The organism is Roseibium sp. AWQ4_254, from assembly GCF_056161025.1.
The window spans coordinates 57,672-113,579 of record NZ_JBSWYH010000016.1 but is presented as its reverse complement, the minus strand read 5'-3'; the positions used below and the strand labels follow the sequence as shown (position 1 = coordinate 113,579).

Annotated in this window: 52 protein-coding genes, 1 tRNA gene and 1 pseudogene (2 of these 54 running past the window's edge); 24 read left to right on the top strand and 30 right to left on the bottom strand. The window is 59.5% G+C overall.

Going from position 1 to position 55,908, the window contains the following annotated elements; translation table 11 throughout:
* The 14 genes from miaB to dnaK all read right to left on the bottom strand — a co-directional run.
* Positions 1–1,437: the 5' portion of a tRNA (N6-isopentenyl adenosine(37)-C2)-methylthiotransferase MiaB gene (gene miaB, locus ACXAIC_RS13965; RefSeq protein ID WP_475180101.1), read on the bottom strand. The gene continues 33 nt to the left of window position 1, outside the view; the window shows 1,437 of its 1,470 coding nt (coding positions 1–1,437); it begins with the start codon at positions 1,435–1,437; its stop codon lies off the left edge, out of view.
* Positions 1,438–1,586: 149 nt separating this feature from the next.
* Complete coding sequence (olsA, locus tag ACXAIC_RS13960; protein WP_475180098.1) at positions 1,587–2,456, bottom strand: lyso-ornithine lipid O-acyltransferase; 870 nt, start codon at positions 2,454–2,456, stop codon at positions 1,587–1,589.
* Positions 2,446–2,895 (bottom strand): Fur family transcriptional regulator, encoded by a 450-nt coding sequence (locus ACXAIC_RS13955; protein WP_475180095.1) that lies wholly within the window; start codon positions 2,893–2,895, stop codon positions 2,446–2,448. The genes olsA and ACXAIC_RS13955 overlap by 11 nt, the downstream gene beginning before the upstream one ends.
* Before the next feature lie 45 nt (positions 2,896–2,940).
* On the bottom strand, positions 2,941–3,429 hold the full coding sequence (locus ACXAIC_RS13950; RefSeq protein WP_475180092.1) for a GNAT family N-acetyltransferase: 489 nt from the start codon (positions 3,427–3,429) through the stop codon (positions 2,941–2,943).
* A complete protein-coding gene (gene tsaB / locus ACXAIC_RS13945; protein WP_475180087.1) occupies positions 3,426–4,103 on the bottom strand; it encodes a tRNA (adenosine(37)-N6)-threonylcarbamoyltransferase complex dimerization subunit type 1 TsaB in 678 nt (225 codons plus the stop codon). The genes ACXAIC_RS13950 and tsaB overlap by 4 nt, the downstream gene beginning before the upstream one ends.
* A gap of 173 nt (positions 4,104–4,276) precedes the next feature.
* Entirely contained in the window at positions 4,277–4,834 is a 558-nt protein-coding gene (locus ACXAIC_RS13940; protein ID WP_475180083.1) for a NifU family protein, read from the bottom strand.
* Between the two features lie 287 nt (positions 4,835–5,121).
* Positions 5,122–5,616, bottom strand: a complete 495-nt coding sequence (locus tag ACXAIC_RS13935; RefSeq protein WP_475180081.1) for a universal stress protein — start codon at positions 5,614–5,616, stop codon at positions 5,122–5,124.
* A gap of 69 nt (positions 5,617–5,685) precedes the next feature.
* Entirely contained in the window at positions 5,686–6,990 is a 1,305-nt protein-coding gene (hslU, locus tag ACXAIC_RS13930; RefSeq protein ID WP_475180079.1) for an ATP-dependent protease ATPase subunit HslU, read from the bottom strand.
* Between the two features lie 114 nt (positions 6,991–7,104).
* Positions 7,105–7,665, bottom strand: coding sequence for an ATP-dependent protease subunit HslV (gene hslV / locus ACXAIC_RS13925; RefSeq protein WP_475180075.1), 561 nt, complete (start codon positions 7,663–7,665; stop codon positions 7,105–7,107).
* Between the two features lie 112 nt (positions 7,666–7,777).
* Positions 7,778–8,353 (bottom strand): NADPH-dependent FMN reductase, encoded by a 576-nt coding sequence (locus ACXAIC_RS13920; protein WP_475180070.1) that lies wholly within the window; start codon positions 8,351–8,353, stop codon positions 7,778–7,780.
* A gap of 113 nt (positions 8,354–8,466) precedes the next feature.
* The gene (locus tag ACXAIC_RS13915; protein ID WP_475180067.1) at positions 8,467–9,603 is read right to left on the bottom strand and encodes a peptidoglycan-binding domain-containing protein; all 1,137 of its coding nucleotides are present in this window, start codon (positions 9,601–9,603) and stop codon (positions 8,467–8,469) included.
* A 189-nt stretch (positions 9,604–9,792) separates the two neighbouring features.
* Positions 9,793–10,467: a class I SAM-dependent methyltransferase gene (locus tag ACXAIC_RS13910; protein WP_475180064.1), complete on the bottom strand. Its 675-nt coding sequence runs from the start codon at positions 10,465–10,467 to the stop codon at positions 9,793–9,795.
* 79 nt (positions 10,468–10,546) lie between these two features.
* The gene (gene dnaJ / locus ACXAIC_RS13905) at positions 10,547–11,683 is read right to left on the bottom strand and encodes a molecular chaperone DnaJ (RefSeq protein WP_475180060.1); all 1,137 of its coding nucleotides are present in this window, start codon (positions 11,681–11,683) and stop codon (positions 10,547–10,549) included.
* Positions 11,684–11,845: 162 nt separating this feature from the next.
* The gene (gene dnaK / locus ACXAIC_RS13900; protein ID WP_475180056.1) at positions 11,846–13,762 is read right to left on the bottom strand and encodes a molecular chaperone DnaK; all 1,917 of its coding nucleotides are present in this window, start codon (positions 13,760–13,762) and stop codon (positions 11,846–11,848) included.
* Between the two features lie 360 nt (positions 13,763–14,122).
* On the opposite strand from dnaK, the gene ACXAIC_RS13895 reads away from it, so the two are divergent.
* On the top strand, positions 14,123–14,938 hold the full coding sequence (locus tag ACXAIC_RS13895) for a glycine-rich domain-containing protein (RefSeq protein ID WP_475180053.1): 816 nt from the start codon (positions 14,123–14,125) through the stop codon (positions 14,936–14,938).
* A 124-nt stretch (positions 14,939–15,062) separates the two neighbouring features.
* Positions 15,063–15,686, top strand: coding sequence for an alpha-ketoglutarate-dependent dioxygenase AlkB family protein (locus tag ACXAIC_RS13890; RefSeq protein ID WP_475180047.1), 624 nt, complete (start codon positions 15,063–15,065; stop codon positions 15,684–15,686).
* Between the two features lie 90 nt (positions 15,687–15,776).
* On the opposite strand, the gene ACXAIC_RS13885 is transcribed toward ACXAIC_RS13890, so the two are convergent.
* The 4 genes from ACXAIC_RS13885 to ACXAIC_RS13870 form a co-directional block, all read right to left on the bottom strand.
* On the bottom strand, positions 15,777–15,959 hold the full coding sequence (locus ACXAIC_RS13885) for a hypothetical protein (RefSeq protein ID WP_475180041.1): 183 nt from the start codon (positions 15,957–15,959) through the stop codon (positions 15,777–15,779).
* Positions 15,960–16,010: 51 nt separating this feature from the next.
* Complete coding sequence (locus ACXAIC_RS13880; RefSeq protein WP_475180038.1) at positions 16,011–16,310, bottom strand: hypothetical protein; 300 nt, start codon at positions 16,308–16,310, stop codon at positions 16,011–16,013.
* A gap of 460 nt (positions 16,311–16,770) precedes the next feature.
* Positions 16,771–17,691, bottom strand: coding sequence for a hypothetical protein (locus ACXAIC_RS13875; RefSeq protein WP_475180033.1), 921 nt, complete (start codon positions 17,689–17,691; stop codon positions 16,771–16,773).
* 143 nt (positions 17,692–17,834) lie between these two features.
* On the bottom strand, positions 17,835–18,035 hold the full coding sequence (locus ACXAIC_RS13870; RefSeq protein WP_475180031.1) for a hypothetical protein: 201 nt from the start codon (positions 18,033–18,035) through the stop codon (positions 17,835–17,837).
* Between the two features lie 790 nt (positions 18,036–18,825).
* On the opposite strand from ACXAIC_RS13870, the gene ACXAIC_RS13865 reads away from it, so the two are divergent.
* From ACXAIC_RS13865 to ACXAIC_RS13855, 3 genes are all read left to right on the top strand, one after another.
* Positions 18,826–19,782, top strand: a complete 957-nt coding sequence (locus tag ACXAIC_RS13865) for an NAD(P)-dependent oxidoreductase (RefSeq protein ID WP_475180026.1) — start codon at positions 18,826–18,828, stop codon at positions 19,780–19,782.
* Between the two features lie 66 nt (positions 19,783–19,848).
* Positions 19,849–20,304 (top strand): hypothetical protein, encoded by a 456-nt coding sequence (locus ACXAIC_RS13860; protein ID WP_475180024.1) that lies wholly within the window; start codon positions 19,849–19,851, stop codon positions 20,302–20,304.
* Positions 20,304–21,479: a pyridoxal phosphate-dependent aminotransferase gene (locus ACXAIC_RS13855; protein ID WP_475180021.1), complete on the top strand. Its 1,176-nt coding sequence runs from the start codon at positions 20,304–20,306 to the stop codon at positions 21,477–21,479. Before ACXAIC_RS13860 ends, ACXAIC_RS13855 begins: the two co-directional genes overlap by 1 nt.
* A gap of 195 nt (positions 21,480–21,674) precedes the next feature.
* Here the strand turns inward: ACXAIC_RS13855 and ubiB are convergent, their stop codons facing one another.
* Together ubiB and ubiE are read right to left on the bottom strand one after the other, a co-directional pair.
* Positions 21,675–23,255 carry a 2-polyprenylphenol 6-hydroxylase gene (gene ubiB, locus ACXAIC_RS13850; RefSeq protein WP_475180017.1) on the bottom strand — a complete coding sequence of 527 codons (1,581 nt, stop codon included), beginning with the start codon at positions 23,253–23,255 and terminating at the stop codon, positions 21,675–21,677.
* A 3-nt stretch (positions 23,256–23,258) separates the two neighbouring features.
* Positions 23,259–24,008, bottom strand: coding sequence for a bifunctional demethylmenaquinone methyltransferase/2-methoxy-6-polyprenyl-1,4-benzoquinol methylase UbiE (gene ubiE, locus ACXAIC_RS13845; protein WP_475180153.1), 750 nt, complete (start codon positions 24,006–24,008; stop codon positions 23,259–23,261).
* Positions 24,009–24,223: 215 nt separating this feature from the next.
* Here ubiE and mutM point away from each other — a divergent pair, with 215 nt between their 5' ends.
* The 8 genes from mutM (at position 24,224) to gyrB (ending at position 34,253) form a co-directional block, all read left to right on the top strand.
* Positions 24,224–25,117, top strand: a complete 894-nt coding sequence (gene mutM, locus ACXAIC_RS13840; protein ID WP_475180011.1) for a bifunctional DNA-formamidopyrimidine glycosylase/DNA-(apurinic or apyrimidinic site) lyase — start codon at positions 24,224–24,226, stop codon at positions 25,115–25,117.
* Between the two features lie 140 nt (positions 25,118–25,257).
* Positions 25,258–26,031, top strand: a complete 774-nt coding sequence (locus ACXAIC_RS13835; protein ID WP_475180008.1) for an enoyl-CoA hydratase — start codon at positions 25,258–25,260, stop codon at positions 26,029–26,031.
* A 175-nt stretch (positions 26,032–26,206) separates the two neighbouring features.
* On the top strand, positions 26,207–26,473 hold the full coding sequence (gene rpsT / locus ACXAIC_RS13830) for a 30S ribosomal protein S20 (RefSeq protein ID WP_475180005.1): 267 nt from the start codon (positions 26,207–26,209) through the stop codon (positions 26,471–26,473).
* 646 nt (positions 26,474–27,119) lie between these two features.
* Positions 27,120–27,560, top strand: a complete 441-nt coding sequence (locus tag ACXAIC_RS13825; protein WP_475180002.1) for a rhodanese-like domain-containing protein — start codon at positions 27,120–27,122, stop codon at positions 27,558–27,560.
* 156 nt (positions 27,561–27,716) lie between these two features.
* Positions 27,717–29,192, top strand: a complete 1,476-nt coding sequence (dnaA, locus tag ACXAIC_RS13820; protein ID WP_475179999.1) for a chromosomal replication initiator protein DnaA — start codon at positions 27,717–27,719, stop codon at positions 29,190–29,192.
* A 170-nt stretch (positions 29,193–29,362) separates the two neighbouring features.
* Entirely contained in the window at positions 29,363–30,481 is a 1,119-nt protein-coding gene (gene dnaN, locus ACXAIC_RS13815) for a DNA polymerase III subunit beta (RefSeq protein ID WP_475179995.1), read from the top strand.
* 37 nt (positions 30,482–30,518) lie between these two features.
* The gene (recF, locus tag ACXAIC_RS13810) at positions 30,519–31,667 is read left to right on the top strand and encodes a DNA replication/repair protein RecF (protein ID WP_475179990.1); all 1,149 of its coding nucleotides are present in this window, start codon (positions 30,519–30,521) and stop codon (positions 31,665–31,667) included.
* A 132-nt stretch (positions 31,668–31,799) separates the two neighbouring features.
* A complete protein-coding gene (gyrB, locus tag ACXAIC_RS13805; RefSeq protein WP_475179987.1) occupies positions 31,800–34,253 on the top strand; it encodes a DNA topoisomerase (ATP-hydrolyzing) subunit B in 2,454 nt (817 codons plus the stop codon).
* Positions 34,254–34,998: 745 nt separating this feature from the next.
* Here gyrB and ACXAIC_RS13800 read toward each other — a convergent pair.
* Complete coding sequence (locus ACXAIC_RS13800) at positions 34,999–35,463, bottom strand: Lrp/AsnC family transcriptional regulator (RefSeq protein ID WP_475179984.1); 465 nt, start codon at positions 35,461–35,463, stop codon at positions 34,999–35,001.
* Positions 35,464–35,647: 184 nt separating this feature from the next.
* On the opposite strand from ACXAIC_RS13800, the gene ACXAIC_RS13795 reads away from it, so the two are divergent.
* Together ACXAIC_RS13795 and ACXAIC_RS13790 are read left to right on the top strand one after the other, a co-directional pair.
* Entirely contained in the window at positions 35,648–36,085 is a 438-nt protein-coding gene (locus tag ACXAIC_RS13795) for a universal stress protein (RefSeq protein ID WP_475179981.1), read from the top strand.
* Between the two features lie 19 nt (positions 36,086–36,104).
* Positions 36,105–37,643, top strand: coding sequence for an alanine/glycine:cation symporter family protein (locus tag ACXAIC_RS13790; protein ID WP_475180151.1), 1,539 nt, complete (start codon positions 36,105–36,107; stop codon positions 37,641–37,643).
* 197 nt (positions 37,644–37,840) lie between these two features.
* Here ACXAIC_RS13790 and ACXAIC_RS13785 read toward each other — a convergent pair whose 3' ends face one another.
* Positions 37,841–38,458, bottom strand: coding sequence for a TetR/AcrR family transcriptional regulator (locus tag ACXAIC_RS13785; protein WP_475179977.1), 618 nt, complete (start codon positions 38,456–38,458; stop codon positions 37,841–37,843).
* Between the two features lie 76 nt (positions 38,459–38,534).
* Between ACXAIC_RS13785 and ACXAIC_RS13780 the strand changes: the two genes are divergently transcribed.
* Complete coding sequence (locus ACXAIC_RS13780) at positions 38,535–39,278, top strand: SDR family oxidoreductase (RefSeq protein ID WP_475179974.1); 744 nt, start codon at positions 38,535–38,537, stop codon at positions 39,276–39,278.
* A gap of 572 nt (positions 39,279–39,850) precedes the next feature.
* Here the strand turns inward: ACXAIC_RS13780 and ACXAIC_RS13775 are convergent.
* Positions 39,851–40,420 carry a TetR/AcrR family transcriptional regulator gene (locus tag ACXAIC_RS13775; protein WP_475179971.1) on the bottom strand — a complete coding sequence of 190 codons (570 nt, stop codon included), beginning with the start codon at positions 40,418–40,420 and terminating at the stop codon, positions 39,851–39,853.
* Positions 40,421–40,480: 60 nt separating this feature from the next.
* Here ACXAIC_RS13775 and ACXAIC_RS13770 point away from each other — a divergent pair, with 60 nt between their 5' ends.
* From ACXAIC_RS13770 to ACXAIC_RS13750, 5 genes are read left to right on the top strand one after another with little or no spacing between them, the layout of a single operon-like run.
* Complete coding sequence (locus ACXAIC_RS13770) at positions 40,481–41,605, top strand: NmrA family NAD(P)-binding protein (RefSeq protein WP_475179966.1); 1,125 nt, start codon at positions 40,481–40,483, stop codon at positions 41,603–41,605.
* A gap of 28 nt (positions 41,606–41,633) precedes the next feature.
* Entirely contained in the window at positions 41,634–42,179 is a 546-nt protein-coding gene (locus ACXAIC_RS13765; protein ID WP_475179964.1) for a carbonic anhydrase, read from the top strand.
* 7 nt (positions 42,180–42,186) lie between these two features.
* Complete coding sequence (locus ACXAIC_RS13760) at positions 42,187–42,618, top strand: hypothetical protein (protein WP_475179961.1); 432 nt, start codon at positions 42,187–42,189, stop codon at positions 42,616–42,618.
* A complete protein-coding gene (locus ACXAIC_RS13755) occupies positions 42,557–42,925 on the top strand; it encodes a hypothetical protein (protein WP_475179958.1) in 369 nt (122 codons plus the stop codon). The genes ACXAIC_RS13760 and ACXAIC_RS13755 overlap by 62 nt, the downstream gene beginning before the upstream one ends.
* Entirely contained in the window at positions 42,918–43,835 is a 918-nt protein-coding gene (locus ACXAIC_RS13750) for an alpha/beta fold hydrolase (RefSeq protein WP_475179955.1), read from the top strand. The genes ACXAIC_RS13755 and ACXAIC_RS13750 overlap by 8 nt, the downstream gene beginning before the upstream one ends.
* Before the next feature lie 110 nt (positions 43,836–43,945).
* Here the strand turns inward: ACXAIC_RS13750 and ACXAIC_RS13745 are convergent, their stop codons facing one another.
* Positions 43,946–44,503, bottom strand: a complete 558-nt coding sequence (locus ACXAIC_RS13745; protein ID WP_475179952.1) for a TetR/AcrR family transcriptional regulator — start codon at positions 44,501–44,503, stop codon at positions 43,946–43,948.
* Positions 44,504–44,607: 104 nt separating this feature from the next.
* Between ACXAIC_RS13745 and ACXAIC_RS13740 the strand changes: the two genes are divergently transcribed.
* Entirely contained in the window at positions 44,608–45,552 is a 945-nt protein-coding gene (locus tag ACXAIC_RS13740) for an alpha/beta fold hydrolase (RefSeq protein WP_475179948.1), read from the top strand.
* Between the two features lie 148 nt (positions 45,553–45,700).
* Here ACXAIC_RS13740 and ACXAIC_RS13735 read toward each other — a convergent pair.
* Both ACXAIC_RS13735 and ACXAIC_RS13730 read right to left on the bottom strand, forming a co-directional pair.
* Positions 45,701–45,865, bottom strand: a pseudogene (locus tag ACXAIC_RS13735) (IS630 family transposase); the annotation flags it as partial.
* Positions 45,866–46,251: 386 nt separating this feature from the next.
* On the bottom strand, positions 46,252–48,399 hold the full coding sequence (locus ACXAIC_RS13730; RefSeq protein ID WP_475179944.1) for an EAL domain-containing protein: 2,148 nt from the start codon (positions 48,397–48,399) through the stop codon (positions 46,252–46,254).
* 326 nt (positions 48,400–48,725) lie between these two features.
* On the opposite strand from ACXAIC_RS13730, the gene ACXAIC_RS13725 reads away from it, so the two are divergent.
* Positions 48,726–49,142, top strand: a complete 417-nt coding sequence (locus tag ACXAIC_RS13725) for a septal ring lytic transglycosylase RlpA family protein (protein WP_475179941.1) — start codon at positions 48,726–48,728, stop codon at positions 49,140–49,142.
* Positions 49,143–49,510: 368 nt separating this feature from the next.
* On the opposite strand, the gene ACXAIC_RS13720 is transcribed toward ACXAIC_RS13725, so the two are convergent.
* Positions 49,511–51,082, bottom strand: coding sequence for a cryptochrome/photolyase family protein (locus tag ACXAIC_RS13720; RefSeq protein WP_475179938.1), 1,572 nt, complete (start codon positions 51,080–51,082; stop codon positions 49,511–49,513).
* 465 nt (positions 51,083–51,547) lie between these two features.
* On the opposite strand from ACXAIC_RS13720, the gene ACXAIC_RS13715 reads away from it, so the two are divergent.
* Positions 51,548–51,624: transfer RNA gene (locus ACXAIC_RS13715), tRNA-Arg, on the top strand.
* Between the two features lie 171 nt (positions 51,625–51,795).
* Here ACXAIC_RS13715 and ACXAIC_RS13710 read toward each other — a convergent pair.
* From ACXAIC_RS13710 to ACXAIC_RS13700, 3 genes are all read right to left on the bottom strand, one after another.
* Complete coding sequence (locus ACXAIC_RS13710) at positions 51,796–52,875, bottom strand: siderophore-interacting protein (protein WP_475179936.1); 1,080 nt, start codon at positions 52,873–52,875, stop codon at positions 51,796–51,798.
* Positions 52,872–54,164, bottom strand: a complete 1,293-nt coding sequence (locus tag ACXAIC_RS13705; RefSeq protein ID WP_475179935.1) for an MFS transporter — start codon at positions 54,162–54,164, stop codon at positions 52,872–52,874. Before ACXAIC_RS13705 ends, ACXAIC_RS13710 begins: the two co-directional genes overlap by 4 nt.
* 88 nt (positions 54,165–54,252) lie before the next feature.
* A protein-coding gene (locus ACXAIC_RS13700) for a TonB-dependent receptor (protein WP_475179932.1) crosses the window boundary here: on the bottom strand, positions 54,253–55,908 show its 3' portion. Its footprint extends 429 nt past the window's final position; the window shows 1,656 of its 2,085 coding nt (coding positions 430–2,085); the start codon falls outside the window, past its right edge; its stop codon occupies positions 54,253–54,255.

The following is a 55,908-nucleotide window of genomic DNA, read 5'->3' as shown; positions in this document are numbered from 1 at the left end:
AAGATTATCTTGCCTCCCAATCAGCCGCCCGAACAGAGAATTAGATCCGATCTCGATGATTTCCACCGCTTGTATCGAGCCGATCAGATCCTCCGCTGCATCAATCTGCACCGGCTGCAGCCAGGGGGACTTGCCAACAAGCTGGCCCGCGTTACGGCCCTTTTTTTCCAGAAGCACGTCGCAAACCATGCCCTTGCGCGAGGCATTGAAGGCCTTTTGCTGCGCGCTGACCAGCGTTTGCAGCTCGGCCAGGCGGGCGGATTTCACTTCTTCCGGCAGCTGATCCTCCATGGCCGCCCCGGGTGTGCCGGGACGCTGGCTATACTTGAAGGAAAAGGCCGAGCCGTATTCCACCCGGCGGATCAGGTCCATCGTATCCTCAAAATCCTGATCCGTTTCGCCCGGAAAACCGACGATGAAATCGCCTGACAAGGCCAGATCGGGCGCAGCGGCGCGAATCCGGTCGATCAGACGGAAATAGTCCTCGCGGGTGTGACGGCGGTTCATGGCTTTCAGAATCTTGTCCGATCCGGACTGAACGGGAAGATGCAGATAAGGCATCAGGCTTTTCAGGTCCCGGTGCGCCTCGATCAATTCATCATCCATGTCACGCGGATGGCTGGTGGTATAGCGCAGCCGGTCGAGCCCATCGATTTCGGCCAGCCGGTGCAGCAGACGCCCAAGGCTCCAGGTCCCTCCATCCGGTGCCTCGCCGTGATAGGCGTTCACATTCTGGCCCAGCAGCGTGACCTCGCGCACGCCGGAGGCGGCCATGCGTTCGGCCTCGTCCACGATCTGTGCCACGGATCTGGAGACTTCCGCCCCGCGCGTATATGGCACCACGCAAAAGGTGCAGAACTTGTCGCAACCTTCCTGAACCGTCAGAAACGCGGCTGGAGGACGCTTGAGAACCGGCTTTTGCGCCCGCGCCGACAGGTGGTCGAATTTCGCATCAATATCAAATTCGGTCTCAACGATGCGCTTGCCCGCCCGCGCCTTGTCCAGAAGCCCTGGCAGCTGGTGGTAGCTTTGCGGGCCGACGACCAGATCGACAATCGGTGCACGCCGGGAAATCTCAGCTCCTTCCGCCTGGGCGACACAGCCGGCCACGCCGACCATCATGTCCTTGCCGGATTTGGCACGCTCTTCCTTGACCTTGCGGATCCGGCCCAGCTCGGAATAAACCTTTTCCGCCGCCTTTTCCCGGATGTGACAGGTGTTCAGGATCACCAGATCCGCGTCTTCCAGGTCCTCGGTGGTCTGATAGCCTTCGGGAGCCAGCACATCGGTCATGCGCTCACTGTCATAGACATTCATCTGGCAGCCATAGGTGCGCATGAACACCTTACGCATGTTGCTGCCGTTTTTTGTGCCGGTCTCGGCCGGGGAAACGGCGCTGGCGGTCGTCTCACTGTCTTTGTCCGGGCGGCTTTCCATTCGCTCCTCGTGGCCTTGTCTGTGGCCGTCCTGTCTCGGTAACCGGTGCAGGGGATGTCTTCCAAAACCGCGTCATGCCGCTTCAGCAGCGCTGCCTTGTCCCGCAGACCGCCGGGCTGCGGCTGGTCCTTTGGGGCAGTCCCCTTTCGTCAGGCGCCACCTTTAGCCGTTTTTTCATCCAATGAGAAGAACCCGTTCTGCTCCGGCTCGCCGAAATCGGCCTGATCGACCGGCTTTTGCAGCAACGAGGCCAAAGTCAGCGCCCGCACTTCCCGTTCCAGGCGCAAGCTCAGCGCCTTGCGGTCAGTTGCTCTGTCAATGGCAATGGGCGTGCCCCAGCTCACGATCACATCCAGCGCGCCTCTTGAGAAGATCCCCCAAAGATGGCCCGCCAGTTCCATATCCCCATACCAGGCCACATGGGGCCGGTGCGCGCGGCCCATGGGCAGGCCATAAAAGCCCTGATAGGCAATGGAGAGCGGCTGCACCCAGACCTTGCCGTCTTCGCTTTCGCCCAATGCCCGGGTGGCAGCCCCTAGAAGCGCGGAACGGAACGGCAGAACACTGTTGCCGTCATTGGAGGTGCCTTCGGCAAACAGCACCATGGCATCTCCTTGCCTTATGCGCTCTGCGATCTGGCTGGCCACCTTGCCGGTTTCAGAGCGGCGGGTGCGGTTCACGAACACCGTACGCTGCAATTTTGCAAAAAGCCCGAAAACCGGCCAGCCGGACACTTCCGATTTGGCGATGAAGGACAGGGGCATCAGGGAGCCGATCACTGTAATGTCGACCCAGGAGGCGTGATTGGCGGTGATCAGAAGCGGCCGGTCCGCAGCCGGGCGGCCCACCGTGCTGATCTTGATACCCACAAGGCGGGTTGCGATCCGGTGCCAGATCTGCGGCAGACGGGTCTTGAGGGCCAGGTCAAACCTGACCGCCAGCCATTGCAGCGGGATCAGCACGAGGGACACAAGGGTCAGGACAAACACAAGCCACGCGGCTTTCAGGTTAGCTATCATTCTGCTCGCTCTTGGAGCCCTCCAGTGGGACACCGTAAAGCTCCAGCCGATGATCAACAAGCTTGTAGCCGAGTTTCTTGGCAATGAAATCCTGCAGCGCCTCAATTTCCTCGCTGCGGAATTCAATCACCCGGCCGCTGCGCAGATCAATCAGATGATCGTGATGCTCATCGGGAACGGTTTCATAGCGGGAGCGGCCGTCGCGGAAGTCGTGCCGTTCGATCATGCCGGCATCTTCAAACAGTTTCACGGTCCGGTAGACGGTCGAAATGGAAATGCCCGGATCAATCGCCACCGCCCTGCGGTACAGCTCTTCCACATCCGGATGTTCTTCGGAAGCCTGCTCCAGAACGCTTGCAATGACCCGGCGCTGCTCCGTCATGCGCATGCCTTTTTCAATGCACATGTCCGCCAGCGTGGAGTGCCGTTCATCCGCCATGAAGTTGCTGCCTGCTTGTTGACTTGGTCTTTTGCGTAGTGCGGCTTAACGAAGATCCACGCGCATGACAAGCGCCGTGCCGTCGCCGCCGCTCTCGCTATAATAGGCCTTGCGCTCGCCCACTTGGCGGAAGCCGAGGCTGCGGTAGAGCAGCAGCGCCGGTTCGTTGGCCGCATCAACCTCCAGAAAGAGAGAACTGCACCGGTCGCTGTAGAGCCGGAACAGGCCGGCTTCCATCAGCTTCTTTCCAATACCCCGCCCGCGCTGGCGCGGATCGACCGCAATCGTGATGACCTCGGCCTCATCGGCCGCGCTGCGCAGGATCAGAAAGCCCAGCGGAGCCCGTGTGCCATAAGGGCTTGCGCGGCGGGCCACCAGCATGGATGTCCCGCTCTGCCCCTTCATGCGGGCCAGGTCTTCCGCCGTCCACTTGTTCGCAAAGGAGGCCGCATGGATACCGGCCAGCTTGGGCAGATCCTCGTCCAGCGCGTCTTCCACAACCGGCGGCTGGGTCCAGAACCACCAGAAACTCATTGCCGCTCAATCCTCCCCCGGGTTTGAGGCGTTGCATCAGGAGGCCGCAGATAAAGCGGCGACGGCGCGGAAAGGGCCGGGTCTGCGAGGACGCCCAGCTCTGCCACATCCCGGATTTCGGGAAAGCCGGCCCGGGACAGGATCCTGTCTCCGGAAAGTTCAAGCGCCGCCGCGACACTGTCTGCAGCCGATCCGGCCAATCTTATGCCCTTCGGCAGGGTGGCCGCAAGATCAGACAAGCGGCGCACACCGGCTGCGCTCAAGCTGCTGCCGGAAGCATCAAATTCCTGGCAATAGACCTCGTCAGCCTTGCCGGTGAGCGCCACCAGCACCGGAGCCCCGCCATCGGCAGGCGCCGAGGCCCGGGCGATGGCCGCCAGTGTCGTGATGCCAACCACCGGCGTGCCCAGCACCAGGCCAAAGCCGCGTGCCACGGCCAGCCCGACCCGGAGGCCGGTGAAACTGCCCGGCCCGACGGTCACCGCGACCCGGTCAAGACCGGAAAACGCCGTGGAGCTCTCGGCCATCACCTCGCCGATCATATCCATTAGCCGTTCGGCATGGCCCCGGCCGATTTCCTCGCCCAGCGCCCGGAAACAGGCCGAGGCCGCCCCGTCGTCAAGGACGGCCGCAGCGCAATTGGCAAGGGACGTATCGATGGCAAGCAGTCGCATGCCTATGCCACTACCTTCTTGCCGGTCCGGAGTCGAGCCGCGCTTTGGACCTACGCCCAATTGCGGGCTTGCGCTCCACAAAGAAAGCCCGATCCCTGCTTTCAGGCATTTGTTTCCAAAACGAAAAAGGCCCGGCGCTGCCGCCGGGCCCTGAGGATCGTCTCGGACATTCGTCAGATCGGCCGGACTTCTTCCACTTCCGGGACAAAGTGGCGCAAAAGGTTCTGGATGCCGTGCTGGAGGGTTGCCGTGGAAGACGGGCAGCCTGCACAGGCGCCGCGCATCGACAAATACACAATCCCTTCCTTGAAGCCCTTGAAGGTGATGTCGCCACCATCCTGGGCCACGGCCGGGCGGACCCGTGTTTCCAGAAGCTCCTTGATGGTATTGACGGTCTCCTCGTCGCCGTCTTCGAAGAATTCACCTTCTTCGATATCCTCCGACTGGCCTGCCGCCATGACTGGCTGCCCGGACATGAACTGTTCCATGATCACCCCGAGAATGGCCGGTTTCATGTGCTGCCAGTCCGTGTCGTCCTTGGTGACGGTCACAAAGTCATGGCCGAAAAACACGGCCACTACACCGGGAACATCAAACAGTTTCTCGGCCAGGGGGGACGCCCCCGCATCGGCCCGCGAGCGGAAATCATAGGTGCCTTCGGGCAGAACAATCCGGCCGGGCAAAAACTTCAACGTGGCCGGATTGGGAGTTGCTTCCGTTTGAATAAACATTTTTGTCGTCCTTGGCGTTTTTCAACGCGTCCCTTCACCGGACGGGCAGCCTGCGTTAAGTGGCAGATTGTCCGGCCTGTTCACTGCGCGCCAAGCCGGAACACACCGGTTCTTCTCGCCTCGGCAACGCTGGTGTCCTGCGCCTCTCCTTCATCGCAAAACACCGATGGGTTCTTCTACCGCAAATCGGAGAAGTTTGGAACCGTTAAAAACTAGATAGGTGTCCGGCTGGCCGGATCAAGATCCCACAGAAAAACTGATCAGGCAGCCCGGTTCTGGCAGCCGTTTCAGGCAAGCGCCGCAATGGAATCATCGTCCAGATTGCCCGGCACGATGGTCACAGGAATCGGGAACGTGCCCGCCGATTTTCCGGCAATGGAGGAGACCAGCGGTCCCGGCCCTTCCGAACCGGTGCTGGCGGCCAGAACCAGGATCGCGATATCCGCATCGGCCTCGATCAGGTCCAGTATTTCTTCGGACTGGGTGCCTTCCCGCACAACCGTTTCCGGTTCGGTGCGGGCGACGGAGCGGATCCGCTCGGCGGCCTTGGCGAGGGTTGCCTCGGCCTTTTCCAGGGCTTCCGCCCGCATGATGTCTTCCACGCCCAGCCAATGCTGGAAATCGCCCGGTGCAATCACGAAGACGAGTGTCACGACCCCACTTGTCCGTGCCGCCCGCTTTGCCGCATAGACGATTGCCCTGTCGCATTCAGGCGTTTCATCAACCACGACCAGAAATTTCCGGCGGTGGCCCTCTTCGTTGCTTTTCCGAATAGCTACCATGGGTGCATGCTGCCACCGGCGCTCACGCATCGCAAGCAGGGAAATCCCGGCACGCGCTGCGCTTGCGCCTTACAGGATAAACTTCGACAGATCGACATTCTTGGCCAGATCGCCAATATTGTCCTTCACGAAGGACGCCGTGATCTCGATGGTTTCCCCGGACCGGTCCGGCGCGGTGAAGGAGATCTCGTCCAGGATGCGCTCCATGACGGTCTGCAGGCGCCGGGCTCCGATATTTTCCACCGAGGCATTCAGGTCCACGGCCACAGACGCGATTTCCTCAATTGCGTCTTCGGTGAAGGACAAGCTGACGTTTTCCGTGTCCAGCAGAGCCACATATTGTTTGATCAGGCTGGCTTCCGGTTCAGTGAGAATGGCCCGGAAGTCCTCCTTGGTCAGCGCCCGCAATTCCACCCGGATCGGCAGACGGCCCTGCAATTCGGGCAGAAGATCGGAGGGCTTGGCCACATGGAACGCGCCGGAGGCGATGAACAGAATGTGGTCGGTCCTGACCGGGCCGTGTTTCGTGGACACGACCGTACCCTCGATCAGCGGCAACAGATCGCGCTGCACCCCTTCGCGGGAGACATCCGCCCCGGCCCGGCCTTCCCGGGCGCAGATCTTGTCGATCTCATCCAGAAACACAATGCCGGAATTCTCCACAAGGGCGATGGCTTCCTCAACGACCTTGTCCTCGTCCAGCAACTTGTCGGATTCTTCATTTATCAGCAACGCATAGCTGTCGCGCACTGTGGTCCGCTTGGTCTTGGTCTGGCCGCCAAAAGCCTTGCCAAGCAGGTCGGACATATTCATCACCCCGACGCTTGCGCCAGGCATGCCGGGAAGATCGAAGCTGGGCATCTGCGTCTGAGCGCGCACCTCCACCTCGATTTCCTTGTCGTCCATTTCGCCGTCGCGCAGTTTGGCGCGGAAACTGTCCCGGGTCGCCGGGCTGGCATTGCTGCCCACAAGCGCGTCCAGAACCCGCTCTTCGGCCAGAACATGGGCCTTGGCCTTGACCTCTTCGCGCTTCTTGTCCCGGATCAGCGTAATACCGGCTTCCACCAGATCGCGCACAATCTGTTCCACATCCCGGCCGACATAGCCGACCTCGGTAAACTTGGTCGCTTCAACCTTTGTGAAGGGGGCATGGGCCAGTTTTGCCAGACGCCGGGAAATCTCCGTCTTGCCGACCCCGGTCGGGCCGATCATCAGGATGTTTTTCGGCAGCACTTCCTCACGCATTTGACCTTGAAGCTGCTGACGCCGCCACCGGTTGCGCAGGGCGATCGCCACGGCGCGCTTGGCATCTTTCTGGCCAACGATATAGCGGTCGAGTTCGGATACGATCTCCCGCGGAGAAAAATCGGTCATTTTTTAAGATACGCCTTCCGTCTTCATATCTTGCATCTGCAGGCAGCTGCACGCGGTGACACAGCCCCGGGGCAAGGCCATGAGAGACAAGCCCTGTGCCCGGCCCGGCGCGGCCTATTCAGCAGCATCCAGCACCTCGACTGTGACGCTGGAATTGGTGTAGACGCAGATTTCAGCGGCCACAGCCATGGCCTTGCGGGCAATTGTTTCCGCATCATAGCCGGTCTCCGCCAGAGCCCGTCCGGCGGCAAGGGCATAGTTGCCGCCCGACCCGATGCCCATGACGCCACCTTCCGGCTCCAGCACATCGCCTGTCCCGGTCAGCACCAGCGACACATTCTTGTCGGCCACCAGCATCATCGCTTCCAGGCGGCGCAAATACCGGTCCGTGCGCCAGTCCTTGGCGAGTTCCACACAGGCCCGCATCAGCTGGCCCGGATATTGTTCCAGTTTCGCTTCCAGCCGTTCAAACAGGGTGAAGGCATCGGCTGTCGCCCCGGCGAACCCGGCAATCACCTCGCCCTTGGCCAGAGGCCGGACCTTGCGGGCGGAATGTTTGATCACGGTCTGGCCGAGGGACACCTGGCCATCACCGGCAATCACCACCTTGCCGCCCTTGCGCACCATCATGATCGTCGTCCCGTGCCACTGGGCCGGTTCGCGCGTCTCGCTCATTCAGTCCTCTTGGGTTTTTCCTTGCTGCCGCCCTATGTAGGCGGCATTTCCATCTTTTCCAAGCTCTCTTTCAGCTGCGGCAGGCCACCAGCCCCTTTGCAAGGCCTTGCCTTCAGTGGGACATTTCGATCCGGGTCGCCTTGAGCAGCGCCTCAACCAGCTTGTCCAGCTGGCCGCTTAGCCGGTCATCCGCCAGATCGCCACGCTCGTCGAACGCAGAAGAAGCCTTAGGCACGGACACCATTTGCGGCAGAACCAGCGCGCCCAGGCCCACTTCCAGGATGGTACGCATGCCGATCAGACCGCGCATGCCGCCAAAGCCTCCCGGAGAGGCCGCCCCGAGCGCAAACACCTTGTTCCGGTAAGGCTCCCCCGGATCGCGCACCCGGCTGACCCAGTCGAGCGTGTTTTTCAAAAGCGGTGTTATCCCGGCATTATATTCCGGACAGGCGAGAAAGACTCCGTCCTGCCCGCTCAGCAGGCGGTGCAGCTTGCGCGCAGTTTCCGGCACCCCGTCCGTGTCTTCCAGGTCGCCGTCATAGACCGGCAGCGGATAGTCTTTCAGCGACAGGCGGGTCACCTCTGCATCCAGAATGGTAAGCCGCTTGGCCACCAGCGCCGTCAGCTGAGCATTCAAAGAACCGCTGCGCACCGAGCCGGAGCACACAAGTATTTTCGGATTACGCATCAACCACCTCTTCTCAGCTGAACCTATTCCCTATCAAACGGGTCCCAAAGGCATATGGCAAGCGGGAGCGGCTTCGCCACCCCCGAATGGCGGTCCAAGGAAGAGGTGCAGGCTCAGAACAGGCTGGCAATGAAACCGGGCACGCATTTGACCGCATAGGTCCAGTCGTCCTTGCGCCACCTGGACATTTCGTAGAGAGAGTCGCCCAGCTCTTCGCCCATTTCGGCAAACAGACGGGTCGGCCCCTGTTTCATCCGGGCAACCAGCCGGTTCAACCGTACCGTATCGATTTCACCTGTCTGGATCAGGTGGATGGTGCCCAGCACCAGGGTGGTCATGCTGTCCACGCCAGACGCCCCCAGGCCGATCGGATCACAGGCCCGGATGACCTGAAACACCTTGCTGTTTTTGGCCGCGCCCGGGGCAATTGCCTCAACAAGGCTCTGCAGCCCCTCAACCATTCCGGCCCAGGGGATCGCCTTGCCCATGAAAAATTTGTAGAGCTCGGTCGTGCCATACAGATAGTCGCCTTGCTCGAACTTGTCGGCCACCTCGATCATCACAATCACATGGCCTGCCGCTCCGGCCTTGCTGCCAAGGGAGCCCAGGAACCGGCCGAATTTCGATGCCGGGGCCGAGATTGCGTCCAGCGCGCCGATCTGACGGCCGCGCATGCCGGAGACCGCCTTCATGACCTCCCGCGCCTCAGCCGGCGAGAACCCCCACTTGCGCAATTGCGCCCAGGCGGCGATCAGCTTGCGGGCATCTTCAGCCCGGCCGATTGTGCCGAGAAACTTCTTCATGTTGGGGAAGCTCTTGTCGATCAGCTCCCGCCGGAATTCGTCAAACGCACTGCTCTCGCCCAGATTGGCCGCCTCTTTGGCCAGCAGCTTTTCGGCCGGTGTGAGACGCTGATCGCGCACCGTGTCATTCGACACTGTCGACGGGTTCGCCTCCGGTGGAATGCACATGCGCTGCCAGATTGAGGCAGACTGCGGATCATTCATGGCGCTGATGGTGCGTTTGGCCGGGTCCACCCGCCCGTCCGGGCGGCGCAACCGGACCACACTGACCTGAAAATCCTTGATGGTGCCAATGGTTTTCGATCCCACACGGCCATCAACGACAAGGGCCTTGCGTGAGCCGCCCATGAGGGCATTCAGCCGCGTTTGGACAGTTTTAACATCGAGTTGCTCGTTTTTCCCGAACCGGCCCACAGAGCCGGTAATACCAATGCTTGAGTTGATCATGTCGAAAGCCCAATGATTTAAAAAAAATACGAATGTCTGTTCCTGCAGTGTAAAGACCTGAGCCCGCCAATCCGTGTGATTCGCATCACGAAAACGGCAGACGCAAGGTGTCCTCTGCGGAGAAGACTTTAAACTCCGGAAAAATATTACGTAAAGGAAATTTAGTGCCACGCACTCCTGCAAGTGCCGTCAATGGCCCTTACGGTAGACCCAGACCCTGGCCGGCGGCAGGTTTTTCCAGACCCATTCGGAACTGTGCACCGAAACGCCACGGGTTTTCGGTTTCACTGGCGCAGCAAGCCCATAGGAAAACTGTATAAAGGGGGCGCCGGGTTTCAAGAGCCTCAGGGCGTCAGTCAAAAGCGCGCGGCGCACGGGCTCCGGACGGGTCAGAAGCGGCAGAGACGAAACGATTCCATCCAGCTCCCCCCGGCCGGAATCGGCTGTACGGTTCTCTCCCGATAGAAAACCGCCGTCCTGGGCGAGCGTTTGGGCAAGCGCATAGGCATCCCCCTGAAGCACTGTGAGGCCCGGATACCGCAAGCTCAACAAGTCGCAGAAATCGGCGCTGTATTCGATGAGATTGAGATGCGGATGGACAAAGCCCCGGTCCATGAGCGCCTTGGTCACAACACCGGTGCCCGGGCCAAGCTCCACGATGCGCGAATGGGGGCGTGGCACGAGATAGGAGGCCATTTTCGCGGCCAGATCCGGGCCTGACGGGGCCACGGCTCCGGTTCTCAACGGGTTTTGGGCCCAGGAGCGGATGAATTTCATCTCATCGAGCACCCGGCTGCGCACGGCTGCGGCCTTGTCCAGCTTTTCCCGGAACCTGTCGACGCGAAAATTGTGGCGCTGCAGCATGTTACCTCACTCGCTCCCGAGAAACGAATATAGGGAGGCTCGTCAGATTTTGCCATAAAAAGACGCACAAATTGCGTGATCAGGTTCCCAGATTGTCGATGAAGTCTTTCACCTTCGAAAAGAACCCGGCGGATTCTGGATGGTTTTCGCCGGAAGATTCCTTCTCGAATTCCGCAAGCAATTCCCGCTGGCGGCGGGTCAGGTTGGTGGGGGTTTCCACGGTGACCTGAATATACATGTCGCCATGCTGGCTGGAGCGCATCACGGGCATGCCCTTGCCACGCAGGCGGAACTGCTTGCCGGTCTGGGTGCCTTCCGGCACTTTCACCCGGCTGGTGCTGCCATTGACGGTCGGCACGTCGAACTGGCCGCCAAGGGTCGCCGTCGACATGGAGATCGGCACGCGGCAGTAAAGATCCGCCCCGTCCCGCTGGAACAGGTCGTGGGGCTTGATGGACAGGAAGATATAGAGATCGCCCGCCGGGCCGCCGCGCACGCCCGCTTCGCCTTCTCCGGCCAGACGGATGCGGGTGCCGTCCTCAATTCCGGCCGGAATGTTCACCGAAAGGGTCCGGTCCTGGGTCTTGCGGCCGGTGCCGCCACAGCTTTCACAAGGGTCGGAGATCACCTGCCCCCGGCCCTGACAGGTCGGACAGGTGCGCTCCAGCGTGAAGAAGCCCTGGGCAGCGCGCACCCGGCCCGCACCGCCACAGGTACGGCAGGTGGTCGGGCTGGTGCCCGGCTTGGCACCGGACCCGGCACAAGTGTCACAGGTGATGCTGGTCGGCACCTCGATTTCGACCGTTTTGCCCACAAAGGCATCTTCCAGGGAAATGTCGAGATTGTAGCGCAGATCCGCACCGCGCTCGCGCCCGCCCGACCGGCGGCCGCCGCCCCCTCCGCCCATGCCGAAAAACTCTTCGAAAATATCGGACATGGTGGAGGAAAAATCATGGGCTCCGGCCCCTCCGCCGCCGCCAAACCCGCCATTTTCGAAGGCGGCATGGCCAAAGCGGTCATAAGCGGCGCGCTTCTGGCCGTCTTTCAACGTGTCGTAAGCCTCGTTGACTTCCTTGAACCGGGCTTCGGCCTCTGCATCCCCCGGGTTCCGGTCAGGATGGTATTTCATAGCCATCTTTCGGTAGGCACTTTTCAGAGACTTTTCGTCCGCTTCACGCGCGACGCCCAGCACCTCATAGAAATCACGTTTGGACATCAAGATCTCTCGGTCTTGTTGTTGCGCCGCGGGCAGCCTGGATGATCCGGCGCCCATAACGGCGAAAGCGCCCACCGCGCACCTGACAGGTCAGGCAACCAAACGGCCGGCGCTGGACTGAAACAGCCAGCCGGAGAACCGGCTGGCTGTCATCTGTAAAGGTTAAGCCGACTTCTTGTCGTCGTCGTCCTTGACTTCCTCAAAGTCCGCATCGACCACATCGTCCTCAGCGGCGGCGCCCGCCTCGTCACCGGCATCGGCTTCAGCGTCAGCCTGGGCGGCCTGATACATGGCTTCGCCAAGTTTCATGGACGCTTCGGCCAGAGCCTGGGTCTTGGCCTGGATGTCTTCCAGATCGTCCCCTTCCAGAGCGGTCTTCAAGGCTTCCAGAGCGCTTTCGATCGCGGCCTTGTCATCGGCAGAAACCTTGTCGCCATAGTCCTTCAGCGACTTGTCGGTGGAGTGGACCAGGGATTCGCCCTGGTTCTTGGCTTCCACCAGTTCCTTGCGCCGCTTGTCCTCATCCGCATGGGATTCAGCGTCCTTGATCATCTGATCAATGTCGCTGTCGCTGAGACCACCGGAGGCCTGGATCCGGATCTGCTGTTCCTTGCCCGTGCCCTTGTCCTTGGCAGACACGTTGACAATGCCGTTGGCATCGATGTCGAAGGTGACTTCGATCTGCGGCACGCCGCGCGGCGCGGGCGGCAGTCCGACAAGGTCGAACTGGCCGAGGATCTTGTTGTCCGCCGCCATTTCCCGCTCGCCCTGGAAGACCCGGATGGTCACTGCTGTCTGATTGTCTTCAGCGGTAGAGAACACCTGGCTCTTCTTGGTCGGGATGGTCGTGTTGCGGTCGATCAGGCGGGTGAAGACACCGCCCAGGGTCTCAATCCCGAGGGACAGCGGGGTCACGTCGAGCAGCAGGACGTCCTTCACGTCACCCTGCAGAACGCCGGCCTGGATCGCAGCGCCCATGGCCACCACTTCGTCCGGGTTCACCCCCTTGTGCGGCTCCTTGCCGAAGAAGGTGCTGACGGTTTCCTGGATCTTCGGCATGCGCGTCATGCCGCCGACCAGAACCACTTCGTCGATCTCACCGGCGGCAAGGCCGGCATCCTTCAAGGCGGCTTTCATCGGCGCAATGGTGCGCTTGACCAGATCTTCGACCAGCGACTCGAACTTCGCCCGGGTCAGCTTGAGCGTCAGGTGCTTCGGACCCGAGGCATCCGCCGTGATGAAGGGCAGGTTGATTTCCGTCTGCGACGAGGAGGACAATTCGATCTTGGCCTTTTCAGCAGCCTCTTTCAGGCGCTGCAAGGCCAGCTTGTCCTGGGTCAGGTCAATGCCCTGATCCTTCTTGAACTCGGCGGCCAGATAGTCGACCAGAACCATGTCGAAGTCTTCACCGCCCAGGAACGTGTCCCCGTTGGTGGACTTGACCTCAAAGACGCCGTCGCCGATCTCCAGGATGGAGACGTCGAATGTGCCCCCGCCAAGGTCATAGACCGCGATGGTCTTGCCGTCATTCTTGTCAAGACCATAGGCCAGTGCGGCGGCCGTCGGCTCGTTGATGATGCGCAGCACTTCCAGACCGGCAATCTTGCCCGCATCCTTGGTGGCCTGACGCTGGGCGTCGTTGAAATAGGCCGGAACGGTGATGACCGCCTGGGTCACGCTCTCACCCAGATAGCTCTCGGCGGTTTCCTTCATTTTCTGGAGGATGAACGCGGAGACCTGGGACGGGGAATATTTGTCGTCATTTGCCTGCACCCAGGCATCGCCATTGTCGGCCTTGACGATTTCAAACGGGACAAGCTTCTTGTCCTTCGCCACGGTCGGGTCGTCATAGCGGCGCCCGATCAGGCGCTTGACCGCAAACAGCGTGTTGGTCGGGTTCGTGACGGCCTGGCGTTTTGCCGGCTGTCCAACGAGCCGCTCCCCATCATCGGAAAACGCCACCATCGACGGGGTGGTGCGGGCGCCTTCCGCGTTTTCGATAACCTTGGAATCCTTGCCGTCCATGACGGCGACGCACGAGTTGGTCGTGCCGAGGTCGATACCAATGACCTTTGCCATATGTGCCTCTCTTTCTAGCAAACCGGATAGACCCATGAAGGCGTCAGTCCGGCTCCTTTCACTTGGGTTCCGGGACATCCCGGACATCGCACCAGGGCAGGAACCCGGTATTTGGTGCGAGCTTGACCGCTATATAGGTGGAGGAAACTTTGCCCGCAAGACACCTTTGCCCTCTCAAGTGTCCAGCATAGGGGATAATTTCATTCTGATGGTTACCGGCCCCTGGCGGAGACCGCCTGCCCTGCAGGCCTGCCCGTAATGCCGCAGCTTTCGCATTTGCTTTAGGCTTTTGCCATAGAGTTGGCATGAATATGAGGCGGATTGTCCGCAGCAGACGCCACAAGTCAAACGAGACAGCCCATGAAAGACGCAGACCTGTGGACCCGCCTGACAGCCTGCCATCCGGACGCGGTTGAGGCCGATTTCCCGTTTTCAGGGCGCCTTGCCCGGGACAATGGCTGGTCCCGCGCCTATGCGTTGCGGGTGATCGGTGAATATCAGCGCTTTGCCTATCTGTGCATGCTGAACACCGGCATGAAAACGCCGAGCGACGAGGTGGATCAGGCCTGGCACTTGCATCTGACCTATACCAGGCATTACTGGGGCCCGTTCCGGGAGGCGCTTGGGGCCCCGCTGCACCACATGCCGACAAAGGGCGGGCCGGATCAGGCCGCGCTTTTTCGTGCCGCTTACGAAGACACGCTGCTCCTTTACGAAAGGGAATTCGGCGCCCCGCCGCCGCAGGATATCTGGCCCCCCACTGAGATCCGGTTTGGCAAGGCGCCGTATTTCAAGCGGGTGAACGGCGCCGATGTCTGGCTGGTGCCCAAGCCCCGCTGCGCTGTGCTTTTGGCAAAGCTCTCACGCAAGCTGGCGGCTTTGCCCAAGCGCGCGCCCCGCCTTGTGACCGCAAGCGCCGCGGTTTTTCTGGGCACGAGCCTGGCATTTGCCCATGGCGAGCCGGCCGGGGACACGCCTTTGGAGAAACTGCGCAACATGGTCTGGCACTGGGCCCTGGAACACACCTTCTGGTTCATTGCCGGGGTTGTGATCACCGTTGCCGCCCTTGCCGTGCTTTTGAACAAAGCGTCCGGAGGCAAATCCTCAGGCTGCAGCTCCGGCTGCAGTGGTGGTGGTGGCAGTGGCGGGTCCGGATGCGGCGGCTGCGGTGACTAAAGAAACGGGCAATGAGGCTGCACGATGCTTCAGAGAGGATCAGCCATTCACAAAGGGCGGGACCTTCAAAGAGGCTTTGCCCCCTTTGCTGGCAGACCTTGCTAAAGATCTGCTAAAAGGGGGCATGCCAGCGCCCACGCTTCAAGACCCTTCCGGGCTGACCTACCATCCCGGCTATTTCGACCGCATGGCCCAGGAAGCTTTGCGCGACGAGATCCGCCACATTGTGGCGCGCGCGCCACTGTTTCAGCCGGTCATGCCGAAAACCGGCAAACCTTTCAGCGTAAAGATGAGCAATTGCGGCCCGCTCGGCTGGGTCTCCGATCTGGACGGCTACCGCTATCAACCCGTGCACCCGGCTACCGGCGCACCCTGGCCGGACATGCCGGCCGCCCTGTCCGGCCTATGGCAAGACCTGGCCCCGGACGCGCCGCCGCCGGAGGTCTGTCTCATCAACTATTATGCCTCCGGCGCACGCATGGGCCTGCACCAGGACAAGGATGAAGAGATGTTCGAGGCACCGGTCATCTCCGTCTCCCTCGGCGACACGGCCACGTTTCGGATCGGCGGTGTCCAGCGCAAGGACCCGACCCGCTCCCTGCGTCTGCAATCTGGTGACGTGGTCCTTCTCGGCGGCCCGGCCCGCCTGGCCTATCACGGCATTGACCGGGTCCTGAGCGGCACCTCCGCCCTCCTGAAATCCGGCGGGCGGATCAACCTGACCCTGAGACGGGTGACGGCGGTTTAAGGAAGATCTGGCTGGTAGAGCATCGTGCGATAAGTTTGCACCATTGATACCGAGCCCGTCTCGTTGGAGACACATCCCATTTTCAGCGGGTCACAAACTGGACTTCCAGCCGATGTTTTCAGTTTCATTGCGGGCGCCATACCACCGATGGCCATGTTGCGACTGCCGCCGTAAAAATATTTTGTCGGTTATGGACCGCTGGCAGCCGCCTGCAAGCTGTTCCTTCAGCCCCAGCAGGTCTTCCAGAATGAGGCCGGCCAGCAGCCAGCTCAACCCCGGCAACTTTCGAGCGCAGCCGGTTGACCTGATCCAGCCCCAGTTCGATCAGTCTTTGGTATGCACCGTCTTCCACATCGACAGACTGCGCCAGCTCGCAGACGGATCGGGGCTCCCCTTTTTTCGGCAGCGCAGGGTTCCCCCCGCGCTGCCGCTGCCATTTTCTTCTGCGGGAAAACTGCCCCCGGGCCCGGCCTTCAGCTCTTCAGCCAGCACCGGCCCCGGGGGAAACAAACCTAATGCAAAGCCATAAAAAATAGCTAAGCTGCGCGGAAATACGCTGCGCAATTCCGTGAAGGCCAACAATCCTTCGCCAATCAATTTATGAAATATTGGTAATTTTAACAATTGTCGGTTTTGTGGTCGATTGTTGACCGCAATATGGCGACATCTTTGGATAAGAAGCCTTTTTTATCATATTCTTAGGCTCACCCAGCCCTAACCCAATGAAAACCCTGAGTTAGTTTTGTCCCTGCAGACAGGCTGCAACAGGAACCGGCCTGCGGGACTTTTGATTTAATTTGGTAGAAAAAAATAATAATGCGCGCAGTGTGGGAGCCTGTGAACTGCGCGCTGCCAGCCCGGTGGCCTTGGAAGCCCCCCCCCAGTCCGGACCGGCCCGCAGAAGGATCGCCCGCCGCAAAAGAAAGTTTTGCGCGCGCGCACGAGAGAGATAGACGCGCCCGCCGTGCCGGAGCCCACCCCGACAGCCCTCTGTGCCGCTCAACGCGCCTTGTTTGCGGCGAAGGTTCGTCTCTGTGAATTTGAAGGAAAGGCTTCCAAGGGAGATGGGCAGAAGGCGGCTCAGTCACGCTGCCTTGGGCACGGCCCGGATGGCGCAGACCTCGTGAAACACCGGCGTTTCCGGGTCCTGATCAAGCAGGGCCTGGGCATCGCAGGCGGAAAGAGGCGTGTTTGCGTCCTTGTCGGCAAAGAAAGAGCAGACGAGATCCTTTTCCAGCCCGGTGCCCTGCAGGGCCTTTTCAAGCATCACGAAAAAGGAAATGTCGGTGCCCGCATCCTGCAGCACGATCTGGGAATGGAGCTTTTCAGGCGCAAATCCATTGGCCTCGAACAGCTCGAAAATAAGGCCGGTGCCGATCCGGCAGCCGAAATTCATGATGACCTCGGCCTGGGGCGCATGCTCACGGATGCGGTGCAACAACGCCTCGTTCAAGCCAAGGCCGACCGAATTGAAAGGATAGTCGTCAAACGCGGCCCAGGGATAATAGTGGGCAATGTGGTCCGCCGCCCGTTCACCCGCCCCGTCGGGCAGTTCCACCGACTGGGCATCACGGAACGCGGCCAGGCGCCGGTCCCCCGGATCGCCCACCTGGGGAAGGCATCCAATCACCACATCCGTTTCAGCAATCCTGGCCCGGGCTTCGTCCGTGTCGATCAGGCTGACCGCACCCTTGACCGGAAAAAACTGGCTTGCCTCGTCCGGTGCCAGGCTGTGCACATTGCGCTCGGCCAATTCCACCAGCCTGGGATCCAGGTCGCTGCCCGACACGCTGGCCGCGCCGCACAGGCGCAGCAAAAAGGCGACATTGGTCCCGGTGCCAATGCCGACTTCGTAAATGCGCTTGCCTTCAAGACCGGCCCGCTCCAAGCCTTTTTGAAAGGTCTCTGTCCAGGGGTCCTGCGGATCGAATGCAAAATTCGGGACTTCCGGTGTCGGCCCTTCAGCGGCCGCAGGTGCGGGTCTTTCTTTTACGTCGGCAATCACAACAACTCTTTCCCTATGATTCCGGACCGTCTTGCCGCCCGGAAGACACAGCTTTCAGATCATCCGTTGACCTGTTCGCACTCTAGCGCCAGCCCTCCCGGGGGAGCGCCTGCTTCTCCTGTCCAATCCGCGCCCTTTGCCTGCTATTGGGGGCAGGTAAGCAGGCGCACGGACGCCACTTCTTCTCCGAGGGAGCGGCGCAGGCGGTCATGGTTGCATTCCGCGTCGACAAGAATATCGAGAGGCAGCGCTTTTTCCGCGCACCCCACAAGCGCCTGCTTAATTCGCAAAACCGTTGGTGCCACTGACAATCCGTTGCAATCAACTGCGTTGGAAACGTCCATCTGATCTTCTCCTTTTCAGGTGAACAGCCTGACCGGCTGCCGGAAGCCTGCGACTTGCGCGCGCAGCAGAAACGGCCAGCCACAAGGCGCTGCTTCATCGAATGCACGCAAAACATCCAAGACCGCACAGCCGAACAGCCAAGCCTTGCACGCCAGCTTCCATGTTGCCCGGTGAAACAGACACCAGATCCCTGGCCGCCCACCGGAAAGAGTGTGTTTGTTTGGCAGACCGGCCAGCCAATGACGCGGCAACCGGAAGGTTTGGGCACCTGACTTTCGTGTTGGCCCCATGCCACCATGGACGGCGGCATTTCAAACCTTTGCCTGTTCGCAGGTGTGCTCCGCATCTATTCTCTCCGGCGGCGCAAGCAAAGCCGCGCCATCGCAAAGAAGATCAAACACCTGCCTGTGCCGGGTAAACAGCACTTCAAGATATGCAAAGGCTAAGCAGCGGATTGTGGCAAGTCAAGGAGAGTCTTGATTATTTTGTGTGCACGAATTTTAATTAGCCAGCATATTTGGCGGCATCTCGCGAATTCACCGCATGCCCGAACAAAAATTACAAAAGCTTAAAGTTTCAAGGCAATTTACCTTGAAATCCCGATCCGCCTCAGAAACCGACGGCTGCCTCTCTTTCAGGCAGAGCGCGCCCCTGTCGCCCTGCATAGGTATCAGCCAAGCGACAGCCCCCCCCCCCTTTACGGCTTGCTATTCATTTGTATAACTATGTGCCTGACTTCCTGAAGGCCCCTCCTGGGCTCCCCCCACCAGAGCTGAAGGACTGCACACTATGGGACAAAGCGAAACGATCAGCGGTGTCCTGCTGAGCAGCACCTTGGATCTCAGGGCCTATTACGGGCTTGGTGCACAGGAAACGGAAAGCGGCATCCGCCTGCTCACGCCGGACGAGGTGACCAGGCCGGAAGAGATCCGCTTCGCAGTCTGCTGGCTCCCGGCCGCTGATGCCTTTGATCCCTATCCAAATCTGGAAATGGCCATGTCGATCGGCGCAGGCGTGGATGCTCTTGTGGCCCATCCGGGCCTCGGCCAGACCGTCCTGATCTGCCGGATCCGGGATCCCCATCAGGCGGATCTGATGGCCGGTTATGCAGCGCATGAGACCCTCCATGCGCTGCGTGGATTTGACCGGATGCAGGCCGCACAGGCGGAGCGCAAATGGGCGCCCCTGCCGATGCAGCCGCCAACCAACACGAAAATTGCCGTTCTGGGAAACGGCACCATGGGGCAGGCCGTTACACGCGGCCTGACGGCCCTCGGATTTTCCGTCGCTGTCGCCTGCAGGCGCACACCGCAGACCCCGCTTGACGGTGTGGCTTATTTTACCGGAGCGGAAGCTCTTCACCAGGCCGCAGACGGCAGTGCCGTGCTCATCAACGTGCTGCCGCTGACAGCTGAAACCGAAAATGTGCTGAATGCGGACCTCTTCGACCGGCTTGCCCCCGGTGCCTGGCTGATCCAGATCGGCCGGGGGGAGCATTTGCACGACTCTGACTTCGCCAGAGCCATTGACAGCGGCCAGCTGGCCGGGGCCAGCCTGGATGTGTTCCGCACCGAACCCCTGCCAGACACCCACCCGTTCTGGGGCGATGCGCGCATCCGGATCACGCCCCATATTGCCAGCGATTCCACCCCGGATATTGTTGTGGAACAGGTGCTGCACTCTGCGCAGCAATTGCGTGCCGGACAACGCCCCGCCCTTGCCATCGACCGGGCCCGTGGCTACTAGCGGGGACGGCTGAATGTGTTTGCCCGATTTTCATCTTGCGCCGCGCCCCGCCGAAGACTCTGGCTCATGAGCCGGAAAGCCTTCCAGCGGCCGAAACAGGACGAGCGCAAACGCGCCCTGATGGAAGTGCCCCTTGCAGCCGGTCTCGTGCGCCAACATTTCGGCACGAAGGACGGCCTGATCACCACGGCATGTGCCTATCTGACCGGAGCGCTGACCGCGGACACCACCTGCTGGCCCCAGGAGGCTGACGGTCCCGCCAGGACCCAGCTGGGCCAGTTCCCCCTTGCCAAAATCAACGCGCCCAATATGGCCGAAGACACTGTCTCGCTTTGGGCCAGATTTATCGGCCAGGTCTGCTCCGGGACCGTCTTCGCAGACAATCACCGGAAAGGCCTCCGCGATGATCTTGCCCTTCTGGAAAGCCTGATTGCACCGGTGCAGGCCGGAACCGGCCAGTACCAAGACACGCTCTCCGCCGCCCCCAGGACGGCCCCAGCCCCACCCGAAAGGACACATTGATGCGCTATGCCGGTATCACCGACCGCCTTGCCGATCTTGGCGGTGAAAAATGGGCGGTTCACTTTGCAGGCCGCGCCAAGGCCGCCGCCGGAGCCCCCCTCATCGAACTGACAATTGGCGAACCTGACATTCCGGTTGACCCGGCCCTGATTGATGTTTGCACCGAAGCCATGAAACGCGGGCGCACCAAATATTCCAACGGACGCGGCGAAGACGGTCTTCTGGAGGCTTTGGCTGAAAAATACGCGCCGCGCTTTCCAGGGATCGGCCCCGGCAACATCCTGTGCTTTCCCGGCACCCAGACGGCGCTTTATGCGGTGATCACGGCCCTGGTGGATGCTGGCGAAGGTGTTCTTGTGGGCGATCCTTACTACGCCACCTATGAAGGTGTTGTGCGGGCGCCCGGTGCGGTTCTCCAGCCGGTTCCGCTGCGCTTTGAGGCCGGCTTTGTCATGGAGCCGGAGGCCTTGCGCGCGGCCATCACCCCGCAAAGCAGGGTGCTTCTGCTCAACACCCCCCACAATCCGACCGGCTCGATCCTGGACCGCGCCACCCTGGAAGAACTCGGCGCCATCGCCCGGGCCCATGACCTTTGGATTGTCTGCGACGAGGTTTATGAAGACCTGATCTTTGAAGGCACCTTCGCCTCTCCGCTGGAAATTGACAGCCTCAGAGACCGGACGGTCGTTACGTCATCGATCTCAAAATCCTTCGCCGCAACGGGCTTCCGCAGCGGCTGGGCCGTCGGCCCGGAGGAGTTCTGCACCAGGCTGCTGCCGGTGTCCGAGACGATCCTGTTCGGCAACCAGCCGTTCATTGCCGATATGACGGAGGCCGCGCTGCGCGGCCAGTTCGACACCGCCACGCGCATGCGCAAGAGCTATGCTGAGCGGGTTGCCATGATCACGGCGGAGCTGGCCTCCTGCCCGGCGCTGAAGGTGGGCAAGGTCTCCGGCGGCATGTTCATCATGATTGATGTCGCGGGCACTGGCCTTGACGGAGAAGAATTCGCCTGGCGCCTGCTGGACGAGCAGACGATCTCGGTCATGCCCGGCGCGTCCTTTGGCAACAACGCCAAATCGCTGATCCGCATGGCACTGACCGTGCCGGATGACGAGCTGAAAGAGGCTGTCTCACGCCTGCGCCGTTTCGCAAATGCGCGCGCTGCGGCTTAGACATAACCTAATTACGCTATGTATAAGCTCGGGCCGCGCTCATATGGCTTCAGACCAGTTTGTCTTTTGAGCTGAACTCTCTGAGTAACTACAAGCGCAATTGAGGATGACCTATTTGACCGCGCTTGGTATCAAAGGCAGCGAAAGACGCATCCAGTCCAACGCGACTTGCTCTCAAGCATGGCGCAAGATCCCTCAGAGCAGCAGCGCCGTAGCAACCACGGCGCAAGCCGCAATCACCCAGAGGGCGGCCCGCCCGGAGCGGGTGTGGCGGGCTTCTGCCTTGCCGATGGCTTCGGCCGTGTGATCGTCAAACCGCAGGCCCTGCCGCGTCATGCGCTCCAGCTCTTCCGACATATGGCCGATCCGGTCGGCAAAGAGCGGCAGGTCGTTGGCGACCCGGGTCAGGGCTGAAATCAGATCGCCCGCATCGCGCAGCTTGCCCACCGGGCCGAGATGCTCTTTGATCCAGCTGCCCACCACCGGTTCAGCCGTGCGCCACATGTCCAGATTAGGATTGAGCGATCGGGCCACGCCTTCCACGACCACCATGGTCTTTTGCAGCATGATCAGCTGGGTCTGGGTGCGCATTTCGAAAAGCTCGGTGACCTCGAACAGCTGGGTCAAGAGCCGAGCCATGGAAATCTCGCTGGCATCATGGCCGTGGATCGGCTCGCCAATGGCCCGAATGGCCTGGGCAAACATGTCCACATCCTGATTGGCCGGCACATAGCCCGCCTCGAAATGCACCTCCGCCACCCGGCGGTAGTCACGGGAAATGAAACCGAACAGGATTTCGGCCAGAAACCGCCGCTCGCGCTTGTTCAGCCGTCCGGTAATGCCGAAATCAACTGCCACCAGCGTGCCATCCGCTTCCACGAACAGATTGCCCTGGTGCATGTCCGCGTGGAAGAAACCGTCCCGCAAAGTGTGGCGCAGGAAACTTTGAATGACCGCAGCCCCAAGCGCTTCCAGATCCAGCCCGTCCGCAATCAGCCCCTCGACATCCGACATCTTGCGGCCGTCGATCCATTCCATGGTCAAGACGCCCTTGGCCGTGTGCAGCCACTCGACCGCCGGCACTCGGAAGCCGGGATCTTCGGCCGTGTTCTCCGCCATTTCCGAAAGGGCAGCGGCCTCAAGCCGGAAGTCCATTTCCATGGCGACGGACTGGGCCAGCGTGTCGACAACGGCGACGGGGCGCAGGCGCCGGGACGGGGCATGGAAGCGTTCGGCCAGACGGGCCACCAGATAATAGCTCTCAAGATCGCGCTGGAACCGGCGGGCGACACCGGGCCTCAGCACCTTGACCGCGACTTTCTTCTCGCTGCCATCGCGCAAGCGGATCAGCGCCTGATGCACCTGGGCAATAGAGGCGGCGGCCACGGCCGGGCCGAACTCTGAAAACACCTCATCCACGGGACGGCCGAGCTGTTCGGCCACAGCCGCGCGGGCAGCTTCGTGTTCAAACGGGGGAAGCTGATCCTGAAGCGCCGACAATTCGCGGGCCGCATCCTTGCCGACCACATCGGCCCGGGTGGCCAGAAACTGACCGAGCTTCACATAAGACGGCCCCAGCCGGTTGAGCGCATCCGACAGACGCAGATCCGCGCTCTTGCCCTTGACCGCGCGCCGCTCCAGAAGCCGCGCAACGGCGATGGCAAAACGGGGCCCCGCCGGCAGGTCCGGCAAATGCACAAGGCCGAACACGCCTTCGCGTGCCATCACAAATCCCGCCCGCACAAGTCGGAATAAGGGCATGACTGCAATCGCCATCAATCAGAATTTCCAGCCAAAGTGCAGGGCAGCAATGCCGCAGGAATAATTTCGGTAGCCGACCCGTTCAAACCCGGCCTCGCGGATCATTTCCGCAAAGCGCTCCTGGCTCGGGAACTTGCGAATCGATTCCACCAGATACTGATAGGGCTCACCGTCGCCGGTCACCCATTTGCCAATGGGCGGGATCGCCTGAAAGGAGAACGTGTCATAAACCTTGTCCAGACCGGGCACATCCACTTCGGAAAATTCCAGGCACACGAACCGGCCGCCGCGCTTCAGAACCCTCCGTGCTTCGCGCAGCGCCTTGGGAATATCGGGCACGTTGCGGATCCCGAAGGCAATCGTATAGGCATCGAAGCTCTTGTCGGAAAACGGCAGATCTTCCGCATTGCCCTGGGAAAAGGTGATCTGGTCCGAAAGGCCGGCCTTCTCGGCCCGATCCCGGCCGACCGTCAGCATGGACGTATTGATGTCGCAGACAATGGCCTTGGCCGTGCCACCGGACTTGTTCACGACCCGGGTCGCAATGTCACCGGTGCCCCCGGCCACATCCAGCAAGCTCCATCCGGACGCTGCGGCGCGCGGCGGTGCCAGGAACGAGACCATGGCCTCTTTCCACACCCTGTGGAAACCGCCGGACATTAAGTCGTTCATCAGATCATAGCGCTCGGCAACCTTGTGGAAGACATCGTCCACAAGGGTCTGCTTGTGCCCTTCGGCCACTTTGGTGAACCCGAAGCTGGTGGGCATGTCTTCGGGAGCGCGGCCGGAAGCGGTCCGGTATCCCTCGGTCTCTTGTGTCATGATCGCGCCTCCTGGCGGCTGCCGTCTGATAAGTCTCGTCAAATCGGGCCGGACAATAGTACAAGCCTTTGGGAAGCGCTATCGTTCACGGCCACGAAAAGCCATATGCCGCAGGCCTATATCGTGCAACCCCAGCAGACACCAGTGTGGAGAAGGCTTCAATGCCAGAATTGCCGGAAGTCGAAACGGTCAAACGGGGCCTTGCCCCCACCTTCGAAGGGGCCCGGATCACCACCGTGGACCAGAACCGGCCGGATCTCAGATTTCCCTTCCCCGACGGGTTCGTCCCACGGCTGTCGGGCCGGACCGTGACCGCCCTGACCAGGCGCTCCAAATATCTGCTGGCCGACCTGGACAGCGGGGATGTCCTGATCATGCATCTGGGCATGTCCGGCTCGTTCCGGGTCGAAAACGACACGGATGCCACCTTGCCCGGCGCCTTTGCCCATGACAGGAACAAGGATGCGAAACACGATCATGTGGTGTTTCATCTTTCAACCCGTGACAGGGGCCCGGCGCGCATCATCTACAATGACCCGCGCCGGTTCGGGTTCATGGATCTGGTCCCGCGTCCGGACCTTCGGACCCACCCCTATTTCCGCGAGCTTGGGCTGGAGCCGCTCGGCAATGCACTGAGCGGAGCGACCCTTGCCCGCCTCTTCAAAGGCCGCAAAACGCCACTCAAGGCGGCCTTGCTCAATCAGAAGCTTATTGCCGGGCTCGGCAATATCTATGTGTGCGAAGCTTTGTGGCGCAGTGGCCTGAGCCCGAAACGATCCGCAGGAAGCCTGGCGACGGACACAGGCCGGCCGACCCAAAAGGCCGATGCCTTAGCGGGTCATATCAGGGACACGCTCAACGAAGCCATTGCCGCCGGCGGCTCCACCTTGCGCGACCATACCAAGGCCGACGGTACCCTCGGCTATTTCCAGCATTCCTTCGCCGTTTATGACCGGGAAGGGCAGCCGTGCCGGAAGGAGGGCTGCCCGGGCACGGTGACCCGCATTGTCCAGTCCAACCGCTCCACCTTCCATTGCCCGTCCTGCCAGACCTAGGTGTGGTTTTTCCTCCAGAGGAGCGGCAGCAGAACAAAGACACGCCATAGCCGCTTTTGACACGCTTGCCAGACGCCGTGCGGGTCAGGTAGGCAGGAGGTTGTTACGATTAACAGGTCCTGGCACTGGGAGCAGGGGATATGGGATACAAGAACATCCGCGTGGAAAAACGAGGCAAGGTCGGCCTGATCACCCTCGACCGGCCCAAGGCGCTGAATGCGCTGAACGGGGAGCTGATTGCCGAACTGGGCACGGCTCTGGACGGATTTGATGCGGATGAGAAAATCGGCTGCGTCGTTCTGACCGGCTCCGAAAAGGCCTTTGCAGCCGGGGCGGATATCAAGGAAATGCAGCCGCATGACTTTTCCTCCGCCTATCAGACGGATCTGATCACCCCGTTTGACCGGGTGTCGCGCAACCGCAAACCGATCATTGCCGCTGTTGCCGGCTATGCGCTGGGCGGCGGCTGCGAGCTGGCCATGCTGTGCGATTTCATTCTGGCCGCCGATACAGCCAAGTTCGGCCAGCCGGAAATCACTCTTGGAGTTATTCCGGGCGCGGGTGGCACCCAGCGCCTCACGCGCTTTGTCGGCAAGTCCAAGGCCATGGAAATGGTACTGACGGGCCGCATGATGCATGCTGAAGAAGCCGAACGCAGCGGTCTGGTCAGCCGTGTCGTGCCCGCTGATGACCTTCTGGAGGAGGCCCTGAAGGCGGCCGAGAAAATCGCCGAGTTCTCCTTGCCCGTGGTGATGATGGCAAAGGAAAGTGTTGACCGGTCCTATGAAACCACCCTGTCTGAAGGGGTGCGCTTCGAACGGCGCGTCTTCCAGGCCCTGTTCGCGCTGGACGATCAGAAAGAGGGCATGACCGCCTTTGCCGAAAAGCGCGCACCGCAATTTCGCAACAAATAAACAGCGGGTTGGCGGATAAAGCCGTTGACGCACGCGCCAAGCGCGATTATAAGCAGCGCCCAATCGGTGGCGGATTTCCGCCGCCGTTGTTTTTTGATCGGGTCTTACCGCTTTTCGCGCCTTGGTCCCGATTGCCACCGGACACTAGTCCCACTTACCGATCAGGATTGAGCCCATGGCCAACACACCATCGGCCAAGAAGGCGGCCCGCAAGATTGCCCGCCGGACGGCCACGAACAAAGCCCGCCGGAGCCGCGTGCGCACCTTCCTGCGCCAGGTTGAAGAGGCAATCGCTTCTGGCGACCAGAGCGCGGCAAACGAAGCCTTCAAGGCAGCGCAGCCGGAAATCATGCGCGCCGCGTCCAAAGGCGTTATGCACGCCAATACGGCGTCGCGAAAGGTTTCCCGCCTAAATGCTCGCATCAAGGCTCTAGGTGCCTAAACGCACCGTCACAAGACCGTTAAAGAGGCCCGGCAGAAATGCCGGGTTTTTTTTAGCCGCGTAATTTTGTGGATGAGTTTTTCCGGCAACCAGAGCGCGTAATATACGTAGTTTTGACACTTGTGGCTATGTCATAGAAAAGCCAATAAAAACAATATCTTATAGACATGTAAGAGTCGGCAATCGGGATCGAACCGGATTCGATACGAGTCAAGAGACACCTGCTTATTTTTTTTTTGGAATTGTTGTTTTTGAATTGTGACAGTGCACCGAATTGCAAAAAGTCATTGCTGCAAAAAGCATTTGCTGCCCTCGTGCCAACAGGCAAAAAAAGACTGACGATGGGGCAAAAATAGGGCAGCCTTCAAAATCGTTAAAAGTGGCTGTTGCCCCGGCCTTCGTCCTCTGTATATTAACACTGCGACTGGCGGCAAAGACCAGCAGACAATCTAAAAACGGTGCTTGGACGAACAATGAATAAGTTAAATCGATGCATAGCTGAGCACGTGGCGTTAAGACTTCGGAATGAATACATTAGTGTATTCGACACCCTGGTCTTCTAGTTCTCGTTTGAACTAAAACAATATCTATAAAATCAAGTTAGAACTTTAAATCAATAGCACTCAGCTATTGACAGGGGGTTGTTTTGCATAGTGAGGGTGAATACGCTGGGGACGTTACAGCACAACAGGCGTTTGACAGTCTGTCCGGACAGGAAAATGCAGTGCTGGTGGACGTGCGCACCCAGGCCGAATGGACGTTTGTCGGTGTGCCGGATCTGCGGCCCGTGGGCAAGGAAGCGGTTCTGATCGAATGGCAGAGCTTCCCCCCCTCAGGACCCAATCCGGACTTTGCGAACACGCTTTCTGACCTTCTGGTCAAAAAAGGGCTTGACCAAACCGCTCCGATATATTTCTTGTGCCGCTCCGGTGCACGGAGCCAGGCAGCTGCCATGGCCCTGACCCAGGCCGGCTACACACACTGCTTCAACATTTCAGATGGGTTCGAAGGGCCGCTCGACACGGACGGCCATCGCGGAGCCCGGTCCGGCTGGAAATCGGCGGGGCTGCCCTGGATCCAAAGTTAGCAACCCTGCACGCAGACAGGGGCAAGGTGGCAGGACCCGTCCGGCCGCCAATACCAGAACCGTCCCAAAAGGGACAAAATATAGCTGCAAAAGCAGCAAGGCGTTGGGGAACGGCTGTGGCGGATCGTTCTCCACCTAGTACAGGAGGCAAGTGATATGCAGGTTCAGGAGGCAGGCGGCTCCGAACATTGGAAGCGAGTGAAGAAACAGCTTCGCGCCGAGTTGGGCGATGATGTCTTTACCAGCTGGTTTGCGCGGGTTGATCTGGAGGAACACCAGGACGGAACAGTGAGACTGTCTGTTCCCACGCGTTTTCTCAAACAGTGGATCCAGAACAATTACAACGACCAGCTCATGGGTCTTTGGCAGCGAGAATGCGACAATGTGCACCGCATTGAGCTGACTGTGCGTGGCGCCATCCGGCCGCGGCAGCCCCAGACGGTCCAGCCCAGCCTGGCAGCGCCTGTCGGTGTGAAGCCGGTGGCAGCCGATGCCAGAACCGAGACCCTCGGCGATGCGGCACAGGTGACCCGGGCCCAGGCGGCCACGGCAGCTCTTGGCCGGGGCGACACCGGCAATGACAGTGCCCGGGATGTGCTGCAGGGCGCAGCGCTGGACCCGAAATATACATTTGAATCCTTCGTGGAAGGGGAATCCAACAACCTGGCCCTGGCCGCAGCGCGCCAGGTGGCCGCAGGCGGAACGGTCACGTTCAACCCGCTCTACCTGCATGCGTCCGTGGGCCTCGGAAAAACCCACCTGATGCAGGCTGTCGCCGCAAAGGCGCGGGCCAATGGTCACAAGGTGCTCTACCTGACAGCCGAGCACTTCATGTACAAGTTCGTCGCGGCCCTTAAATCCCAGTCCGCGCTGGCCTTTAAGGACACCCTGCGCACGATCGATCTCCTCTTGATCGACGACATGCAGTTCCTTCATGGCAAACAGGTGCAGCAAGAATTCTGCCACACCCTGAACGCGCTGATTGACGGTGCCCGTCAGGTGATCGTGGCAGCCGACCGAGCCCCTTCCGAGCTCGATACTTTGGACGACCGTGTCCGCTCCCGCCTGTCCGGCGGCCTTGTCGTGGGCATTCAGGAGCCGGACTTCACCTTGCGCCGGAACATTCTGGTCTCCCGGGTGGAAGCCGCCCAGAAGACCTACCCGCAATTCGACGTGCCGGACAGCGTTCTGGACTATGTTGCGCGGCATGTGGCTTCTTCCGGACGGGATCTGGAAGGGGCGCTGAACCGCCTGATTGCCCATAATCAGCTGACAAATCAGCCGATTACGCAGGACATGGCGGAAATGACCTTGCGTGATCTGGTGCGCTCCACCGAGCCGCGCCGGGTCAAGATCGAAGACATCCAGCGCGTGGTGTCCAAACACTACAATGTCACCAAGGCGGATCTTCTGTCCGCCCGCCGGACCCGCACAATCGTGCGCCCGCGACAGATTGCCATGTATTTGGCCAAGGTTATGACCCCGCGCTCGCTGCCGGAAATCGGCCGCCGCTTTGGCAACCGGGACCACACAACCGTGCTGCATGCGGTGCGCAAGATCGAGGAAATGGCCCGGGCGGATTACGGCCTTGCCCAGGAGCTGGAACTGCTCAAGCGCATGCTTGACGCGTGACCCGCTAAATACACGATTTTCACTGAATTTTGGGGGCGTTCCGGTGGAACGCCCCCTTGCTTTTGGCGCCCGATAAGGGCAGTGTCTTTCCCCCGCCCCCATTGGGAGCCCAATTGTCCAGTTAGGTCAGGCCCTTAAAACCTGATCATTCACGAGTACGGAAGAAGCGTATGAAAGCGACCCTCGAGCGGACCGACCTCCTCAAGTCCTTGACCCATGTGCACCGGGTGGTCGAGCGCCGGAATACCATTCCCATCCTGTCGAACGTGCTTCTGCGCGCCGATGGCGGCGCCATCAAGCTGAAGGCCACCGACCTGGATCTGGAAGTCGTGGAGACGGTTCCGGCCATGGTCGAGATGCCGGGCGCCACCACGGTGCCGGCCCACATGTTCTACGACATCGTACGCAAGCTGCCGGACGGCTCCCAGGTGGTTCTGGAAACCACCAGCGACAATGCAACCCTGGAAATCCGCGCCGGGCGCTCGAAATTCACCCTTCAGATGCTGCCGGAAACCGACTTCCCGGATCTGACCGCCGGTGACTTCAGCCATGGCTTTGCCTTGAGCGCGAATGACATCCGCAAACTGATCGATACCACCCAGTTTGCGATTTCGACCGAAGAAACCCGCTACTATCTGAACGGCATCTATCTGCACACTGTGGATTCGGCCAATGGCCAGCAATTCCGCGCCGTTGCCACTGACGGCCACCGGCTGGCCCAGGCCGAAGTGCCTGCCCCCCAGGGCGCCTCGGGCATGCCCGGCATCATCGTGCCGCGCAAGACGGTCGGCGAGATGCAAAAGCTTCTGGAAGACCCGGAGGCCAATGTCCAGATCGAGCTGTCCGACACCAAGATCCGCATCACCACGGCCTCTGTGGTCCTTACGTCCAAGCTTATCGATGGAACCTTCCCCGACTATGGCCGCGTCATCCCCCAGGGCAATGACAAGGAGATGCGTGTCGACCGGGACGAATTCAAGGACGCGGTAGACCGTGTGTCCACCATCTCCTCGGAACGCGGCCGCGCCGTCAAACTGTCCCTGACCGATGGGCGCATGGTGCTGACCGTGAACAATCCAGATTCGGGCAGCGCGACCGAGGAGCTGGCCGTCGAATATGATGCCGAACCGCTCGAAATCGGCTTCAACTCCCGCTATCTGCTCGACATCGCCAACCAGCTTGGCAGCGATACAGCTCTGTTCCGTCTGGCAGATTCCGGCTCCCCCACCCTCATTCAGGACAACACGGTCGATGACTGCCTGTTTGTCCTCATGCCGATGCGCGTCTGACCGGATTCCGGGCAGACCCTGAGGCGGAAAGCGGTTCATGAGCACGTTCCGGACAGCGCAACTGACCCGCCTGTCCCTGACCGATTTCCGCAACTATCCGGCTCTTTCCCTGGATCTGTCGGCCAAGATGATTGCCTTTGTTGGGGCCAATGGCGCTGGCAAGACCAACATTCTGGAAGCTGTCTCCTTTCTGACCGCCGGGCGCGGCCTGCGCCGGGCGCCGATGGCCGATATTGCCCGCACCACAGGCAGCGGCGGCTGGAGTGTGGCGGCGACGGTTCAGCTGGACGGACTGGAAACCAGAATAGGCACCGGCCTTGCCGCCGGAGGCCAGGGCCGCAAGGTGCGGATCGATGGCGAAGACGTCAAGGGATCGGACAGCCTGCTGGACTATGTCCGGGTGCTCTGGCTGGTCCCGGCCATGGATGGGCTCTTTACCGGGCCCGGCTCCGACCGGCGCCGGTTTCTGGACCGGCTGACCCTGGCCCTCGACCCGGCCCATGGCCGAAGGGTCAGCGGCTTTGAAACCGCGCTCAGGCAACGCAACAAATTGCTGGATCAGGGCGGCAGCGACGCCTTTCTAAGCGCTTTGGAGCAGCAGGTGGCCGAGCTTGGCACCGCCGTCTCCATTGCCCGTCAGGAGACCGTGCTGCTGCTGGCCCAGACCCTTGAAGAGCAGGTCAGCGAGGACCTTCCCTTCCCCCATGCCCTGCTCACGCTGGAAGGCGCCTTTGAAGGCGAGACGCATGGCCTCAGCGCGACAGACCGGGAAGAGCATTACCGGCGCCTGCTGGCAGACGGGCGCGGCCGCGACCGGGCGGCCGGGCGCACCTTGACCGGCCCGCATCTGAGCGACCTGAAAGTGCTTCATGCCGCCAAGCAGATGCCTGCCGCCCGCTCCTCCACCGGGGAGCAGAAAGCGCTTCTGATCGGGCTCATCCTGGCCCATGCGGATCTGACGGCCAAGGTGAGCGGCATGGCACCGGTTCTGCTGCTGGACGAGGTCGCCGCCCATCTGGACCCGGCCCGCCGGGCCGCCCTGTTTTCCAAGCTCGACACCCTTCGCGGACAGGTGTTCATGACCGGCACGGACGAGGCCCTGTTCGAAGCGCTTCCGCCAACAGCCGAAGTCTTTGAGATTGACGGACAGCAGGGCCGCTTGACCGCCCCGCGTCCAGCCCCATAAATGCGCCGAAATCTGTTGGTTTTCCACGATTATCGCTTCGCTGGCTTCGCTACACGCCCGGCGCGGTTGAACGCCCCGGGGAACCCCGTATAACGGGGGGAGAAAAGACAAACCGATTGGTAATTGATTCGCATGAGCGACACGTCCTCGTCAGAGCCTGCACAAACCCCTGAAACCGACACCGGCGCCGAATATGGCGCAGACTCCATCAAGGTGCTCAAGGGGCTCGATGCGGTGCGCAAACGGCCCGGCATGTATATCGGGGATACCGATGACGGATCCGGCCTGCATCACATGGTCTATGAAGTGGTCGACAACGCCATTGACGAGGCGCTGGCCGGCCATGCCGACCATGTGACGGTTACCCTCAATCCCGACGGCTCGGTGACCGTGTCCGACAATGGCCGCGGCATCCCGACCGACCTGCACCCGGAAGAAGGGGTGTCGGCGGCCGAGGTCATCATGACCCAGCTCCATGCGGGCGGGAAATTCGACCAGAATTCCTACAAGGTGTCCGGCGGCCTTCACGGCGTGGGCGTCTCCGTGGTGAATGCCCTGTCCACTCGGCTGGACCTGCGCATCTGGCGCAATGACCAGGAACATTTCATGCGCTTTGCCCATGGCGAAGCCCAGGGGGCGCTGGAAGTGGTCGGCCCGGCCGATGGCAAGAAGGGCACGGAAGTCACCTTCCAGCCCTCGCCGGAAACCTTCAGCAAGACCGAGTTTGTCTTCAACACGCTGGAACACAGGCTGCGCGAACTTGCCTTCCTGAATTCCGGCGTCCGCATCATCCTGACCGACAAGCGCGGCGTGGAAGAGGTGGTGGAGGAGCTCTTTTATGAAGGTGGTCTGGAAGCCTTTGTGCGGTATCTCGACCGGGCCAAACATCCACTGATCGAAGACCCGATCAACATGAAGGCGGAAAAGGACGGCATCACCGTGGAAGCGGCGATGTGGTGGAATGACAGCTATCACGAGCATGTGCTGTGCTTCACCAACAACATTCCCCAGCGCGATGGCGGCACCCATCTGGCCGGTTTCCGGGCAGCCCTCACCCGTCAGGTGACCGGCTATGCGGAAGCCACTGGCCTGATGAAAAAGGAAAAGGTGTCCCTGTCCGGCGATGATTGCCGGGAAGGTCTGACCTGCGTGCTGTCGGTCAAGGTGCCGGACCCGAAATTCTCCTCCCAGACCAAGGACAAGCTCGTCTCCTCCGAAGTGCGGCCGGTGGTGGAGAACCTCATTTCCCAGATTCTGAGCGAGTGGCTGGAGGAAAATCCAGCCCCGGCAAAATCCATTGTGTCCAAGGTGGTCGAGGCGGCCTCAGCCCGCGAAGCGGCGCGCAAGGCGCGCGAGCTGACCCGGCGCAAGGGCGCGCTGGATGTGGCCTCCCTGCCCGGCAAACTCGCCGACTGCCAGGAGCGGGATGCTTCCAAGGCCGAACTCTTCCTGGTGGAGGGCGATTCTGCAGGCGGCTCGGCCAAACAGGGCCGCCACCGCGAAAACCAGGCCGTTTTGCCCCTGCGCGGCAAGATCCTCAATGTGGAACGCGCCCGGTTTGACAAGATGCTGTCCTCCAACGAGATCGGCACCCTGATCACTGCGCTCGGCACCGGGATCGGCAAGGAAGAGTTCAATCTGGAAAAGCTGCGCTACCACAAGATCATCATCATGACCGATGCGGATGTGGACGGCGCCCATATCCGGACCCTGCTTCTGACCTTCTTCTTCCGCCAGATGCCGGAGCTGATCGAAAACGGCTATGTCTATATTGCCCAGCCGCCGCTCTACAAGGTGAAGCGGGGCCAGTCGGAGCAATATCTCAAAGACCAGCTGGCACTTGAGAACTATCTGATCGCCCAGGGCCTGGACGAGACCTCCATGACGCTGGCCGGTGGCGAGGTCCGCATGGGCCAGGATCTGCTGGGCGTGGTGGAGACTGCCCGCAAGATCTCCGAAATCTTTGACGGCCTGCACACCCGCTACAACCGAGATGTGGTGGAACAGGCCGCCATTGCGGGAGCCTTGACACCGGAGATCCTGGAAGATCCGGCCAAGGCGGAGGAGGCCGCTGCCTATATCGCCCGGCGCATGGACATTCTGGCCGATGAATTTGAGCGCGGCTGGACCGGCGAAGCCCGGGACGATGGCAGCCTGGTGTTCCGGCGCACCGTCCGCGGTGTCGAGGAAGCCGCCACCATTGATCCGGCCCTGCTTGCCAGCGCCGACGCCCGGCGTCTGGCCGCCTATGCGGACCACCTGAATGACATTTACGGCAAGGCTGCGGTCCTGCGGCGCAAGGATGTGCCAAGCGAAATCCGCGGCCCCCGCGCCCTGCTGGAACAGGTCTATGCCTTTGGCCAGAAGGGCATTTCCCTGCAACGCTATAAGGGTCTTGGCGAGATGAACCCGGAACAGCTGTGGGAAACCACCCTCGACCCCAATGTCCGCTCCCTGCTGCAGGTCAAGGTGAAGGAGGCCGACGATGCCGACGACATCTTCACCAAACTGATGGGCGACGAAGTCGACCCGCGCCGGGAATTCATCCAGGACAACGCCCTGACGGTCGCCAATCTGGACATTTGATCCGGTTACAGGGAAGCGCATAAAATTTCGCGAGGCGGCGAGATAGCATCAATCTATCTTCAAAAATGACAACAACTTAGACGGAAGCCAACATTCTGTCTGAGTTGTTGGGACATGCGCCCCCCTTGTCCTGATATGGGGTGTCGGATTTCGAATCGATCCGCAAAATCAGGCTACTGCCATTGCCCGTCTCTCGCTGAGCATGGTCCATTTTCGGCCCATTGCGGACGTCGCCATACTCGTCAACGAATGTCCGTATCAGGTCCTCGAGTCGGCCGTTTAGTGTCTGTCAAACTTGCTCTATTGAAGTCGCACGGAGTTATACCAACCTCAATAGATAGAAACCCACCTGATGGCGCTGGTGCGGATTGGCCGGCAAGGCGCGTTGTGCAGGACGGCCTTTATGGTCGTTCAAGCGGCGCAACGCAGTCCGGCGGGCCGGAGCAGGCCACCGAGGCCGTGTTTGAGGACTGTTCAGCTGCGTCCCAGGTTTTGAACGATAAACCATATCGCCCTGCAACCTGCCCCTTGCCGAACAGCCCCCAAACACGGTCAGATCGGTTCCTATCTATTGAGGTTGATATTAGAGCATCGGGCGAAAAGTCTGCACGATTTGACCGGATCTTCTTTGTCTACTGACATCGATGGATCGCACTTGTGGTGTGGCGCGCGGACCAGACGTGCGACAACGTCCGGAGTCCCTCCGAATGCGGTCAAATGGGGGCATGATCAACTGCGCTTGGTTTTAGGCGTTGAACATATGCTCCTCCTTCACAACTTCCATAACTGAAAACGAGTTTGTCTGGTGGATACCTGGCAAGCGATTGATCTTTTCACCCAGAACATCGCGGAAGTGACGCATGTCACGGGTCCGGACAATGAGCAGGTAGTCGAATGACCCTGCGATCATCAGGCAGGAATCGATCTCTGCAATTTCCCGGACGGAGCGGTTGAAGGCATCCAGATTGTTGTCGCCGGTCGCTGACAGAGCAACCTGGACCAGGGTCAAATGTCCCATGCCCAAACGCTCCATGTCTAACTTGGCCTTGTAGCCGGAAATGAAGCCTTCTCGCTCCAGGCGTTTTACGCGTTCCGTGCATGGTGTGTTTGTAAGATTTACACGCGCTGCGAGCTCAACGATCGGTAGACGTCCATTGGATGCAAGCTCCTCCAAAATGCGCAAATCGATGCGATCAAGATTCCTGCCCATTAGTGAAAGCTCCTAAAGATTGTCTAATTTGAAGGAAAATACTCGCTAACGTAGCTGAAAAAAGCGCCACTTACTAGTGATTTTACCTAATACTAAGAGCTGGCAGAAGGAGTACATGCGCTCTTGGGAGTGCTGAAAACATCTCTGCTGCCAAAAAAAGCAAACCGACTAGGGGTAACAAAGAATGAGTACAAAAATCGTTGTTGGCGTCGACGGGGCTAGTTCCGGAGACAGAGCGCTCGCATTTGCCAAGGATCTGGCAGGGCGAACGGAAAGTTGCGAATTGATCGTGGCTTACGTTATCGAATGGTCCCCTTTCAGCTTCCACACGGCTGAAGAGAACGAATTGCGCCACAAACGGCGCGAAGAAGAACTGGAAACCGCGCATTCGCGGATTGTCGATCCCGCTCTGTCACAGTTGCAGGATGCGGGATTCAAGACCAAAGGCATCGTTCGTCATGGTGACGTAGCTGAAACTCTTAATGCGATCAGTGTTGAAGAGGGCGCGTCACAGCTCATCGTTGCTCGCAGCTCGGAAAGCGGTTTTGCCAAGCGCATTTTCGGCAGTTCAACACAGAACTTAGTTATGCACGCGGACGTGCCGGTTACAGTCGTGGCCTAAGGGGGAAATCATGAAAACCATGTTTAAGGTCTGGGCCACTGGCCTGGCGATGACCGCGCTTGCCCAACCGGCTTTGGCGCAGGGCACCGTTGGTATAGACGAGAAGATCAATCAGGTTTTTGCGGCGGTGACAGGGCCGTTCGTAGCGGCAATTTTTGCACCGATACCGGGAACAAGCTTTCCTTGGATCGTCATGTGGCTGGTAATCGCCGCGACCGTCTTTACCCTCTACTTTGGCTTCGTACAGGCCCGCTTCTTCAAGCATGCCATTCAGCTGGTGAAGGGAGATTATTCCGATCCTAGGGACGCGGGCGAAGTGAGCCACTTTCAGGCGCTTGCGACCGCGCTTTCTGGCACAGTAGGACTTGGGAACATCGCGGGCGTTGCAGTCGCCGTTGGTATTGGTGGCCCGGGCGCAACCTTTTGGATGATCCTGGCGGGCCTTCTGGGGATGGCCTCCAAATTTACGGAATGCACGCTCGGTGTAAAATACCGCAACGAGTATGAAGACGGCAGCGTCTCCGGCGGCCCGATGTATTACATTTCCAAGGGGTTCAAGGAGCTGGGACTGCCGGGCGGCAAGGTCCTTGCAGTCTTGTTTTCCGTCTTCTGCATTCTGGGCGCGCTTGGCGGCGGCAACATGTTCCAGGCAAACCAGGCCCATGCACAGATTGCAGGGATCTTCGGTGACTATCCAGGATGGATCACCGGGCTTGTGTTCGCGGCAATCGTTTTTGCGGTCATTGTCGGAGGCATCAAATCAATCGCCCGTGTCACGGAAAAAGTTGTACCATTCATGGGGGTTCTTTATGTCGCCGCTGCCGTAGTCATCCTACTGACGCATTACGACAAGATCGGCTGGGCTTTTGGCCAGATCTTTGCCGGCGCATTCACAGGCCTCGGTGTCGCAGGTGGCATGGTTGGCGCGTTGATCCAAGGTTTCAAACGGGCCGCCTTTTCAAATGAAGCTGGTGTCGGATCTGCGGCGATTGCCCACTCGGCCGTGCGAACGAAAGAACCGATCACCGAGGGCTTCGTGTCGTTGCTGGAACCCTTCATCGACACTGTGGTCATTTGTACGATGACTGCGTTGGTGATCACGATTTCCGGCCAGCTCATCATGGACCCGGAGACCGGTTTATTCGTTCTGGACGGATCAACCATTGCAACGATTGACGGCAACACCGGCGTTGCATTGACTTCTGCTGCCTTCGGATCAACGATCAGCTGGTTCCCGTACATACTAGCGGTCGCCGTGGTGCTGTTTGCCTTTTCGACCATGATTTCCTGGTCGTATTATGGGCTGAAAAGCTGGACCTATCTTTTTGGCGAGGGCAAGACGAAGGAACTGATCTTCAAGGTCATGTTCTGCGTGTTTGTTGTCATAGGTGCGTCGGCCAACCTCGGTCCGGTCATTGACTTTTCAGATGCCGCTATCTTTGCAATGGCCGTAGTCAATATCTTCGCACTCTATTTCCTGATGAAGATTGTTCGTAACGAACTGAATTCGTACAGCGAACGCCTGAATTCAGGAACAATCAAGAAGTTTGCGCATTAACCAAGTCTCCGGGGCAGTTATGCCCCGGAGCCGTATTGGATCCGCACGCCGGCTTGCATTCAGTTCGCGTGTGTTCACAATTCTTCGCTTGCCACATGAGCAAACGGGCGCATCGGTTCGGATCTATGCTCGGTTGTTTCATTTGGTGAGCTTGGCATTAAACCCAAATCGCCGTTACCGGCAAAATCGAAACGAGATTATCTGGCAAGCACAAGCTTGATGTTTTCTTTGGCCAACCGTTCAATTTCCTCCCTCGAAGCGCCAGCTCGCGCACGGATTGCAGAGGCAAACATGAGGTCAATCGTCAACCGTGCCCGGGTTTGAAAAGGATATTCCTTCGGCAGCTCACCCGCTTCGACGCTTTGCTTAAGTCGCCGGGCGATCTGCTCTTCGCCAACTTGCAGATTATTTGCGAGAAACGCATGGACATCGGGCATTGTCTCAGCGCATTGCACCGCGACGCAGGCGATCAGGCATCCTCGCGCGCCTTTCTGTCCGGACTGGGTTTGGGCAACCGTAGAGAAGAACGCTGTTACAGCATCTTCGATACCACAAGCAGCATCGAACGCTGTTAACGCCTCTGATCCTATCGTGGAGCTGTACCGTTGGAGGACCTTCAGAAAAAGAGATCTCTTGTCTCCGAATGCACCATAGACACTTGGCTTGGTCAGGCCCATGGCATTGGCGAGGGATGCCGTATCCGCACCATCATATCCGGCTCGCCAGAAGATGCCGACTGCTGCATCAAGCGCTTGATCCGGGTCGAAGGTTCGTGGGCGGCCCCGTTTCCTGCCCTCTGATTTATTACCTACCATTCAGTATAAAACTCTTGAATCCGATGCTTGGCACATATATCTACCGATTGGTATATAAATCAAGTGGAGTCAAAATATGCACGATTTTACAGGAAAGAAAGTACTTGTAACCGGCGGTACGAGCGGGATCGGTAAGGCCGCAGCTGCCGCTTTCAAGGCGGCCGGTGCTGAGGTGATGATCACTGGGCAGGATCCGGGGCGTCTTGCGGAAGCCGGACTGGACCTTAAAGTCGCGACAGCAAGGCTTGATGCGGCAGACATGGCGAGTGTCGAAGCGCTGTCTGCACTGGTGGAGGCGGAACTCGGCCGGATCGATGTGCTGTTCCTGAACGCGGGGACAACGCTTCTCGCCCCGGCCGACCAGACGGACGAAAAACTTTATGACTTGATGATGGATACCAATGCGAAGGGACTGTTTTTCACAGCGCAGAACCTCCTATCTCTGATAAATAAGGGTGGGTCGGTCGTTATGAACACTTCAGTCAACAACCAGATGGGCATGGCGTGGTCGTCAGCCTACGCTGCCTCGAAAGCAGCCGTACGATCCTTTGCGCGTGTGCTGGCCGGAGAATGGATTGAACGGGGTATTCGAGTAAACGCTGTCAGCCCTGGACCGGTTGAAACTCCTATTTACGGCAAGCTCGGCTTATCTCAGGAAACGGTCGAGGGGTTCGCGAAAGATATCGGGGGCAAGATACCGATGAAGCGCTTTGGCAAACCTGAGGAAATCGCTGCGGCTGTTCTCTTCCTGGCGTCCAGTGATGCGTCCTTTATTCTAGGTCATGAATTGGTCGTTGACGGCGGCTGGACCGAGATCTGAGCGATAGACAACGGCCGCCGGTTGATCCCCGGCGGCCAGACTGCATCACGGCTTATACCAACCTCACTAGATAGGAACCGATCTGACCGTGTTTGGGGACTGTTCGGCAAGGAGCAGGTTGCAGGGCGATATGGTTTATCGTTCAAAACCTGGGACGCAGCTGAACAGTCCCCAAACACGGCCTCGGTGGCCTGCTCCGGTCCGCCGGACTGCGTTGCGCCGGCTCTTTGGCCCGCTGGAATTTGCATGCAGTACAGGCAACGCGTCATGTTGGTGAGCGAAGCGGGTTGCAACTCCGAAGGCTCTCGACTCAGCCTGTCCTACTCAGCTGATCATGCCCAAGGTGAGGTCGCCAAACTGGGTATGCTGCAATGTCACATTGCCGCTTGCAATCTCAATCACCGCATCAAGTGGCGCTTCCTTAGCGGGCTCAAAATTTTGCCGATTCCAGGCTGGACGGGGTGCTGGCGCGGTTTTGTGTATATGACGAAGCCGTTCAAGCCCCGAACCTATAAACGGGTCTTCTGCCGACCTTGGGCAAATCAAATGTGATTACGCGCCGCCGGTCGCGATCACAGCCTGGTAATCGCCTGCTTCGCCGCGCTGAGAATGGACTGCGACCGGTCCGGCTCGTCTGCCAGCCTTGCCAGCGTCACCGCCCCAAGAAGGAGAGAGAAACGCATATATCCCGAGAGCTCTGTGCCATCCTCCTGCAAAAGTGCGGCCACCCGGTCGACCGCTTTTGAGCTGTTCTCTCGCACAGCTCCATCCATGCGCGCGAGTTCTGACCCAAGCGCGGCAATCGGACACCCGATAGTCCGGTTTTCGACGTGTTCGCCGGACAGATACATGTCGATATATGCCGTGCGGGCGGCGTCGCCGGGGCAACGCTCCATCTCTGCAAGCGACACGTTCACCGCGTTCTCGAAGGCATCGGCAACCAGATCGTCCTTGCCGGAAAAGTGACGGTAAAAGCCGCCATGGGTCAGCCCGGCCGCCTTCATCACCTCAGCGACGCTTGTGGTCTCCACCCCCTTGTCCCGGATCAGCCCGGCTGCGGCCTCCAGAATGCGTTGGTGAGACCTCTGTTTTTCGATGTTGGAGACACGGGGCATGGCAGCTTCAGCTTTTGGGGTTGACATAATAGATTTTATCTATCATCTAAAAAATAAGATTACAAGCATCATCTAAATGGACGTAGCATGACCGACACCTTAAAAATTCTTGTCACTTCCGCTGCGGGACGAGTGGGCCGGGACGCGGTCCGCCTCATTCTCGACGCCGGGTTTGAGGTCCGGGCGATGGTTCACCGCCGAGATGCACGTGCCGAAGCTCTGGAACGGATGGGTGCAGAGATCTTTGTTGGCAATCTTCTGGATTTCGACGACTTGAGCCGGGCAATGACCGGCGTCAGCCGAGCGTTTCACATTCCGCCCTTTGCTCCGCATCTGCTGCACAACACCATGTTGGTTTGCCTCGCGGCCCAGGACGCGCAACTGGAGACTTTGGTGCTATTATCGGGCTGGAACCCCAGCCCCGCGCACCCCTCGATGCTGACGCGCGAACACTGGATCGCCAACAATATCGCCCGATGGATGCCTGATGTGGGGGTGATCCACCTCAATCCCGGCATCTTCGCCTTTACCTATCTGCTGACCACGCCCGTCACCCGCAAGCTGGGGGTTCTGCCGCTGCCCTTTGGCGATGGCGCGAATGCGCCGGTATCCGAACGTGATATTGCCCGCTGTGCGGCCGCGCTTCTGGCGAACCCCGCGCCCCATATCGGCACCTCCTGGCGGCCCACCGGCCCGGCGCTGCTGACCGGGGGCGATGTAGCCCAAATACTGACAAGGGTGTTCGACCGTCAGGTGCGTTATCAGCCGATCTCGTTTCGGATGTTCTCCAAGGCGGCACGCGCCATGGGGTTCCCTGATTTCGACACCTACAACCTGCGCCACTATGCCGAGGAAATCGCCGAAGGCGCGTTCGCTATTGGCTCACCAACCGACGATGTCGAGCGGCTTACCGGCAGCCCGGCGGAGAGTTTCCAAAGCACCGCAGAGCGATATGCCGAAAATGTCAGCCGACTGGCGCCGAATGTAGCAGATACCTCCCTGTTCGGGGCAATGGGGTTCATGGTCCGGATGCTTCTGACACCAGCTCCAAGCTTCAAGGCCCTCGCAGAATTCGAAGGCAGGGCCCGTTTGGCCCATCCAATGGCCGGACATCAAAATCCTGACTGGCAAGAGGCCGCGCTCGACGGGCGGTTGATGCTGATGGATGCACCGGGCCGGATCCGCGCCACTCGCCCCTCCAAAACCGCCTGACCCATAAGTAACCGGCCGGGAGACCGACATGACCACCACCTCACTTTTCCTCGACCGTAACCGCGCCTTCGCGGCGCAGTTCGAACAAGGTGAAATGCCAGCCCTGCCCAAACTGGGAACGCTGTTCCTGACCTGTATCGACGCCCGTGTAGATCCCGCCCATGTCTTGGGGCTGGAACTGGGCGAGGCAGTGGTGTTCCGCAACAATGGAGGACGTGTGACACCTGGTTTTCTCGAAGAGCTGTCAGTGCTGTCGCTCATGGTCGCCAGAATGACAGGTGCAAACGAGGCCAGCTTTGCGATCGTTCTGATGCAGCATACCAAATGCGGTGCGCAGAGCTTTGCCGACCCGGAGCTTCGCGCTTTGAACCAGGATCGGGCGAATGTCGATGTGTCCGGCAGTGCAATCACCAATCACGAAAACGATCTTCGCACGGACATGGAAAGGCTGCGCGATGCGCCGAATTTGCCGGGTGGGTTACGCGTGACGGCGATGCTTTATGACGTCGAAAGCGGCGCGGTCCGGCAGATTGCGCCTGAACGAAGCCTCGCAGAGCTGCGCGGCCGGCTCTGAGGCAGAAATGACCGATTTCTACGAAGTCTATGTGCGGATCTTTGCACTGGCACTGCCGGTTCTGGCGGTTGCAACCGGCAGTCTCGGGGCCATTCGCGCCGGTCTGCGGCCAACACAGTTCGCGGCCTTCGCCGTGGTATCGGCGGCACTGTTTGGTCTTTGGTATGCCGCCGCCATGCCTCTTTCACGAAAGGGGGTTTTCAATGTCCCCGCGAATATGGGAGAGCCGCCCGTGGTCCTGGTGTTTCTATTTGCCGGGGCGTTTGCGATCTGGGCGCTTGCCTGGCTCACGCCTTTGGGCCGGCGTTTGACCGACGCCACCCCACTCAGCGCCATCGCTGCGTTCCAGATCCCCCGGCTGATGGGGGGGGGTGTTTTTGATCGGCTGGCTGGCGAGCGATATCCCGGCGCTCTTTGCTATTCCGGCCGGGCTGGGTGACATTTGGGCAGGGATCGCGGGGTGGCAAGCCAGTCGTGCACTCGCCAGTGGGGCGCCCCATGCGCGCCGATTGCTGGTGCGGGCCAATGTAATCGGAATTGCGGATTTTGCCATGACGGTGCTGTTGGGCATCGTTACCTCCACAGGCTTTGCGCATCTCTTTGCGCAGGACGCGCCAAACATCATCAATGATCACCCGCTGGCAATGTTCCCGGCCTATTTCGTTCCGATCTTTCTGGGCTTCCACGTCATCGCGCTTGCGCGCATGCGAACCGAAAACCGGAGGGACACCACCACCCATGCCTGACTTCGTACCAGACCCGGAACTCTATCCGTTCGAGTCACATTGGGCAGAGCTCGCCGATGGAACGCGGATACATTATGTCGACGAGGGGCGCGGGCCTGTCCTGCTTCTGTTGCACGGAAATCCGGCCTGGTCGTTTCTCTATCGCAGGATCATCCTGGGGCTGCGGGGCCAATTTCGCTGTATCGCCCCGGATCTGCCGGGTTTCGGGTTGTCGCACGCCGGTGCCAGTTTCGGTTTCACCGCCGCTGAACAGGCAGCGATCATCGTTGATTTCGTCGATCACCTTTCCCTTCGGGGGATCGGCGTCATGATGCAGGATTGGGGTGGCCCGATCGGGCTGAACCTGGCGCAAACCCGGCCCGGGATGGTGGACAGGCTGATCATCGGCAACACATTCGCCTGGCCCTTTACCCGCCTCGGGCCGCGGGCGTTTTCTGCCATCATGGGCGGTATCCCCGGGCGTCTTGCCGCACTTCTGTTCAACGGTGTTTTATCCTGGTTTTTCACCATCGGTGTCGTCAAACCACTCAAACCCGAGGTCCGCGCCATGTATGACGCACCGTTCAAGCGCCGGGTAGACCGGCGGCCCACGTATATCTTTCCGCAACAGCTCACTGCCGCCAGTACTTTCTTGCGCCGGGTGGAGGAGCGGCTTCCAGCCATTGCCAAGACGCCAACACTGATCTTATGGGGGGACAGCGATTTCGCCTTCAAAGACTATGAGCGCGGACGGTTTCAGGCGGCATTCTCTGACCACCGGGACATTACGCTTTCGGCGGCGGGCCATTTCATCCAAGAGGACGCACCGGACGAGATCTGTAGGGCCGTTGTGGAGTGGTATGGCAAGGGTCAGCAAGAACACCGATTTGAGCAGCCGACAGTATCGCATGATCCAGTGAGTTTGGTTTGAAAACGGACGAACTGGCACTCAAACACACTTGAGGTGGGTCCATGTCGTGTGAAACAGGAGTTTAACCGTGCACACACGCCACTTTCTCTGTGTTCTCGGTGATTTAAGCCTCAAGACCGCAAAAAATTAGCGGCAATGGCCTTTGCACGGGAATAACTCTCATGATCGTTAAGCGACATATGAGAGAACGTGGCGCCTTCGATCAGCAAAAACAACACGCGCGCTGTTTCGTCCGGGTTCGCCTTGCTCAATCGCGTGCATGCAGTTCGCAAGCGTTCCAGAAATCGGGCCTTATAGGCGCGCGCGAGTTCACCGATACCTTCGTCAGAATTCCCATATTCCGTGAGTGCGTTCACGAAATAACAGCCGTTGAAGTCCGGCCTTTTCGACCAGTCCTGCATCGCGTCGAATATGCTGAGAACCTGCTGTTCAGGATCGCTGCCAGCGCTTTCAATGTATCGTTCCAGATACACAGCGAGCCGGTCGCCGCGCCTTCGAAGCGTTTCCTCGATCAGGGCGTTCTTGCTGTCAAACCCTTTATACAAGGTCATTTTTGCGACGCCCGCTTCCTGAAGCAGGCGATCGATCGAAACCCCCTTGAATCCTTCCATCGAAAAGATGGCCTCCGCTGTTTCCAGCAATTTCTCGCGTTTTGGGGCCCGCATCATACCGGTTCCTGAACTTAGGCGCTTGCTTAAAGTATACTGATCTGTCTACCTGTGGCAATATGGTAGACGAATTGGTCTATCTTAGAGGCGGAAAGGGATCTGAGATGCGCCGCTGGAAACGAGGATTGGCGCTGGGATTGGCATTTGCAATCGGCGCCTTCGCCGCATCGGAGATCTGGACCGAACGCGCGGCAAAACTGATACTTGCCGGGTTAAGCTGGTCCGCTGGGCTGGAAAGCAAATCGGTAACCACATCATTTGGCGATGTCGCCTATCTGGAGGGGGGAGAGGGGCAGACAATCGTTTTTCTCCATGGAATTTTCGCTCTGAAAGAGCATTGGATCGAAATGTCGCGCCAAGTCTCCGGAGACTACCGTGTCATACTGCTCGACCTGCCTGGTTTTGGAGAAAACCAGCGTCTGCCCATAAGTGAATACGACTATGGCCGCCAAACCGAAAACGTCCTCGAAACGCTGGACAGGATTGGTGTGAGTGACTTCCACATCGCTGCAAACTCCATGGGCGCGCAAATCGCAGCGCAACTCGCGATCGCAATTCCCTACCGCGTCCAATCGCTTTCGTTTGTCGGGGGGCCGGCCGGCGTCTCGTCTCCAGTGCCCAGCGATATGGAAACCGCGATTGCGGCGGGTCGGCTGCCTTTGGTGGTTGAAACCCGATCAGACTACGACGCACGAATGGCATGGCTCTTTCCCAAAGAGCCCTTCATTCCGCGCCCGGTCGCACATTACTGGACTGAAAACGAAGTTGCACTCGCCCGAACCAACCGGAAAATCTGGGATGTCGTGGCCGCTTTTGCCGGACCTGGATTGGAGGAATTGGCACATCGTATCGAGCAGCCCTCTTTGATCATTTGGTGCGAGGAGGACCGGATTTTTCACGTCTCGGGCGCGTCCGTGCTTGCCAAAGCCCTGAACTATGCAACGCTGCACAGGATGAGCGAATGTGGCCACCTGCCTATGTTGGATCGCCCGGAGGACACTGGACGACTGTTGCGGGAGTTTCTGAGCCGCCTAAGAAAGAGCCAATAACGGACCCTGCAAAGCCGCTCGGCCTCAAGTCTACCAGCGATCTGTGTGGTCAGCTTTCGGTCTAGCCAATCCTCCAATCGTTCATCCGGATACCGGCGTCATCCCTGGAAAGGTGCCACGAGGCGCTTATACCAGCGAGCATCGAACAGAACCGATGCGCCCATTTTTGCAAGTGGATGGACATGATGGCCCACCTCTGGACCATGAGCCGGTTCCAGGCTTGGCAGCAGAGCGCGAGGATCTCATCATAGGATTTGAAGATGCGGTTGGACGACCAGGTGTCGCGCAGGAATTGCCAGACGTTTCCCATGGGGATTATACCAAGCGCTGTTGATGATGAGCTATTTGATGACCTATTTCCGTTCATCGGCCAGACGCATCGCGTGCCCCGGCCTGGCTGAACCGGTAAGCCGTGCAACGATCGAGCGCTTTCCCCACAATTGCAGAAACGCTACATTGCAAGATGCGCTATCATTTTAAATCTTCTTTGCATTTCTATACTTAAAATCCACATCCCCACACGTCTTGTTTTCCAATATTTTATTCGCCTCACAATATATAATTCCAATATTCATCTTAAAATATTCAAAGAAAAGCACAAATCAATACATTGCTTTCATCAATCGAAGATGAAGGAATACGCGCACCCACATCCAGTCGCAGTCCCACACCAGCAAATAATTTGTTACTACACAGCCATCAAACCCCGCCAGGGTTTGGCCAGGGGGCAGGCTTGCCGAAATGGAAGCCCTGGGCGGCGTCGATTTCCAGAATGCGGAGGCGTTCGGCATCCTGCTCCGTTTCCACATGTTTGGCGATCACCTTGATGCCGAGTTCGCGCGCGGCCCGCACCAGCCCGTTGAGCACCACGGCCTTGGAAGGATCATTCAGCGCCTCGCGGGTCAACCCCGCCGCCAGCTTCAGCCATTCCACACGGCTGCCGGTGAGCCGGGACAGGACCGGCCAGTGGCCGGCGAAATCGTCGATCGAGGTCTGGCACCCCAAATCCGATACGAAGGTGAAGAAGGATTCCACCATGGCCGGTTCGCGCAGGAAGTCCTTTTCAGCGATTTCCAGACACAGGCGGGAGGCCAGCAGCGGATTGACCGACAGGCGGTGAAACAGCGCATCGCGGAAATTCGGGTCCCGCGCTGTGTCAGCTGACACATTCATGGTCACCAGCATGCGCGTCGCGTTTGACTGGACCGCATCCAGCACCCGGTCGAGCGTCCAGCCATCCACCTGGGCGATGAAGCCCGAGCGCTCGGCGGCCGAAATCCAGGCCCGCGCGGACAGGCCCCGGGCCCTGTCACCAATCAGGCGCAGCAGCACTTCGACCCCGCAAACAGTGCCGGATTTAAGCGCGACAACCGGCATGGCATAAAGGGTCAGGTCCTTGCCGCAGAAACTTTCCGGTTCCGGCGCGGCGGGTTGATCATGTATCTGGGAGGGCCAGTCTCCGGCCTGAACCCCATGAACTTGAACCGACTGACCGCCGGTCCGCTTGCCCCTAAGGCAAGCCCGGTCCGCCAAGCCCAAGAGAGCCGAGGCATCCGCGTTGTTCAGGACGACCGATCCGTCGACAAACGCAACACCGACAGAGCCGCTGATGGTAAAGACCCGCTCCATGATTTCCAGCCGGATCCGCTCAAAGCCCTTCAGGATCCTGTTGGCAAAGTCGAGAGCGGCCGCTTCGCTGGCCACAGGCAGCATGGCGGCAAATTCATCGCCGCCGATCCGGGCTACCGTGCCGAATTCCCCGAGCGCCTGGCGCAGGCAGGCCGCCACGCGCAGCAGCATGTCATCGCCCGCATCATGGCCGCCCAGATCATTGACCTTCTTGAACTCATCAAGGTCAATATAATAGACGGCAAGCCCGGTCTGCCGGTCGCTGGCCATGCGCGCCAGCTCCCCCTTGAGATAGCGTGTAAAGGCGCGGCGGTTCTCCAGCCCCGTCAGCGGGTCCTTATAGGCCAGCTTGCGATTTTCGGCGACTTCCTTGGGGCTGTCCACATCCCGGCGGATGACGGCCATGAAGCCGCGCGGCGCTGCACTGGCCTTGCCCTCCTCACCGTCCGCGGTTTCCGGCAGCGCGACGAAACGGACCTCGCAGACCTTCGGGCCGCCCGGTCCGAAGGTCCCGTCCGCAGGCCCGGCAAGCGCCAGATGAAGGGTTTGCGGGGCGCCGGCGTCCAAAGCGTCCAGAACAGTTTCCAGGATGCTGCTCTCGCAGGTGCAGCCGGTGGCCAGGCGCAGTCTGGCGGCGATGTCCTCCAGATGCGTTTGCCCTTCGAACACCAGAATGTCATCGGGAAAATGTTCCAGAATATGCCGTGCCCGGGCGCCGCTGCTGGATTGCCCGGCCAGCAAGGCCGAGCGGACCAGCGCGCGCTCCTCAGGGTCCAGCTCTGGCTCAAGCCCGCACTCCTGCCGGCCTGTGACATCGTTTTCAAACTGCAGCAAGACCGCAGAACAATCGCGTTTCAAAAACAGTTGCGGGGTGCAGGACAAGTGCCTGCACAGCACCTGGCCGGACGGCACGGCAAAGGCTCCGCCCGCCTCAACCGGCTGGCCGCCAAACGCTGTTGTCAGAACGCGTTCGCAGCGCCCCCAGCTGTCGCCGGAAAACAATTTCCTCAAATTGGATGGAACAGACTTCACGCCCGCCTGCGCACAGGCGTCCGCCAGCAGAGGATTGTGGGCCAGAATACGGCCGTCCCTGCCGACATAAGCCGCCGCGAAGGGAAGAACCTCCAGCAGGGAGGCGTGAAAGGTAGAAAGTAATTCGTTTCTGGCACGGCCGAACAGGCCCCGCCGGTCACGCATGAACCGTTGGCTGATTTGCACCAGACCGCCCTCTCAAAAAATCTCATGATTGGCGCTATTGAAAATAGCTCCGCGCCGCCCCGAAATATCTATTAGCACAGTTTAGCCGCGAATCATGGCCCAGCAAAACTACGCACAAATCTTACAAAAAACTTGGTTAATTCTTATTTAACTAAATAATTTAAAATTTCATTCAAATTTATATTTTTCTCTACTCATATTTTTCTAAATTTGAATACCCGCCTTAATTTCAACACGGAACTGCCCTAGGGGCATCTTCATTGTTTCCAAGTGACCGGTTCCAACTGCAAGTTCACCGGAAAGATACTATTTATCAGGACACCGCAATGCCATTGCCATCCGGATCGCGGATCTGCCAAATTTGTGCACTTTTTGCGTGTATTTTGCTATTTCAAGCTGAAAACACCGTCCAGGCCAAAGACGCGTTTCACCAATGCGGCAAGGCCTCCTGGTACAGCCTGGGCGGCATGACTGCCAGCGGTGAACGGGCCAACCCCAAAGGTTTGACGGCAGCTCACCGCACCTTACCCTTCGGCACGATGGTGACTGTCATCAATCTGTCAAACGGCAAAAGCGTAACGGTGCGCATCAACGATCGAGGCCCTTTCGCGAAAGGCCGTGTCATTGACGTGACTCGTGCCGCTGCCCAAGAGCTCGGTTTCCTGCGCAAGGGGGTGACCAAAGTGCATGTCACCCGGGCCGGGACAGAAAATGCGGCCTCCCCTCAGCAAAAGTGCCAATAATACTTTCAGCCTGCCTATAATTTAGACAGAACGTGATCGATCCGTGAAATTTCAATGCCTCTTCCAATATATTGAAATAAAATGATTATTTTAAGAGCTTTCGGCTTTTGCCTGCAATTCAGTATGAATAACGATCAGTCGCATTACAGTGAATCAAAAAATAAAATATTTTACGGTAATGACATTCTGAAGAGATGCGGCTAGAGTTGCGCCCGTGGTCGATGGGGCCACGTGCACAGTAACTTCATTCGCGCAGTCTTCGGACTGCGCGTTTTTTTTTGCAAACCGAATTATTTTTGCAAATATGCCGCTCCCGAAATAAATCAGATCCGCTGACGCCGCGCCGGAAGATGTTTTCAGACCGGGTCTCAGACGGACTGCCCCCGGTCCAGCCGGTTTAAAAAAGCGGCCGCACTGTCTTTCAGCGCCCGCTGCCGTTCAACGCCCATGCGGGCCCAGCTGGCATAGGGCCGGGATAACCGGCGGTTGCCTTTGAGCACAATCTGATGACGGTCAAGAAAGTCCCAGTATAGGGCATTGAAAGGACAGGCGCCCTCACCCGTTTTCGCGCTCACGTCGTATCTGCAGCTGCGGCAGTAGTCCGACATCTTGTTCAGATAGTTGCCGCTGGACATATAAGGTTTCGAGGCAAGCTTGCCGCCATCGGCAAACTGGCTCATGCCGAGCGTGTTCGGCAGCTCGACCCACTCAAACGCATCCACATAGACGCTCAGATACCATTCATGCAGCTGATGCGGATCAATGCCCGCCAGCAGCGCGAAATTGCCCGTCACCATCAGCCGCTGGATGTGATGGGCATAGCCCTCTTCCAATGTCTGGCCGATTGCCTCCGACAGGCAGCGCATCCCGGTCTCCCCGGTCCAGTAGAAGCCGGGCAGCGGCCGGGCAGCCTCCAGCATATTGGCGTTTTCATAGCCGGGCATGGACAGCCAGTAGAGCCCGCGCACGAATTCCCGCCAGCCAATGATCTGCCGGATGTAGCCTTCGGCCGCATTCAGCGGCACGGCACCATCCCGATAGGCCGCCTCCACCTTGCGGCACAGGTCCAGCGGGTCCAGCAGCCCGATATTGAGATAGGCCGAAACAACCGAGTGGTAGAGAAACTTCTCGCCTTGCAGCATGGCATCCTGATAGGTGCCGAACCGGGCCAGAGCCGTCTGCAGAAAGCGGTCAAAGGCCGCTTCGGCCTGGGCCCGGGTGACCGCAAACCAGAACGGCTCCAGCTGCCCCATATGGGCCGCAAAGCGCGCCCCCACCAGCCGCAGCACGTCTTGGGTCGTCTGATCCGGCGGAAAACGGGCCGGCCTCGGCATGAAGAGATCGGCTGCGGCCGGTTTACGATTGTCCGCATCATAATTCCATTTGCCCCCGGCCGGCTGATCCCCGTCCATCAAAAGGCCGGTCCGGATCCGCATCTGCCGGTAAAAGTGCTCCATGCGCAGCTGCTTGCGCCCGGCCGCAAAGGCCTCAAAATCGGCCCGGGAGGCCAGAAACCGGCTGTCCTCCAAAATCACGACCTGCCGCCCGAATGCATCCTGCCAGCCGGTCATATCCTCCAGAACCCGCCATTCCCCCGGCTCGGTCACACAGACCCGCTCGGGCGTCAAACGTGCACAGGCGCGCGCCACCTCCCCCCGGAAGCTCCCGGTGTTGCCGACCGCATCCAGCTGCACATACTCCACATGCCATCCGTCCGCCCGCAGGCTGTCGGCAAAATGGCGCATGGCGGACAGGATGAAGGCAATCTTCTTCTTGTGGTGGGGCACATAAACGGTTTCGGCCTGCACCTCCACCATCAGCACCCGGTCCAGGGCACGGTCCGCCCCGGCCAGGCTGGAGATGTGCGGGCTCAGCTGATCCCCCAGGATCACGATCAGCTGGCGGCAGCCCTTGGACGGGGTCCGCTCAGCGCCGCCCACCGGCACCTCCCGCACCGCCTGGCCGCAGACCAGACGGCCTCCGGTTCTGAATCAGGTTCTGGCCTGGCGTCTCCGGCACATAGGCGCACATGACGGCTCCTTAAAACAGCTTGTGTCAGCGCTATACGCAGATCCGTGCCTCCCCTATCACCGCCCCTGCCGTTTTTTTCACCGCTGGCCCGGCTGGCCAGCCCTCCCCTCCCCTGTTGCACCCACCTTGAGCCCTTATACCAGGCGGTCCGATGGGGTGTGAAAGACGGCCAGGCTGGCGGTTCAAGCAACACAACGCCGTCCAGCAGGCATAAAACCCCGGCAAACCGGTCAGGAGAGGGTCAGTCCCTTGCAACGGGCAGGAGGCTGTGGAAGATAACTTGTCCAAAAGACCAGAAAGCCATTGCCCGCAAGCGCCGGATCTTGTATCAGACCGTCCTATCCGCCGCGCAGCCCGCCTGCGACCGGACAATAGCACCCGTAGCTCAGCTGGATAGAGCGCTGCCCTCCGAAGGCAGAGGTCACAGGTTCGAATCCTGTCGGGTGCGCCAGATTAAAACGTGTCCGATCCGGAGACATGGGTTACAACCTCGTGCCGAACGGGTTGTCGATTGTCTGTAGTGTTCTCTGCTGTCGATCCCGCTGCCCCAGTGCTGGCCATTTGGAGTGGCCTGCACTTGCTCATTCTGTCCCAATGAGCCGAAAAAATCATAAGACAAGCTTTAAGCGGTGCCTTTGGCATCGCCCGAGCGGCCGCGTTTCCAATAGGAAATCGCGTATTGCCGCCCTTTACCGAGCCCAAACTCCTGCTTGAAGACTTTTCGCAGTGACTGGGCATTGTCGTACTCACCGGCAAACCAGCAAAAATCCGGCGAGCAGGCATCAGCGAACGCTTTCAAACTGCCTTCGACCCTTTCGGAGAAGTCCTTCGAACCCAGACATGTAATTGGCAACGTGGTTTCTGGAAGATAGGCTAGGTTCGCCTTCGGCAGCGCGGTGACCACGTGGCCGGTGCAGGTCTTGGGAAGGGTCGCAAGAAGGTGTGCAAGGGCCGGCAGAGCGGTCTCGTCGGCGGCCAGCAAGACGGATTGGCACTCTTGCGGCACTCTTTCGCCGCCACCCGGGCCCATGAGGCCAATGCTGTCGCCAGCGACCGCTCTTTCGGCCCAATCGGCGATCATCCCGCCCTGGTGGCGAACGATGTCGATATCGACTTCGGTCAGGTCTGCCCGAACGTCTTTCAGTGTGTAGTAGCGCACGTGAAGCTCGTCTTCGCCCTTCGGCCAAAGCGTCGCTCCGTTCGAGGCGACATGAGGCCATTGCGGTGCACGCGTGGCATCCGATGGCAGCATAAGCTTGACGTGAATGCCGTCCTTCTGGAGTGAGGTTGCGGTTTTGCAGGCAAAGGTCAGGCGCAACATGCCGGGGAAGATCTCGCTCTTTCCGGACAGGTGCAACAGGTGAAAGTTCGGCGGCCTGATATCGTCGTTTGCGCCTTCACTTTGAAGATCGTCGCTCCAGCGGATCGATGCGGCTGCTTCCGGTGTGAGTTCCTCCAGATGCCGCACCACGCCCTCCTTGAAAACGAAGAGCTTGTTGGGGCTGGGCGCCGAAACGGCGAAGGTCAGTGTTTGAGGCGCCTGGGAAACAAGGATCTGACTGTCCTCATCAATCGGGATCAGGGCACTGCCATCGCCCTGATCAATGTGGTTCAGATCGTGGCTCTTGAGGTGTTCCAAAAGTGCGCCGAGAACAGATGCAGGATCAGCAACGACAACAGTCGTTTGGGCTTCGAGGCTCATGACGCGGCCTCGTTCTGGGCGGCATTCTGGCGAAGCGATTTCCCTGACCTGCCCGGTAGAAGCTTGATTGTCGCCAGTACCGCGAGGCCCGACAGCACGGCGGCCAGCACGAAGAGACCGTCATATCCGAAGTGGTCCGCGATCATGCCGGACGTCATGGAGCCGATGAGATAGACAATCAGCTGAGCGCAGGCCAGCAGGGTGAAATCGGTGCCCGGCTGCGACCTGGAGGCGACACTCATGAAGAGCGAGTACAGGATGACGATTTCCATGTAGCGAATGAAGGTCTGGAATGCCGCTGCCGACATCACCGTCCAAAGGGGCTCGTAGATCCCCAGCGCGTGCAGGGCGAAGGCTGTAAAGCAGATGGTGCGCAGAAGGCCAAGAATGATCAGCGACCTGTTGGCTCCCTGCCACTTGATCAGGCCGACGGCGATAACCGACCCTATGATGCCAGCTGTGGCTGCCGAGCCTCCGGACAGGTAGCCGATCCAGGAAAGAGACAGGCCGACGTCGATGAGATAGGGGCCTTCCATCGCCTTGACCAGGCCTTCGCTTGCCCGAAAGACTAGCGCGATGACAAAGATCTGAACCGCTTCCGGACGCATGAAAAACGCGCGCAGCGATGGCTTTGAAATCGTATTTCCTTCAGCCCCGGATGGCTGAGGTTCTACCGCTCGTTCTCGCATCAGAGGCGTGACGAGCAGGGGCAACAGAGACAAGGCGGCGACAAAGAGAAGTGTCGGTGTCCATCCATAGGTCTCGAAGAGAATAAGGGACAGGGTGCCACCGATCACGACGCCGAGGGCGACGGCACCGCCTTGAAAGGCGTTGCCGATGCCTCTGTCCTTCTCCGAAAGACTGTTGGTCGCGTAGCCATCAGTCGCAATGTCCTGCGCCGACATGGCCAGTGCCATCGTTAGACAAACCACAAAGAGACCAGTGACATTCGTTGGCTCGATGAACGCCAGGACCGCGATGCCAGAGGCCGTGACCAGTTGCATCGGAACGATCCAGCCTCGCCGGTGTCCGATCTTGAGAAACCTGATGCGGTCGATGAACGGAGCCCAGAGGAACTTGAGCACCAGCGGCAACATGAGCAGGGAGAAAAAACCGATGGCGCTGCGGGAAACACCGGCCTCCCGCAGGACCGGGGGAAGGGCTGCCGCAATCAGATAGGTGGGAATGCCTTGCGCCAGATAGAGCCCACCAAGCGTTGCAAACAAACGGTATCGTTCAGCGTTTCCGGTGGGCGCGGTTCCCTTGAGCTTTGCTCTGGACAGACGCATGGCTGGCTCATTTTCAAAACTGTCGAGGGCATGCCCTCGGAAAGGGAAAAACCGCAAGCGCCAAGCGCCTGCGGTCAACGTTGGAGACTTAAAACTTGACCTGGTAAGACAGGGCGATTGTCCGGCCGAGACCTGCCACATTGATGCCGCGCGTGGCCGTGGCGGTCGGGTTGATGTAGTCGGTATCAAGAATGTTGCGGACGCCAAGCGAGAGCTTGCCGTTGTGCTCGAAGGTCTTCGCAACGGCGGCGTTCAGAAGGACAGCCCCATCGATCTTGTTGTCAATGTCGCGAGACCTGCCGGAGAAGAACTCGACTTCGGCGCGGGCAGTGATGTCATGCTCGAAACTCATGGTGCTGTACAAAAGGCCCTTGAACGTCGTCGGAATGCGGTTGTTGGGCAGATAGCTGTCGAATTTACCGTCATCATTCGTGTCGTATTGACCTTCCGAATAGGCCAGCACGCTGCCGACGGTCATCCAGTCCAGGACATTTGCCTCTCCGTTAAACTCGACGCCCCAGAGACGCTCTTTCTGCTGGGAGACGCTGTTTGAGGAAACGTCAAAGGTCGTGCCCTTGTCGGATGTCGAGAAATAGGCACTCAGGTTCGCGCGGAATCTATCCCAATCACCGCGCAGGCCGATCTCGTAGGTGTTCACAAGCTGAGGCTCGGGAGAGATGTCGGCAAAGCTCGTGGTGCCAGTACCGGTACAGACACCGGCAACGCCGGAGATCGAGCAGAGTTCAGCTGTTGTGTTCGCGCCTGCGCGGCGTGTAAACGCGCCAACGTCCGCCAAAGCATAGCCTTGAGAGAAGTTGCCGTAGGCTTGCATTTCCTCGGTGACGTCAAACACGCCGCCGATGTTGAAGGTCCACTGATTGTAGCTGAAGTCGCCGCCGGTCACATCGACCGCGCCAATGGTCGCGACGGGCAGGCCTAGGCTCGACAGAAGGTTGGTCTGTGACTCCGGGCGGGTGAAATCGTCGACGCTTAGGAAGAACTGGTCGAACCTGGCACCTGCCTGCAGGCGGAAACGATCGACGACCGGAATTTCAGCCTGTGCAAAGCCGGCGATCTGGTTTTGTGTCATGGGTGCGATGACATCTGCGCCACCGATGGTCTCCTGCGTCGTCTGATCGAAGGTATAATCGACGCCCCAGGTGACGTTGGAGCCTTCCGTCAGGAAATCCAGAGCGCTGTTGACGGAGGCCGTCGCGCCGAAGCGGTCGCCGTAAAGGACCGTCTGATTGTCCGATGTATAGACAAAGGTGTTCACGCTCGAGAGCTCCGTCATGAGCGACTGCTTCTCGATGTGATTGTAGAACGCCTTGATTTCCAGATTGCCCAGAGAAAAGTCTGCATCCGTGTAGCGGGCGGTGAAATACTGGGAGTTCTCTTCCAGCGGCTCGCCGTCATAGGGATTGGAGTAGTCGGGCACAGCGGTGCCGCTGGAGTAGTCCGTGTACCAGTCAGGATCCTGGCGGGCGTAGCTGAGATCGGCACTCACCTCGAAACGCTTGGCGTCTGTCTCATAGCCGATGACGCCGAAAGCTTCGCCTTCGCCGATGCGGTCTGCACCGCCCTGTCCGAGCATGCCGTCTGATGCGAGCTCGTTGCCGTCTCCATCATAGGTGCGTCTGCTGAAGTCACCGGAGAGCGATAAGAAATAGTCGAATTTGCCGTTACGCCCCTCGGCGGAGACATTTGCGTTGGGGGCAATCGATTCCGGCAGGTTTGCGGTGAA

What these genes read in the sequence shown, in the direction of transcription:
- olsA (WP_475180098.1), bottom strand. Translation starts at nt 2,456, where the DNA reads ATGATAGCTAACCTGAAAGCCGCGTGGCTTGTGTTTGTCCTGACCCTT.
- ACXAIC_RS13955 (WP_475180095.1), bottom strand. Translation starts at nt 2,895, where the DNA reads ATGGCGGATGAACGGCACTCCACGCTGGCGGACATGTGCATTGAAAAA.
- ACXAIC_RS13950 (WP_475180092.1), bottom strand. Translation starts at nt 3,429, where the DNA reads ATGAGTTTCTGGTGGTTCTGGACCCAGCCGCCGGTTGTGGAAGACGCG.
- tsaB (WP_475180087.1), bottom strand. Translation starts at nt 4,103, where the DNA reads ATGCGACTGCTTGCCATCGATACGTCCCTTGCCAATTGCGCTGCGGCC.
- ACXAIC_RS13940 (WP_475180083.1), bottom strand. Translation starts at nt 4,834, where the DNA reads ATGTTTATTCAAACGGAAGCAACTCCCAATCCGGCCACGTTGAAGTTT.
- ACXAIC_RS13935 (WP_475180081.1), bottom strand. Translation starts at nt 5,616, where the DNA reads ATGGTAGCTATTCGGAAAAGCAACGAAGAGGGCCACCGCCGGAAATTT.
- hslU (WP_475180079.1), bottom strand. Translation starts at nt 6,990, where the DNA reads ATGACCGATTTTTCTCCGCGGGAGATCGTATCCGAACTCGACCGCTAT.
- hslV (WP_475180075.1), bottom strand. Translation starts at nt 7,665, where the DNA reads ATGAGCGAGACGCGCGAACCGGCCCAGTGGCACGGGACGACGATCATG.
- ACXAIC_RS13920 (WP_475180070.1), bottom strand. Translation starts at nt 8,353, where the DNA reads ATGCGTAATCCGAAAATACTTGTGTGCTCCGGCTCGGTGCGCAGCGGT.
- ACXAIC_RS13915 (WP_475180067.1), bottom strand. Translation starts at nt 9,603, where the DNA reads ATGATCAACTCAAGCATTGGTATTACCGGCTCTGTGGGCCGGTTCGGG.
- ACXAIC_RS13910 (WP_475180064.1), bottom strand. Translation starts at nt 10,467, where the DNA reads ATGCTGCAGCGCCACAATTTTCGCGTCGACAGGTTCCGGGAAAAGCTG.
- dnaJ (WP_475180060.1), bottom strand. Translation starts at nt 11,683, where the DNA reads ATGTCCAAACGTGATTTCTATGAGGTGCTGGGCGTCGCGCGTGAAGCG.
- dnaK (WP_475180056.1), bottom strand. Translation starts at nt 13,762, where the DNA reads ATGGCAAAGGTCATTGGTATCGACCTCGGCACGACCAACTCGTGCGTC.
- ACXAIC_RS13895 (WP_475180053.1), top strand. Translation starts at nt 14,123, where the DNA reads ATGAAAGACGCAGACCTGTGGACCCGCCTGACAGCCTGCCATCCGGAC.
- ACXAIC_RS13890 (WP_475180047.1), top strand. Translation starts at nt 15,063, where the DNA reads ATGCCAGCGCCCACGCTTCAAGACCCTTCCGGGCTGACCTACCATCCC.
- ACXAIC_RS13870 (WP_475180031.1), bottom strand. Translation starts at nt 18,035, where the DNA reads ATGGACGTTTCCAACGCAGTTGATTGCAACGGATTGTCAGTGGCACCA.
- ACXAIC_RS13865 (WP_475180026.1), top strand. Translation starts at nt 18,826, where the DNA reads ATGGGACAAAGCGAAACGATCAGCGGTGTCCTGCTGAGCAGCACCTTG.
- ACXAIC_RS13860 (WP_475180024.1), top strand. Translation starts at nt 19,849, where the DNA reads ATGAGCCGGAAAGCCTTCCAGCGGCCGAAACAGGACGAGCGCAAACGC.
- ACXAIC_RS13855 (WP_475180021.1), top strand. Translation starts at nt 20,304, where the DNA reads ATGCGCTATGCCGGTATCACCGACCGCCTTGCCGATCTTGGCGGTGAA.
- ubiB (WP_475180017.1), bottom strand. Translation starts at nt 23,255, where the DNA reads ATGGCGATTGCAGTCATGCCCTTATTCCGACTTGTGCGGGCGGGATTT.
- ubiE (WP_475180153.1), bottom strand. Translation starts at nt 24,008, where the DNA reads ATGCCCACCAGCTTCGGGTTCACCAAAGTGGCCGAAGGGCACAAGCAG.
- mutM (WP_475180011.1), top strand. Translation starts at nt 24,224, where the DNA reads ATGCCAGAATTGCCGGAAGTCGAAACGGTCAAACGGGGCCTTGCCCCC.
- ACXAIC_RS13835 (WP_475180008.1), top strand. Translation starts at nt 25,258, where the DNA reads ATGGGATACAAGAACATCCGCGTGGAAAAACGAGGCAAGGTCGGCCTG.
- rpsT (WP_475180005.1), top strand. Translation starts at nt 26,207, where the DNA reads ATGGCCAACACACCATCGGCCAAGAAGGCGGCCCGCAAGATTGCCCGC.
- dnaA (WP_475179999.1), top strand. Translation starts at nt 27,717, where the DNA reads ATGCAGGTTCAGGAGGCAGGCGGCTCCGAACATTGGAAGCGAGTGAAG.
- dnaN (WP_475179995.1), top strand. Translation starts at nt 29,363, where the DNA reads ATGAAAGCGACCCTCGAGCGGACCGACCTCCTCAAGTCCTTGACCCAT.
- recF (WP_475179990.1), top strand. Translation starts at nt 30,519, where the DNA reads ATGAGCACGTTCCGGACAGCGCAACTGACCCGCCTGTCCCTGACCGAT.
- gyrB (WP_475179987.1), top strand. Translation starts at nt 31,800, where the DNA reads ATGAGCGACACGTCCTCGTCAGAGCCTGCACAAACCCCTGAAACCGAC.
- ACXAIC_RS13800 (WP_475179984.1), bottom strand. Translation starts at nt 35,463, where the DNA reads ATGGGCAGGAATCTTGATCGCATCGATTTGCGCATTTTGGAGGAGCTT.
- ACXAIC_RS13795 (WP_475179981.1), top strand. Translation starts at nt 35,648, where the DNA reads ATGAGTACAAAAATCGTTGTTGGCGTCGACGGGGCTAGTTCCGGAGAC.
- ACXAIC_RS13790 (WP_475180151.1), top strand. Translation starts at nt 36,105, where the DNA reads ATGTTTAAGGTCTGGGCCACTGGCCTGGCGATGACCGCGCTTGCCCAA.
- ACXAIC_RS13785 (WP_475179977.1), bottom strand. Translation starts at nt 38,458, where the DNA reads ATGGTAGGTAATAAATCAGAGGGCAGGAAACGGGGCCGCCCACGAACC.
- ACXAIC_RS13780 (WP_475179974.1), top strand. Translation starts at nt 38,535, where the DNA reads ATGCACGATTTTACAGGAAAGAAAGTACTTGTAACCGGCGGTACGAGC.
- ACXAIC_RS13775 (WP_475179971.1), bottom strand. Translation starts at nt 40,420, where the DNA reads ATGTCAACCCCAAAAGCTGAAGCTGCCATGCCCCGTGTCTCCAACATC.
- ACXAIC_RS13770 (WP_475179966.1), top strand. Translation starts at nt 40,481, where the DNA reads ATGACCGACACCTTAAAAATTCTTGTCACTTCCGCTGCGGGACGAGTG.
- ACXAIC_RS13765 (WP_475179964.1), top strand. Translation starts at nt 41,634, where the DNA reads ATGACCACCACCTCACTTTTCCTCGACCGTAACCGCGCCTTCGCGGCG.
- ACXAIC_RS13760 (WP_475179961.1), top strand. Translation starts at nt 42,187, where the DNA reads ATGACCGATTTCTACGAAGTCTATGTGCGGATCTTTGCACTGGCACTG.
- ACXAIC_RS13750 (WP_475179955.1), top strand. Translation starts at nt 42,918, where the DNA reads ATGCCTGACTTCGTACCAGACCCGGAACTCTATCCGTTCGAGTCACAT.
- ACXAIC_RS13745 (WP_475179952.1), bottom strand. Translation starts at nt 44,503, where the DNA reads ATGATGCGGGCCCCAAAACGCGAGAAATTGCTGGAAACAGCGGAGGCC.
- ACXAIC_RS13740 (WP_475179948.1), top strand. Translation starts at nt 44,608, where the DNA reads ATGCGCCGCTGGAAACGAGGATTGGCGCTGGGATTGGCATTTGCAATC.
- ACXAIC_RS13725 (WP_475179941.1), top strand. Translation starts at nt 48,726, where the DNA reads ATGCCATTGCCATCCGGATCGCGGATCTGCCAAATTTGTGCACTTTTT.
- ACXAIC_RS13710 (WP_475179936.1), bottom strand. Translation starts at nt 52,875, where the DNA reads ATGAGCCTCGAAGCCCAAACGACTGTTGTCGTTGCTGATCCTGCATCT.
- ACXAIC_RS13705 (WP_475179935.1), bottom strand. Translation starts at nt 54,164, where the DNA reads ATGCGTCTGTCCAGAGCAAAGCTCAAGGGAACCGCGCCCACCGGAAAC.